Source organism: Stenotrophomonas sp. GW821-FHT02D01 (genome assembly GCF_059421765.1).
On record NZ_JBWKVP010000001.1, the window covers coordinates 414,520 to 469,595 of the forward strand.

The window sequence follows — 55,076 nt, forward strand, 5'->3', positions numbered from 1 at the left end:
ATGCCGATGGCCTGCACCTGATGGGCCTTCAACATCGCGTGGTAGTTGAAATAGCTCGGGTCGTCGACCAGCACGCAGTCACCGGGCTTCAGCAGGAAGCGGCAGATCAGGTCGACCGCGTGCGTCCCCGATTCGGCCAGCAGCAACTGCTCCATCGACGCGTCGATGCCCAGCGTGGCCGCGCGTCGCTGCAGCGTCTGCCGCAATGCCGGCAGGCCCAGCGGTCCTGCATAGTCCACCAGCTGCGCGGAGTCGGCGCGGGCCATGCGGCGCAGGCCGCGGCGCAGGCCATCGTGGTACAGCCAGTCGCTGGGCATCCAGCCGCAGCCAGGCTTGAGGTGTCCCGGCGGGGTTTCCAGCGATTGCCGTGATACCCACAGCGGGTCCACCGCGCGATCCAGCCGCGGTTCCATTTCGGCCAGCGCCAGTGGTGCCGCCGGGCCAGCCACGTAGAAGCCGGAGCCGGCGCGCGCGGCGATCACGCCTTCAGCGGCCAAACGTTCGTAGGCCTCGACCACGGTGGACACGGAAACGCCCATCGCCGTGGCCTGCGCGCGCACCGAGGGCAGGCGGCTGCCCGGGCCATCCAGGCGCGAACTGATGCGGGAGCGGACGGCGTGGATGACGCTGTCGATGCGGCTGGGCGGTCGGGACATGCGCGTGACTGTAAGGGGATTGTGGGCAGTACAGTTACTTGTGACTGTACTGGATTGTAGCTGTGTATCGCCCGTGCCCGGTGGCCCAATGACGGGCACGGCCGGCCATTGCCCGGCATTTCTGGAGCAGGGTGTGGAACGGTCGGCAAGCGGGTGGATCAATGGCTTCATCGGTGTGGTGATCTTTGCCGGCTCGTTGCCGGCCACCCGTCTGGCAGTGATGGAGCTGGACGCCAGCTTCGTCACCGCCGCGCGCGCCAGCATCGCCGCGTTGCTGGGGCTGGTGCTGCTGCTGGCATTGCGCCAGCCGCGCCCGGTCAGAAGCGATCTGCCCGGTCTGGTGCTGGTCAGCCTGGGCGTGGTGGTGGGCTTCCCGTTGCTGACCGCGCTTGCCCTGCGCCACGCCTCCTCGGCACACACCATCGTGTTCCTGGGGCTGTTGCCGCTGAGCACGGCGGTATTCGGCGTCCTGCGCGGCGGCGACCGGCCGCGCCCGGCGTTCTGGGTGTTCTCGCTGCTGGGCAGCGCCTGTGTGGTCGGCTACGCCGCGCGCAACGGCATCGAAGCCTCACTGCAGGCCGACCTGCTGATGCTGGCAGCGATCGTGGTGTGCGGACTCGGCTATGCCGAGGGCGGCCGCTTGGCCCGGCATCTGGGTGGCTGGCAGGTGATCAGTTGGGCACTGCTGCTGGCATTGCCGGTGATGCTGCCGCTGATGGTGGCGATGCGCCCGTCCTCGTTCACGGCGGTTGCCGCGTCGGCCTGGTGGGCGCTGGGGTACGTGGCGGTGTTCAGCATGCTGGTCGGTTTCCTGTTCTGGTATCGCGGCCTGGCCCAGGGCGGTATCGCGGCGGTCGGCCAGCTGCAGCTGCTGCAGCCGTTCTTCGGCCTGGCGCTGGCGGCGCTGCTGCTGCACGAGACCGTCAGCGCCGGCATGCTGCTGGTGACCGTGGCGGCGGTGATCTGCGTGGCCGGTGCCCGCCGCTTCAGCCGATGACGCGCGATAGCGTGGGCGTATCGTGGCGTGCCGCCAACAGTATTGGCCGGGGCCGGCGCGCTTGGTTGAAGCTGTGCCGATGAAACCCAATTCCAGTATCTCGTTCGAAGGCCAGGTGGGCCTGGTAACCGGTGCCGCCGGTGGCCTCGGCCTGGCCTACAGCCGCCTGCTGGCCCAGCGTGGCGCGCACGTGGTGATGCATGACGTGGGCGCCGCAACGGACGGCACGGGAACCGATCCGCAGCGCATCGCCCAGGCGGTGGCAGCACTGCATGCCCAGGGCCTGCCGGTCGAAGCCGCCAGCGGCCCCATCAACCAGCGCAGCGGTTGCCACGCGCTCGTGCAGGACATCCTGCGGCGGCATGGTCGCCTGGACTTCATCATCCACAACGCCGGCTGGGTGGCCTACGCCGGTATCGAAGTGGTGGAAGACGATGCGCTGGAGCACATGCTGTGCCTGGCGGCGAAGACACCGCTGTGGCTGGCACAGGCGGCATGGCCTGCGATGCGTGCTGCCGGCGGCGGCCGCATCGTGCTGACCACCTCCGATCGCGCGCTGTACCCGCAGTATGCGCAGCGCGGCCTGTGCGGCTATGCAATGGCCAAGCTGGCTGCGCAGGGGCTGGTCAATGTGCTGGCCCTGGAAGGCGCCGAGCACGGCATCGTCGTCAACGCGGTGTCGCCGGTGGCCAAGACCCGCATGTGGGGCATCGACGGGGAACCGGATGAACTGCATCCAGAGGCAGTGGCACCCGGGGTCGCCTTCCTTGCCTCCACGCGCTGCCGGCAGGGTGGCTGGACCCTGCGGGCCAGCAACGGCCAGTTCCATGCATTGCGATTGCAGGAAGCCGAACACGTGGCCTATCCGCGCGACCTGCGTGCGGTCGCAGCGGACAGCATCGAATCGGTGGCCCTGCAGTGGCCGGTCATTGCACGGCCGAGTGTCGACGCGCGCGGTTGAACGCGTACCCTAGGCAGGTCTCCACCTGCCTGCGATGAAATGATCGATCTGCGCCTGCTCCGCCAGTTCGTGGCGGTGGCCGAAGAACTGCACTTCCATCGCGCTGCTGCACGCCTGCACATGTCGCAGCCGCCATTGACGGCGGCGATGCGGCGCCTGGAAGACGAGGTGGGTACCGGGCTGATCGTACGCGGTAACCGCACGCTGGGCCTGACCGCGGCGGGGCAGACGCTGCTGGTGGAGGCGCGTGCAACCCTGCAGCATGCCGAACAGGCGCTGCAGCGCACGCGGGAAGCGGCGGCAGGGCAGACCGGCAGCCTGCGCGTAGGCTATGTCGGCAGCGCACTCTATGGGCGCCTGCCGGCGCTGATCCGCCAGTTCCGTCATGCGTTTGCGCAGGTGCAGCTGCATCTGCACGAAGCCACCTCGCGGCAGCAGCAACAGTGGCTGCGCGAAGGGCGCATCGACCTGGGCATCCTGATTCCGCCGATCATTTCCGCAGAGCTGCATCTGCAGGCGTTCGACCATGATCGACTGGCCATTGCCCTGCCGCGCGCGCATCGGCTGGCCGCACGGCAACGGCTGGATGTCCCAGCCCTGGTGGACGAGCCGTTCGTTTCATGGCCATCGGCCGAAGGCATCGGCTTCCACGCGCAGGTGCTGGGCCTGTGTACTGCTGCCGGCTTCACGCCGCGGGTCGTGCAGGAAGCACAGGGCATGCACGCAGTGCTGTCGCTGGTGGCCGTGGAAGCGGGCGTGGCGATCGTGCCGGCAAGCATGGCCGGGTTCCGTCCCGAGGAAATCGTCTATCGGCCCTTGGACGGCGGCAATGCTGCGTTCGAACTGCAGTTCTGCATGCGCCCGGAATCACCCACGCCGGTGCTGCAGAATTTCCTGGCGATGGCAGCACAACCGGTAGTGTCGTGATTGCCGGCAGAGCATCCGTACTGCATGCGTGGGTGCGGCGGTGATCCGCGTCGTGCATGCCTCCGGAATGTGATTCGGCCTGCAGTTCTGTCTTCGGGAATCATGCCTGCGGCAAGCCTGATGCACCGGTGCGGGCAATCCCTACATACCGCCTCGGCTACGACGACCAGCATGTCCCCGTCGGCCATCATCGGCCGGCTGGGATTGGCGTCCCACAATCAACTCTGGCGCGTGATCGGCAGGCGCACGGATGGCGCCTGCGGATCTCGTGCCCCGCTGTCCGTGGTGGGCGATGTGTGGGGATCACAATGATCCGCCGGTCAGTCCCAGAGTTGTCCGGTACGCCAACCCGCATCGCCCGCCGCCAGTTCGTGGTCAGCCACGAATGCGCTGATTGCGCTTGCCTCGGGGGTGGCAATGCGCGTCGTGCGCGGGAGCGGCGGCGGGCGGTGCATCTGCGCACCTGCGTAACGTGTGGCCAGCACGCCAGCAATGGGGTGCTGGCTGTGCTGCTGCGGCGGTCGCCGGCCGTTGCCGTGCTCAGAACCGATAGCTGATGGTGCCGGTGACCACGCGCGGGTAGCCGGCGAAACAATCGCCGAAGGTGCGGCACGGCGCGTAGTAACGCTTGTCGGTGAGGTTGGTGATGTTCAAGGCCCAGGTCCAGTTGGTCACCTGCACTTCCACCAGCGCATCGGCCAGGGTGTAGCTGGGGGTGATGACGCGGCCGCCATTGCCCAGCGACACCGTGTTGCCGACATGGCGAACACCCAGGCCGAGTTTCATCCGTGCGTCGTCGTCCAGCTGGAAGCCCTTGGACACCCAGGCCGAGGCCAGGTCCTGCGGGGTGTCGTTCAGGCGTTCGCCCACTTCCAGTGCGAAGTTGCTGCGGCTGACCTCGGCTTCGTTGCGCGCGTAAGCCGCAGTGACCGTAAGGTCATTGGCGAACTGGAACTGGCCCTCCAGCTCCACGCCCTTGGAACGGATCTGGCCGGTCTGGACCACGTTCAGCACGTTGTCCGGATCGTTGGTCTGCCGGTTGGTCTCGGTGATGCGGTAGGCGGCCAGGGTCAACAGCATGTTGCGGGCCGGCTGCCACTTGATGCCACCTTCGGCCTGGCGTCCGCGCATCGGCTTGAATGCATTGCCGAACAGATCCTGGCCGGACACCGGCAGGAACGATTCGCTGTAGCTCAGGTACGGCGATACGCCGCCGCCGACGTCGCCGATCAGGCCGGCGCGGTAGGTGGTGGCATTGTCGGTCTGGCTGGGCTGGCCTTCGGTCTTCGAACGAGCATGGTCGCGACGCGCACCCAGCACCAGCGACACGCGATCAGCCCAGCGGATCTGGTCCTGCACATACACGCCCAGCTGGGAAGACTCCTGGTCCGGCTGGCGCTCCCAGCCACGAACGGTCGGGGCGATCGATACCGGCGCGTAGACATCGATGGGGGTGCCGGTGGCATCCAGCCGCTGCAGCTGCTCCTTGTACTGGCTGTAGTCCACGCCGGCCAGCAGCAGGTGCTGGAAGGCGCCCGTGGCGAAGTCGAACTGCACAGCGTTGTCGGCGCTGATCACCTGGATGTCGGGCTGCGTGCCGTAGGCGGTGCGGTTGACCACGCGCCGGTCGGCATCGATGAAGGGGTTTTCCGGGTTGCTGTAGCTGTCCACATACAACTGCTGCAGGGTGGTCTTGCCGTCGATGTAGCGCACCGCCGAGCGCAGGCTGACCGCATCGTTGAAGCGATGATCGTACAGGGCGGTCAGGCTGTACACGCGCGAATCGATGCGGTCGAAACCGGCATCGCCGATGAAGGTGGTCGGATCCAGACGGCGACCTGGCGCTGCGTGCAGGGTCGCGGCCAGCGGCAGGAACTGTTGGCTGGAGCCAGTCCTGTCGTGCTGGTAGCTGGCCAGCAGGGTCAACGTACTGCGTTCGCCGCGCCAGCTGATCGAGGGTGCCAGATACACGCGGTCGTCCTTGAGGACATCGGTCTGCATGTTCGATTCGCGGACCAGACCGACGAAACGCCCGGCAACCGTGCCGTCGTCATTCAGCGCACCACCGATGTCGCCCTGCAGCTGCCGACGATCGAAGCTGCCCAACTGCAGGCCGACTTCACCGCTGGCGGCGCCGAAGCTCGGGCGCTTGCTCATGGCGTTGATGATGCCGCCGGTGGCGCCCGCTCCGTACAGCACCGATGACGGGCCGCGCAGCACTTCCACCCGTTCCAGGCCGTATACCTCCGGGCGTGCCAACGGGCTGAAGCCGTAGCTGCGGCGCAGGCCATCCTGGTACTGCACCGGGTCCAGGCCACGTACCGAACTGGCGTCATTGCGGGTGTCCAGGCCCCAGGCGTCGGCGGTGACACCGGCGCTGTAGCGCAGCACTTCCTGCAGGTTGTGTGCGCCGCGATCGGTGAACAGCTGCTGGGTGACCACGCTGATCGCCTGCGGCGTCTCGGTCAGGGCGGTGTCGGTCTTGGTCGCGGTGCTGGCGCGCTCGGCCACCACGGTCACCTTGTCCAGGGTCCGGGCCGCAGTGCCGTCCTGGGCCTGGGCGATGGCCGACGCCAGCAGGGTGGGCAGGAACAGCGTGTACAGCAGCGGGCGGCGCGACGGCAGGGCGGGCATCGTGGGGAATCCGGGAAGGGCGGTGACGGCGGATTATCCGGATGCCCGCCCCCAAATACAAATGATTCCCAAATGCACTTACCGGTGATGAGCTCGCTTCAGGGCAGGCCGTCTGCGGCGCCCCGGATGCTCATCCAAGCGCCGCCGCCGGGCGCGCTGCCGGCGCGGACACGGAAGCCGTGCAGCCCGGCAATGGCGGCCACGATCGACAGCCCCAGGCCAAAGCCGGGCCCTTGCCCGGCACTGCTGCTGCCGCGGAAGAAGCGCTGGTAGATCAAGGTGCGGTCCTGCGGCGGGATGCCCGGCCCGTTGTCGATCACATCGATCCGGGGCGCGCCCTGGTCGTCCACCGCGCGCAGCAGGATGCGCCCGTGCGCAGGCGTGAACTGCAGGGCGTTGGACAGCAGGTTGGCCACCGCTTCGAACAGCAGTTCGCGGTCGCCGCGCAGCATGCCGATCTGCGGCGCCACCTGCAGTTGCAGATCCTGTTGTTTCTCTTCGGCCAATGGCAGGTAGAACTGGTGCAGCTCCTGCAGCAGGTCGGCGATGTCGACCTCGTCGAAGGCCGAACGGCGCTGGTGGCTTTCCAGCTCGGACACGCGCAGCAGGGCGGCGAAGCGCGCCATCAGCATGTCGGTCTCCGCCAGCGCCTTGTCCAGCGGGTCCGCATGCGGGTCGTGCTCGTCCAGGCCCACGCGCATGCGGTAGAGGTGTGCACGCAGGCGCGTGAGCGGTGTGCGCAGGTCATGCGCGATGCTGTCGCACACGCCTTTGACCTCGGTCATCAGCTGTTCGATGCGTTCCAGCATGGCATTGACGATGCTCGACAGCCGATCGATCTCATCGCGTCGGTTGGATACAGGCAGGCGTTGTCCGAGGTCGCCGGCAATGATGCGGTTGGTGGCCGCTTCGATCTGCTGGATCCGCTTCAATGGGCGCCGGCGCAGCAGATGCCAGCCCACCAGCCCGGGGATGACGGTCAGTGACACGCCCCACAGCAATGCATCGAGGATGATGCTGTTGACCGCCATCAGCTTGCCGTTCTGGCGCACGAACACCAGTGTCCGGCCATCCCGGGTCACCACGCCGAGCGCGCTGCCACCGCTCTCGTGGCGGCCATCGACCAGCGTCCAACCCGCTACCTGATGCGAGTTGCCATCCAGCGGCAGTCCTTCGGGGATGGCCGTCAGCGGGCCCGCCATCGCCACGCCGGCCTTGTCGAACAGCCCGTACGTATACACCTGGTGCAGGTCGAAGCGCTGGCTGTCGCGCAGCGCGTCATCCAGCGCCGGGCCGTCGAAACTCATGAACAGATGGGCGCGCTGCTGCAGGCCCGATTCGGTCAGGTCGTTCAGGTAGTCCGAGATGCGCCAGTACATCACGCCCAGCAGCAGGCTGGACCAGGCCACGAACAGGATGCAGTACAGGCCCAGCAGGCGGCTGCTGGATGAGCGCCAATGGTCAGGATTGCGCGTCGAAGACATAACCGGTTCCACGTACGGTCAGGATCGGCTGCGGCCGGCCGGGTTGTTCGATGCGTTTGCGCACCCGGCCGATATGCACGTCGATCAGGTTGGTGCCCGGATCGAAGTGGTAGCCCCAGACTTCCTGGAACAACATGGTGCGGGTGACCACCTGGCCGGCATTGCGGACCAGGAATTCCAGCAGCTTGAACTCGGTCGGCAGCAGGTTGATCTCCTGGCCGCCACGGCGCACCGAGCGGCTCATCAGGTCCAGTTCCAGGTCGCCGGCGCGCAGCACCTTGTCGCTGGCAGCGGCCTGGCCCTGGCGCCGGATCAGCACTTCCACGCGCGCGGCCATTTCATCGGAGGCGAACGGCTTGGTCAGGTAGTCGTCGCCACCTGCACGCAGGCCACGCACGCGTTCATCCACGTCCGACAGCGCACTGATCATCAACACCGGCGTGGCGATGCCTTCATGGCGCAGCGTGGTGACCAGGGCCAGCCCGTCAATGCCGGGCAGCATGCGGTCCAGGGTGATCACTGCGTAGTCGCCTGAACGTGCCAGCGCCAGGCCACTGCTGCCGTCGCTGGCCAGATCCACCTCGAAGCCGTGGCTGCGCAGCTCGGTGGCGATTTCCTCCGCGGTGACAAGGTCGTCCTCGATGGTGAGTACGCGCGGCATGGGCCACTTTGCAGATTGGGACCTGCGCATCCTCGCAACCGTAGGCGTGCACTGCAAATGAAAAATGTTTCATGCGTTTTTCGCTGGATCGCAGCGCGCTGTCTTCTATATTCGGCGCCGAACGCTCCCCCCGCGCGTGGAACCTGCTGCCGATGACCCTTCCGTACTTCTCCCTGCCTGCCGCGGGCTGGCGCCGGCCGCTGCTGGTGCTTGCCCTGGCTACCCTGCTGGCCGGCTGCGGCAAGGACGCACCCAGACCAGGCAAGGCGACGCCGGAAGTGACCGTGCTGACGCTGCAGAACCAGACGCTGGCGCTGGAGCAGGAACTGCCGGGACGCACCATTGCCTCGCAGGAATCGGATGTACGCCCGCAGGTGGACGGGGTGCTGGTGAAGCGCCTGTTCGAGCAGGGGCAGCTGGTGAAGGCCGGGCAGCCTCTGTTCCAGATCGAGCCGGCGCTGTACCAGGCCGCCCTGAACGAGGCGCAGGCCAACCTGAAGACCGCCGAAGCGGCCGCCGTGACCGCTCGCCTGCGGGCGCAGCGGATGCAGGCGCTGGGCAAGGACCAGCTGGCCGCGCGCCAGGACGTGGACGATGCCATCGCCAGTGGCCAGCAGGCGGCTGCGGCGGTGCAGGCTGCGCAGGCAGCGCGCGATACCGCCAGTACGCGGCTGGGCTTTGCCACGGTCACCGCACCGATTGCCGGTCGCATCGGTCGCGCGCTGTTCACCCCGGGTGCCCTGGTGACATCCGCCCAGGCCGATCCGCTGGCGCGGATCCAGCAGGTCGACCCGATGAACGTGGACATCACCCAGTCCAGCAACGAGTACCTGGCGCTGCGTCGCGCCATTGCCGAGGGGGGCGTGCAGGCCAACAGCGCGCCGGTGCGGCTGCGCCTGTCCGATGGCACCGACTACCCGCTGCCGGGCACGCTGGAATTTGCCGACATCGATGTGCAGCAGGAGACCGGCAGCATCACCCTGCGCGCGCAGTTCCCCAACCCCGAGGGACAGCTGTTGCCGGGCATGTACGTGCGCGCGCAGGTGGGCCAGGGCACGCAGCAGCAGGCGCTGCTGATACCGCAGTCGGCGGTGGACCGCAGTGCCAAGGGCGAGGCGCAGGCGTGGCTGGTCGACAAGGAGGGCAAGGCGCGACTGCGCACCTTCCGCACTGCCCGCGCGGTGGGCAACCAGTGGCTGGTGCTTGATGGCATCAGCGCTGGCGAGCGGGTGGTGGTGGCGGGGGCGCAGGGCCTTGCCGACGGCATGCCGGTGCGGATGAAGCCCGCGTCCGTGGCTGCGCCGGCCGGAAAGGACTGAGCGCATGCTGCCGCGCTTCTTCATCCACCGCCCCGTATTCGCCTGGGTACTGGCGATCTGCATCATGGCGTTCGGCACGATTGCGGTGACTCAGCTGCCGGTCGAGCAGTATCCGGACATCGCACCACCTCAGGTCAACATCACCGCCAACTACACCGGCGCATCTGCACAGACGGTGGAAGACAGCGTCACCCAGGTGATCGAACAGCAGATCAAGGGCATCGACCACCTGCTGTATTTTTCGTCCACCAGTTCTTCTTCGGGACAGGCGCGCATCACGGTCACCTTCGACCAGAGCGCCAACCCCGATATCGCCCAGGTACAGGTGCAGAACAGCGTCAACCAGGCCATCAACCGCCTGCCGCAGGAAGTGCAGCAGCAGGGCGTGACCGTGGCCAAGTCGCAGGGCGACTCGCTGATGGTGGTTTCGCTGTACGACACCAGCCGGCGCATGGAGCGGGTGGACGTTTCCGATTTCCTGGTCAGCAACGTGCAGGATCCGATCAGCCGCATCGCCGGCGTCGGCGAGATCAATGTGTTCGGTTCGGCCTATGCGATGCGGGTGTGGCTGGATCCGCACAAGCTGCGTGCCTACGACCTGATGCCGTCGGATGTGCGCAGCGCGATCCAGGCACAGAACACCCAGGTCACTGCCGGCGAGCTGGGGGCGTTGCCGTCCAGTGCGACGCAGAGCCTCAATGCCACCGTCACCGCGCAGTCGCGCCTGCAGACTCCGGAACAGTTCCGCGCGATCATCCTGCGCACGCTGCCCAGCGGCGCGGTGGTGCACCTGGGCGACGTGGCGCGGGTCGAGATCGGCGCGGAGAATTACCAGACCAGCAGCTTCCTCAACGGCTATCCGGCCGCCGGTTTCTCGGTGACCCTGGCCTCCGGCGCCAACGCGCTGGCCACTGCCGATGCAGTACGCGCGGAGCTTGAGCGGCTGCGGCCTACGTTCCCGCCCGGGCTACAGGTGGCCTATCCACGCGACAGCACGCCGTTCGTACGGGTCTCCATCGAAGGGGTCATCCACACCCTGATCGAGGCGATCGTACTGGTCGTGGTGGTGATGTTCCTGTTCCTGCAGAACCTGCGCGCCACCCTGATTCCTGCGATCACGGTGCCGGTGGTGCTGCTGGGTACCTTCGGCGTCCTCGCGGTGGCCGGTTTCACCATCAACACCCTGACGCTGTTTGCGATGGTGCTGGCCATCGGCCTGCTGGTCGATGACGCGATCGTGGTGGTGGAGAACGTGGAACGCATCATCCACGAAGAGCATCTGCCGCCACGCGAGGCAACCGAGAAGTCGATGGGCGAGATCACCGGTGCGCTGATCGGCATCACCGTGGTGCTCGGTGCGGTGTTCCTGCCGATGGCGCTGTTCGGCGGTTCCACCGGCATCATCTACCGGCAGTTCTCGATCACGATTGCATCGGCCATGGCGTTGTCGGCGCTGGTTGCGCTGACCCTGACACCGGCGCTGTGCGCGACGCTGCTCAAGCCCTCGTCGGCGCAGAAGCCACCGGGGCGCTTCTTCGCCGCGTTCAACCGTGGCGTCGAACGCAGCCAGTCGGCCTACCAGGGCAAGCTCGGTGGCGTGGTGTCACGTCCGCGGCGCTGGATGGCGTTCTACCTGTTGCTGGTGATCGCCATGATCGCCTTGTACGCGCGCATGCCCACCGGCTTCCTGCCGGTGGAGGACCAGGGCCAGGTGACCTTCCAGTTCTCCACGCCGGAAGGCACGCCGATGGCGCGCACCGAAGCGCTGGGCGAGCAGATCAGTCGCTATTTCATGGAGCACGAGAAGCAGAACCTGGACGTGGTGTTCGTGGTAGTCGGTCGCAACAACGCCGGTACCGGTCAGAATGCGGGGCAAGGCTTCCTGGCACTCAAGCCCTGGGACGAGCGCAAGGGCGACAACACCGCAGCGGCGATCATCGCGCGCGCCAATGCCTATTTCCGCAAGCTGCCCGATGCCAAGGTCAACGTGCTCGCGCCCCCGGCAGTGCGTGGCCTGGGGCAGTCCAGCGGTTTCGAACTGTGGCTGCAGGACACCAGCGCGGCCGGACGCGTGGCGATGCAGGCCGCGCAGGAGCAGGTGGTGCGCGCAGCCGGCGAAGACGACGGGCTGACCTCTGTGCGCTTGAACGGGCTGGGCGACAAGGCCGAGCTGCGGCTGGACATCGACCACGCCCAGGCCAGCGCGCTGGGCCTGGCACAGGCCGACATCAATTCCACGCTGTCTGCCGCCTGGGGTGGAAGCTACATCAATGATTTCCTGGATCGCGGCCGGGTCAAGCGTGTCTACATGCAGGGCGACCAGCCTTACCGCAGCGTGCCCGACGACATCGGCCAGTGGTACGTGCGCGGTAGCAACGGCCAGATGGCCTCGTTCGCCAGCTTTGCCAGCAGCCACTGGGCGCGTGGGCCGCAGCTTCAGCAGCGTTTCAACGGCCTGCCGGCGATGCAGATCCAGGGCAGCGCGGCCGAAGGGCGCAGCTCGGGTGAAGCGATGCAGCGCATGCAGGCGCTGGTGGCCGATCAACCCGGGTTCGATCTGCAATGGAGCGGGCTGTCCTATCAGGAACAACTGGCCAGCAACCAGACGCTGTACCTGTACGCCGCTTCGATTGCCTTCATCTTCCTGTGCCTGGCCGCGCTCTACGAGAGCTGGACGGTGCCGGTGGCGGTGGTGCTGGTGATTCCGCTGGGCGTGATCGGTACGGTTCTGGCGACCACGGCTGCGGGCTTCGTCAATGACATCTACTTCCAAGTCGGATTGCTGACCACGATTGGATTGTCGGCAAAGAACGCGATCCTGATCGTGGAGTTCGCCGAAGCACGCTACCGCGCCGGCAGTTCAGCGGTGGAAGCGGCACTACAGGGCGCGCGCCTGCGCCTGCGGCCGATCGTGATGACCTCGCTGGCCTTCGTGGCAGGCGTCATCCCGCTGGCGTTGGCCACCGGCGCCGGCGCGGTCAGCCGGCGTGAAATCGGCATGAGCGTGATCGGCGGCATGCTCTCCGGAACGGTGCTGGCGGTGGTGCTGGTGCCGCTGTTCTTCGTGCTGGTACGGCGGGTGGGCAGGGCGCGGCCGGTGCACTGAGGAGGCCAGGGCCGTCGGTTGTCATCGGCCTGCCGCAACGCCATCACCCGGTCTTGGCCCGGGCATCGGTAGGGTTGATCGTCCCCGTCCCCCACGGAGACCTACCATGTGGTTGCTTGACCGACTCTGGCCCTCACGCCCTGCGCTGCCCGCCGTGACGCTGCCGCCTGCAGCGGACCTGCCCGCGCGTCGAACGCCGTTGAAGCGTCCGTTGCGCGTCGGCCGGGCCAGCATGGCACCGTGGCAGAAGATCGCGCCGCCGCCCCGGCGCAGCCGCCACTAACCGGTGCGATCAGAGGGGTGGTTCACCCCGTCGCTGACCGGAACGGTTCCCAGCGCGAACGGATCGATGCCTTCCAGGCAGGCCACGTTGTAGCCGTACTGGTCCGGGTTGGAGCGGCGGCGGTGGTGCGTGTAGATGCCACAGACGTCGCAGAAGTAGTGCTCGGCCACGTGCGTGTTGAACTGGTACAGGCGCAGATGGGCCTGCCCACGCACGATATGCAGCCCGTCTTCGGCCACGCTGGCGGCGATGGCGCCGCGGCGCCGGCACATCGAACAGTCGCAGCGGCGCGGGTCGACGATGCCCTCGGGCAGGTCCAGCAGCAGCTCGACGGTGCCGCAATGACAGCTGGCCCGGTGCTGCGCCTGCACGGCGACGCCGGCCACGGTGGTAATGCCCATCCTCGCTCCCTGTACACCTTGGTGGACGCCAGTATGCGCCCGCCGGCGCCAGCCTGAACCGTCGTAGATGTCGCCGTGAGGCGGCTTGTGGCTAACTATGCCGCCCCGGGACCCCGACAGGATGCCAGTGAAAGCCGCAGGACGATGGATGACAGGATGTGTGATGGTGCTGCTGGCGCTGTGGGTGGCCGGTCTGCTGACCTACCAGATGCCCGGGCCAGGCTGGCTGGGCCTGACCGCGGCGATGCTGTGGCTGCTGGCCGCCGCCTGGGCGGCCTGGCAGGTGGCGCGCGGCCGTGGCACGCGCCGGCTGTGGGCGGCCTTTGCCGGCGCTCTGGCGCTGGCGGGGCTGTGGTGGCTGCTGCTGACCCCACGCCAGGACCGCGACTGGGCCGATGACGTGGCGCAGCGCCTGCACGTGGAATCCTTCGACGGCCGCCACGTGGTGCTGGACAACGTGCGCGATTTCACCTGGCGCACCGAGACCGACTACGACGCGCGCTGGGTGCGCCGCAGCTACGACCTGGACCAGTTGCGTTCGGCCGACCTGGTGCTGTCGTACTGGATGGGCCCGGCGATCGCCCACACCCTGGTCTCGTTCGGATTCGAGGACGGGCGCCATCTGGTGTTCTCGCTGGAAATCCGCAAGGAGCGTGGTGAATCGTTCTCGGCACTGGGCGGCTTCTTCCGCAAGTTCGAGATGACGCTGGTCGCGTCCGAAGAAACCGACATCATCCGCACGCGCACCAACGCGCGCGGCGAGGATGTCTACCTGTACCGCCTGCACGGCATGGACCGCAACCAGCTCAAGACCCTGTTTGCTGCCTACATCGACCAGGCACGCCAGCTTGATGCCACGCCCGGCTTCTACAACACGCTGACCAGCAACTGCACCACGATTGTCTTCGACCTGGCGCGGCATATCGCCCCGCGCCTGCCGATGGACTACCGGTTGCTGGCCTCGGGCTACCTGGCCGAGTACGCGCAGGAGGTGGGCGCGCTCACGCCTGGCGTGCCGTACGCCGAGCTGCATGCCAAGGGCCGCATCACCGAGCGCGCGCTGAAGATGGCACCCGACGATGATTTCTCCACCGTGATCCGCCAGGGCATCCCTGGCACCGAGCAGGACCTGCAGCAATGACCCCGATGATCCTGTTCCGCTGGCAGCGTGCGCTGCCGGCGTTGTTGGCTGCTTTCCTGCTGCTGGGCGGCAGCGGCTGCGCGATGGTCACCGTCAAGCAGGTGGCGTCCAGCGATTACCTGGTCAACAAGCGCGCCGATGTGCTCAACACCGGCAAGCTCAGCCCCGCCTCGCGCGAGACGCTGAGTGCGGCCGGGCTGGACGAATCGCAGTGCGAGAAGGACTTCCTGGTCTGCCGCAGCACGCTGTTGATGACCGATGACCTCAACGTCGAGCAGCGATTGTCGACGCTGTCCGAGCTGTGGGTGAAGGCCGCTCTGGCATTGACGCCGAAGAAGCAGGCGGCCAACGAACCGCCGATGAGCGATGCGGCGCTGGATGCGTGGCTGGAGGCGGCGCGCTATGGCTATGCCTATCTTTTCTACAGCGGGCGCTCGCCCTCCGATCGCGCGTTCGAGGATCGGCAGACGCAGGTGCGCGATTACTACAACTATGCTGCCGAGAAGGCCGCCGTGGTGTTGTTCGCGCGTGCCCGTGCCGCAGCATTGGCCGGCGAGGACTACACCAAGCCGGTGTCGGCGGGCAGCTGGACGCTGGCTTCCGATTTCCAGCGCCTTTCATTGAAGAGCATCCCCAAGCAGCTGGTGCCGGCCGGTACCGTCAGCTTCGTCGGCATGCGCAGCACCTATCGCCGCGATGGTTTCGGCGCCGAGCTGGTGATGGTGATGGACCCGCCGAAGCTGGTGGTGCCTGCCGTCGCCGCGGAAGGGGCCAAGGCCGAAACGGCACAGGCGGAGGCCACCAAGGACGAGCAGGAGGAGGGCGTCCGCCGCGGACGCCGCCACCAGCACGATGATTCGGTGCCCGAGTACAGCGAGATGTCCTCGATCAACGTCACGGCATTGCTGCGTTTTGAAGGCAACACGCTGGAAGACGTGATGCGCACCCGCCAGGTGCTGCTGGATGGCTACTCGCCCGAGGCCACCGAGCGCATCACCCTGCATGGCGAAGAGGTGCCGCTGGCGGGCAACTTCACCGCAGCCTACGGCCTGTGGCTGGCGCAGAGCGGGTTCGCCACGCAGTCGCTGCGTACCCTGTTCGGCATGAGCGAGGGCATCGGCGAGCCGCACATCTACCTGATGCAGCCGTGGGACCCGAACCGCCGCATCATCTTCATGCTGCATGGCCTGGGCAGCAGCCCGGAAGCGTGGGTGAACCTGGCCAACGAGATCATGGGTGACCCCGAACTGCGCCAGCAGTTCCAGGTGTGGCAGGTGTACTACCCGACCAATGCGCCGATCGCGCTCAACCGCTACGAGATCGCCAACGCGTTCAACGACACGTTGCAGCATTTCGACCCCAACGGCAGCACGCGCGCCTCAAAGGACATGGTCTACATCGGCCACAGCATGGGCGGCGTGCTGGCGCGGCTGCTGGTCAGCGACTCGGGGGACGTGCTGTGGAACGATCTGCTGGCCAACTACGACCTGAAGGGCGAACGCCTGAAGAGGGTACAGTCCAAGCTGGGTCCGCTGCTGCACTTCAAGGCTGAGCCGAACGTGGAGCGTGCGATCTTCATCGCGGCTCCGCACCAGGGCACGGACATCGCCGGCAACAAGGTCGGTCGCCTGATCGGCCGCCTGGTCCGCCTGCCGCTGACCATCCTCGGCAAGTTCGAGGATGTGTTCCTGGCACTGGCGCAGGCCGAGCAGCAGGCGGACGGCACGGCCAAGCCGAAGATTCCCAACAGCATCGACAACCTCAAGGCCAGCGACCCGTTCGTGAAAGCCGCTGCGCAGCTGCCGATCACGCCGGGCCTGAAGTACCACTCGATCATCGCCCAGCGCAAACCGGAACTGCCTGTGGAAAAGTCCGACGATGGGCTGGTGCCGTACTGGAGTTCGCACCTGCCGGGCGCGCTGTCGGAGAAGGTGATCATCTCTGGCCACAGCGTGCAGGAGACGCCGCAGGCGGTTCTGGAAGTGCGCCGCATCCTGCACCAGGACATCGATGAAGTGGGTACGGTGGCGAGGCCATAACGGGACACCGCGGTAGTGCCGGCCGTTGGCCGGCAACGTCCGTTATCCGGGGCGTCTACACGCGCCGTGCGATCACCGTGGCGAACACCGCCAGGCCCAAGGTGATGGCCAGGCACAGTACGTAACCGGTATGCGGGGCGCTTTCCACGAACAGTGCGAACAGCGCGCCGGATACCGCCAGTGCGGTGGTCACCGACAATGCTTCGCTCAACTGCAGGGCCGAGGTGTTCGCGCCCTGCTCGTGCGGCGGCGACAACGACAACGTCAGTACCGACAGGCTGGCGTAGATCATGCCCATGCCGAAGCCGGTCAGCGTCCAGCCGACCAGTGCGACCGGCAGTGGCACCGCAGTGAACAGCACCGCCAGCGTCGCGGCGATGCCCACGGTCATCAGCGGCGTGCCCACGCGCAGCAGCTGCTGCCGCGACCAGCCACGCTGCTGGTGACCCTGCAACCACGAGCCGGTGAACCAGCCCAGTGCACCCAGGCTCAACACTGCACCGGCCCAACTGGGTGACAGCCCACGCTCGCGCTGCAGCAGCAGGGGCAGGTAGGCCTCGCAGGCGAAGAACGCGGCAGCGGCCACACCACGCAATGCGATCACGCTGGGCAGGCCGCGGCGCAGGCGCAGGGTGCCGGTGGGCAACAGGCGATGCACGCAGAACAGCAGCGCCACCATCGCCACGCCGATGCACAGCAGTGCCGGTACGCCCTGTTGTTGCCCGCCCAGATACAGCAGCAGGGCAGCCAGGGAGGCGCCGCTGGCCCAGCGCACGATGTTGCCGCGGCCATCATAGGCAACATCCGTGGCTGCAGCCTGCATGCGCGCCAGTGCCGGTCGCAGCAGCAGGCCGGCCGGTATCGCCAGCAGCGGCACCGCCAGGAACACCCAGCGCCAGCCAAGATGCTGCACGATCACACCGCTCAGCGCCGGGCCGATCATCGACGGCACCACCCAGCCGGCAGAGAACGCGGCGAAGACCTTCGGCCGCAGATGCTCGGGATAGGTCCGGCCGACCATCACATACAGCGACACCGAAATGGCGCCTGCGCCCAGGCCCTGCAGCAGGCGTCCGGCCACCAGCATGCCCATGCGCAGGGCGAAGCCCGCCAGCAGCAGGCCCAGCACGAAGCAGGCCAGGCCCCACCATAGCGGGCGTGCGGGGCCGTGGCGGTCGGCCCAGCGGCCGGCCAGGGTCATGCCGATCACGCTGGTGGCCAAGGTGCCGCCGAAGGCCAACGCATACAAGCGCAGGCCGTCCAGGGCCTCGGCCACGGTCGGCATTGCTGCGGCCACCGCCAGTGCCTCGAAGGCATGCAGGGAGACCAGGGCGACCATGCCCAGGGTGGTGGCGCGGTAGCGCGCGGACAGGATGGAGGAATCGACCGGATCGGCCGTGGCAGCGGGGGAGGGCATCGGGTTCCTGCGGGGGCGGACGGGCCGCGCTTGTCATCTGGCGGCGATGGTAGCAGCATGCCACCTCAACCAAAGTTGAGGTCAATCGATGCTGGCACAGGACATGAGCGTCGGCGATGTCGCCCGTCGCAGCGGCGTGGCCGTCTCTGCGCTGCATTTCTACGAGCGCAAGGGATTGATCAGCAGCCTGCGCACGTCCGGCAACCAGCGCCGCTACGCCCGCGACGTACTGCGCCGGCTGGCGGTGATCCGCGTGGCGCAACGCGTGGGCATGCCGCTGGAAGCGGTGGCACGTGCGTTCGAGAGCCTGCCGCAGGGGCGGGCGCCGACCAAGGCCGACTGGGCCAAGCTGTCGGCACGCTGGCAGGTGGAGCTGGAGGAACGCATCCACATGCTGCAGCTGCTGCGCGACGAGCTGACCGGCTGCATCGGCTGCGGTTGCCTGTCACTGAAGCGCTGCCGCCTGGCCAACCCGGATGACGTGCTCGGCGAGCGCGGCGACGGCCCGATGCGCTGGGGCTGACCGTGCTGGTGGGTGCCGACCCTGGTCGGCACGCTCGTTACCAGACGGTGATGGTTTCGCCGCTCTGGATGCCTTCCACCGCGCGCTGGAAGGCCAGCGCCGCGCGTTGTGCGGTTACCGCTTCAAAGCCGGGGAAGTAGGGGCCGTAGGCTTCCATCGATTCCACCAGCACGTTCGGGCTGACCACGTTGATGCGCAGCCCGCGCGGCAGCAGTTCCAGCGCCGCCGCCCGCACGAAACCTTCCAGTGCATGGTTGACGGCGGTGGCGTTGGCACCATCGCGGATCGGCTGCGCGCTGACGATGCCACTTGTCAGGGTGATCGAACCGCCAGCGTTGAGATGGTGTTGCGCGGCCAGTGCAAGACGCACCTGGCCGAGCAGTTTGTCCTGCAGGCCGACGTTGAACTGTTCGGGTGTCATCTGCTGCAACGGGCCGAAATGCAGCTTGCCGGTGGTGGAGATCACCGCATCGACCGGGCCGGTCTGCGCGAACAGCTCGCGCACGCTGGCGTCGTCGGTGAGGTCCACGCGCAGGCTGCCGCTGCGGCGGCCGGCAGCGAGGATGTCGTGCTGTTGGCCCAGGTGGCGGGCGACCGCCTGGCCGAGGGTGCCGCTGGCGCCGACGAGAAGGATCTTCATGACAGTTCCTTGCGAGAGGGGATGGACGAAGTCTGCGCCGTTGTTGGCTGGTTTGGTAAGGGGCGTATTATTCGCACATTCCTAACCATGGGTTTGCAATGGATACCTTGCGCTGCATGCAGGCCTTCGTCGCCGTGGCCGAGCACGGTAGTTTTTCCGCAGCCGCCAGCCACCTGCAGGTCTCGGCGGTGATGGTCGGCAAGTACATCCAGCAGCTGGAAGCGCACCTGGGCACCGCGCTGCTGCAGCGGAACACCCGTCGCCAACGCCTGACCGAAGCCGGCACTGCCTATCTGGCCGGTTGCCGGCAGGTGCTGGAACAGGTGCAGCAGGCCGAGGCGGACGTGGCCGGGCTGCAGGTGCAGCCACGTGGGCTGTTGCGGGTCAGTGCGCCGACCACCTGGGGCAGCTGCGTGCTGGCTCCCGTGTTGAGCGAGCTGCTGCGGGCACAGCCACTGCTGAACATCGAGCTGGACCTGAGCAATCGCCGCATCGACCTGATCGAGGATGGCTTCGATGCAGCGATACGCGTTGGTCCGCTGCCATCGCAGGAACTGGTGGCGCGGCCGCTGCCGCCGTATGCGATGAGTCTGTGTGCATCACCGTCGTACCTGCGCCGCCGCGGTACGCCGCGCACGCCTGCCGATCTTGAAGGACATGATTGCCTGAGCCACCTGGCCTGGCGCGGCGGTCACGGTTGGCAGCTGGCCAATGGCGAACAGGTCGATTGGGAAGCGCGGTTGACCAGCAATGACGGTTACGCGCTCCGCGAAGCAGCCGTGGCGGGCGCGGGCCTGGTGCTGCAGCCGACCGCGCTGCTTGCCGGCGAAATCGCAGCGGGACGATTGAAGCCACTGCTGCGCGACCATCTGCCCGAGCCACGGCCGATGCACCTGATCTACCTGCCCGACCGTCGCCCCCGACCGCGGCTGCAGTGTTTCGTTGATTTCGTCATGGCCAGGCTGGGCACGTAGATCCACGCCATGCGTGGATGACGGTGGGTGCCGACCGTTGGTCGGCACACCTGTTTCAATCATTGGCCGCAGACAGTTCCTGCCCACGCACCTGCGCGGCACGCAGTGCCTTTTCCACCAACGCTTCAAACCCGCCGGCCTGGAAGCTCTCGATCGCCGCCTGGGTGGTGCCGTTGGGGGAGGTCACCCGGCGCCGCAGTTCGGCTGGGCTTTCACCGGCTTCGTCCAGCATGCGCGAGGCACCCAGCAGTGTCTGCACCACCAGCGTGCGCGCCGCTTCTGCAGGCAGGCCTTGTGCGATGCCGGCCGCTTCCATTGCTTCGGCCAGCAGGAACACATAGGCCGGGCCACTGCCGGATACGGCGGTGACCGAATCCATCTGCACTTCGTCATCGATCCACACCGTGCGTCCCGCGCTGGCCAGCACGCGTTCGGCCTGCGCATGCTGCTGCGCATCCACCGCTGGCGTGGCATACAGGCCGGTGACCCCGGCACCGAGCAGGGCCGGGGTGTTGGGCATCGCGCGCACCACCGGCAGCGTGCCACCCAACCAGCGCTGCAGCCGCGGGCTGGTGATGCCGGCGGCGATCGAGATCACCAACGGCTCCTGTGCCTGCGCCAACACCTGCAGTGACTGGCAGACCTCGCGCAGCACCTGCGGTTTCACCGCCAGCAGCCACGTGTTGCCCTGCGCCGCCGCAGCGGCCGCGTTGTCGTGGGTCTGCACGCCGAAATCGGCAGCCAGTTTTTCGCGCAGTTCGGCCACTGGCTCGGCCACGTGGATGTGGGTGGCCGGCACGCCCTGCCGGATCAGGCCGGCAATCAGGCTGCGTGCCATGTTGCCGCCGCCGATGAAGGTTATGGAATCAGCTGCCATGGGAATCTCCTTGGAATCAGGCCGGGCGCGGACGCGCGCCGAACAGGGCGGTACCGATGCGCACCAGGGTGGCACCTTCGGCGATCGCTTCAGCGTAGTCGCTGCTCATGCCCATCGACAGGGTGTCCACCTGGGCATGAGCGGCAGCCAGCGCCTCGAAAAGTGTGCGCATGCGCACGAACGCGTCGCGCCGGCGCTCGGTGTCGGGCCACGGCGCAGGAATCGCCATCAGGCCGCGCAGGCACAGGTTCGGCTCGGCGGCGATGGTTGCCGCCAGCGCGTCCACGTCGTCCGGCGCGCAGCCGTGCTTGCTCGACTCGTCATCGATGTTGACCTGGATGAGTACGTTCAGCGGGCCGCGTTCAGCGGGGCGGTAGCGGGCCAGCACGGCGACCAGCTTGGGCCGGTCCACGCTCTGCACCCAGTCGAAGTGCGTGGCCACCGGTTCGGCCTTGTTCGACTGCAGGTGGCCGATCAGGTGCCATTCCAGGCCCAGCGGCTGCAGTTCCTGCATCTTGGCCAGCGCTTCCTGCACGTAGTTTTCGCCGAACGCGGTCTGGCCCTGCGCGGCAAGCGCAGCCACGGCCTCGGCCGGCTGGGTCTTGGACACCGCCAGCAGGCGCGGCGGTGGCCGCCCGGCGGCAGCGGCGGCGTTGTGCAGGTTGCTCAGGATCTGGGGCAGGGGAGTGGCCACGTAACGCGTTCCGTTCAATCAGGAGGCTATACTGCCGCCCGGGGAAAGATCCTTCCAGTCGAAGCCGTTATTGGGGAGTAGCCGCTCATGGATATCGCCGAGCTGTTGGCGTTTTCCGTAAAGAACAAAGCGTCCGACCTGCATCTGTCCGCAGGCCTGCCGCCGATGATCCGCGTGGACGGTGATGTTCGCCGGATCAACATTCCAGCCCTGGACCACAAGCAGGTCCACGCGCTGGTGTACGACATCATGTCCGACAAGCAGCGCCGCGATTACGAGGAATTCCTCGAAGTCGATTTCTCCTTCGAGATCCCGTCGCTGGCGCGCTTCCGTGTCAACGCGTTCAACCAGAACCGTGGCGCCGGTGCGGTGTTCCGTACCATTCCGTCCGAAGTGCTGACCCTGGAAGACCTGGCCTGCCCGCCGCTGTTCCGCGAGGTGATCCAGCAGCCGCAGGGCCTGATCCTGGTGACCGGCCCGACCGGTTCGGGCAAGTCGACCACGCTGGCGGCGATGATCGACTACATCAACAAGAACGAATACGGCCATATCCTCACCGTCGAGGATCCGATCGAATTCGTGCACACCTCGCAGAAGTGCCTGATCAACCAGCGCGAAGTGCACCGCGATACGCACGGCTTCAATGAAGCGCTGCGTTCGGCACTGCGTGAGGACCCGGACATCATCCTGGTCGGCGAACTGCGTGACCTGGAAACCATCCGCCTGGCGCTGACCGCCGCGGAAACCGGCCACCTGGTGTTCGGCACCCTGCACACCAGTTCGGCGGCCAAGACCATCGACCGCATCATCGACGTGTTCCCGGCCGGCGAGAAGCCGATGGTGCGCTCGATGCTGTCCGAATCGCTGCGCGCGGTCATTTCGCAGGCGCTGCTGAAGAAGGTCGGCGGCGGTCGTACCGCTGCGTGGGAAATCATGGTGGGCACCCCGGCCATCCGCAACCTGATCCGCGAGGACAAGGTGGCGCAGATGTATTCGGCCATCCAGACCGGCCAGCAGTACGGCATGATGACCCTGGACCAGCACCTGCAGGACCTGGTCAAGCGCAGCCTGATCACCCGCAACCAGGCCCGCGAATACGCCAAGGACAAGCGTCTGTTCGAGTAAGGCGAGGCAATGGCGGGGCAGGGCGCGCGAAGACGTCGCCGGCCCCGCGCTGTTTCCTCCACCGACCGATTCCTGGTACATGCCCCATTGGGAGCCCGCCGTGAACACCACCGCGACCACCATCGATTTCACCTCGTTCCTCAAGCTGATGGCGCACCAGCGCGCCTCGGACCTGTTCATCACTGCCGGCATGCCGCCGGCGATCAAGGTCAACGGCAAGATCTCGCCGATCACCCAGACGCCACTGACGCCGCAGCAGAGCCGCGACCTGGTGCTGAACGTGATGACGCCGGCGCAGCGCGAGGAATTCGAAAAGACCCACGAATGCAACTTCGCCATCGGCCTGTCCGGCGTCGGCCGCTTCCGCGTGAGCTGCTTCTACCAGCGCAACCAGGTCGGTATGGTGCTGCGTCGCATCGAGACGCGCATCCCGACCGTGGAAGAGTTGAGCCTGCCGCCGATCATCAAGACGCTGGCGATGACCAAGCGCGGCATCATCCTGTTCGTCGGCGCGACCGGTACCGGTAAATCAACCTCGCTGGCAGCGATGATCGGTTACCGCAACCAGAATTCGACCGGGCACATCATCACCATCGAAGATCCGATCGAATTCGTGCACAAGCACGAGGGCTGCATCATCACCCAGCGCGAAGTCGGCATCGATACCGACAGCTGGGAAGCCGCGCTGAAGAACACCCTGCGCCAGGCGCCGGATGTGATCATGATCGGCGAAGTGCGTACCCGCGAGGGCATGGACCACGCCATCGCCTTCGCTGAAACCGGTCACCTGGTGCTGTGCACGCTGCACGCCAACAACGCCAACCAGGCGATGGACCGCATCGTTAACTTCTTCCCGGAAGATCGCCGCAACCAGCTGTTGATGGATCTGTCGTTGAACCTCAAGGGCGTGGTCGCGCAGCAGTTGATTCCTTCGCCGGATGGCCGCTCGCGCAAGGTCGCGATGGAGATCCTGCTGGGCACGCCGCTGGTGCAGGACTACATCCGCGACGGCGAGATCCACAAGCTGAAGGAGCTGATGAAGGAATCGGTCCAGCTGGGCATGAAGACCTTCGACCAGAGCCTGTTCGAGCTGTACCAGGCCGGTGAGATCAGCTACGAGGACGCACTGCGCTACGCCGACTCGCAGAACGAAGTGCGCCTGCGCATCAAGCTCAGCCAGGGCGGCGATGCCCGCACCCTGTCGCAGGGGCTGGATGGCGTGGAGATTTCAGAGGTCCGGTAACGAAGGTGCCGCTGCCGGCGGCAGTGCGATGGATGGCAGGACGGCATTCATGAGATCCAGTCATGACCGACTGCCATCCAGGTCGTTCAATCCGCTGCCCCTGCAGGCGTATCGTCATCGCTCCCCTACTGGAGCACGACGATGCAGACACGTGAACTCGGCCGCAGCGGCCTGAAAGTCTCCGCCCTGGGCCTGGGCTGCATGGGCCTGAGCCACGGCTATGGTCCCGCCGTCGAGCAGAGCCAGGGCATCGCCCTGCTGCACGCTGCGGTCGAGCGCGGCGTGACCTTCTTCGACACCGCCGAAGTCTACGGACCGTATACCAACGAAGACCTGCTCGGCAGGGCGCTGGCACCGCACCGCGACAAGCTGGTGATCGCCACCAAGTTCGGCTTCAAGGACGCACAGGTCGACACCGGCCTGGACAGTCGTCCGGAGAACATCCGTGCGGTGGCCGAAGCCAGCCTCAAGCGCCTGCGCACCGACTACATCGACCTGTTCTACCAGCATCGCGTGGATCCGAACGTGCCGATCGAGGATGTGGCCGGCACCGTGCGTGACCTGATCGCCGAGGGCAAGGTGCGCCACTTCGGTTTGTCCGAAGCCAGCGCCGCCACGGTGCGTCGCGCGCATGCCGTGCAACCGGTGGCCGCAGTGCAGAGCGAATACTCGCTGTGGTGGCGCGAACCGGAACGCGAACTGCTGCCGGCGCTGCAGGAACTCGGCATCGGCTTCGTGCCGTTCAGCCCGCTGGGTCGCGGCTTCCTGACTGGCGCGATCAACGCCGACACCACCTTCGCCGACAACGATTTCCGCAACACCGTGCCACGCTTCGAAGTGGAAGCGCGTCGCGCCAATCAAGCGCTGGTTGACCGCATCACCACGATCGCGGCGGCGCGGGGTGCCACCCCGGCACAGGTCGCGCTGGCCTGGCTGCTGGCGCAGGCACCGTGGATCGTGCCGATTCCGGGGACGACCAGGATCCATCGCCTGGAAGAGAACCTTGCCGCTGCCGACCTGCAGCTGTCTCCCGCCGAGCTGGAGCGCATCGCGCAGACGCTGCAGGAGATCGCCATCGTCGGCGAGCGCTACAACGCGCAGCGCGCAGCGCAGGCCAAGGGCTGATCGCAGTGGGTGCGGACTTTCGTCCTGTGCTGGGTGCGGTCTTTCGATCTGTGGTGGGCGCGGACTCTCGTCCTGTGGTGGGTGCGGACCGTTGGTCCGCACGCCTCACCCCACCATCGGCCCGCGCAGCGCATCAAGCACCGTACGCATCGCCACGGTGACGTGCCGGCGTGACGGGTAATACGCGTAGTAGCCATCGAAATGCGGGCACCAGTCATCCAGTGTTGATTGCAGGCGGCCTTCCAGCAGGGCCGCCTGCACCTGGTCTTCGGGCAGCCAGGCCAGTCCGCTGCCGGCCAGCGCCGCAGCCCGCGTCATGCCCATGGTGTTGAAGGTCCATTGACCAGAGACGCGGATGCTCAGCTCGTTACCGTCCTGGCCGAAATCCCAAGGCATCAGGCCGCCATGGGTCGGCAGGCGCAGGGTGATGCAGTTGTGCCCGGCCAGATCGTGCGGATGCACCGGCGCCACGTGCTGGCGGAAGTACGACGGTGCGCCCACCACGCGCATGCGCAGCGGCGGACTGATCGGCAGCGCCACCATGTCGCGTGCCAGGCGCTCACCGAGACGGATGCCGATGTCGTAGCGCTCGGCGACGATGTCGGCCAGGCCGTAATCGGTGGTCAGTTCAACCTTCAGGTCCGGGTACTGCTGCAGCAGCGGTGCCAGCCTTGGCCACGCCAGGTACTCGGCGGCGTGGCCGGTGGCATTGATGCGGATGGTGCCTGCGGGGCGCTCGCGGTACTCGGCCAGCGCGGCCAGTTCGTCTTCGATCTCTGCCAGGCGCGGGGCCAGGGTTTCCAGCAGGCGGGCACCGGCCTCGGTGGTGGCGACGCTGCGGGTGGTGCGGGTCAGCAGGCGCACGCCCAGTCGTTCTTCCAGCCCGCGCATGGCGTGGCTGAGGGCGGACTGGGAGACGCCAAGCTGGGCAGCGGCCCTGGTGAAGCTGCCTTCGCGGGCGACGTGGACGAAGGCTTGCAGGTCGTTGAGGTTTTCACGCGGCATGAGGGGATGATACGGCCGGGCTGCGCCCGGCGCCCGAGGTAGTGCCGGCCGCTGGTCGGCAACCTCAACAGCAACAGCCGAAGCAAGAGCAAAAGCTGGGTTCCTGTGGGATGGCGGGGTGGGTCCGGTTGCAGGGGACGCTGCAAGTACGTCCCTGTAAGCTCGGTCGCGCCATCCATGGCGCTCACGCCCCTGCAACCGGACCCACCCCGCCTTCGACAGTTTCCCGGTGCTGTTGGTAGATGCTGTTGGTAGGTGTCGACCTTGGTCGACACGTAGATCCACGCCATGCGTGGATGCGTACCCGGTGGCACCGGCGCTGGTCGGTAAATGCCGATGTCGATTTGTGGTTCCGTGGTTCGTCGAATGGGTACTTTCCAAACAACAGGGAGCAGCACATGAGCAGCGACAGCAAACCCAAGGGCCCGGCGTCCTATTTTCCTTCCATCGAAAAGACCTACGGGCAGCCGGTGACGCATTGGCTGGGGCTGCTGGCCAAACGGCCGGGGCTGAAGCACATGGAGCTGGTCAGCTTCCTGAAATCCGAGCACGGGCTGGGCCATGGCCACGCAAACGCCCTGGTCGCCCACCACCTGGCCACTCGGCGCTGAGACAACCGCTCCACCGAGCGCAGCGACCCGCTTCTGCTCTTCTTTTCTCTTTACGTGGCTGGACGCGCACGGAACCCGCCCGGCCCACTGCCAGATTCGGAGGCAGCATGCCGCCCAGCCACGAGGGGCTGCGCCGTTCGCCGCAACTCCCAACTGAACGATTTCATCTGCAACTGTCATGCAGATTGTGTCTAATACCGCTCCCCACCCGTAGTGCCCCCACCTGTATGTCCCTCCAATCCCATGGCCCGGCGCCGTGCGACGACGCTGACGGCCACCTGGTCACCGCTGGCCCGCTGACCCCGCCGCCCGATGTTGCCGGCACCCCCGCCGATGAAAAGGCGCTGCGCCACTCGGTCGCCGAGGACGTGCAGGGCATGGTGCTGGCCATGCTCGTGGCTTCACTGGGCCTGGCGATCTTCGCCAAGGGCGGGCTGATGATCGGCGGCATGGCCGGCATGGCCTTCCTGCTGCACTATTCGATGGGCTGGAACTTCGGCCTGGTGTTCGTGCTGGTCAACCTGCCGTTCTACTGGGTGGCCGTGCGCCGCATGGGCTGGGAATTCACCCTGAAGACGTTCGCAGCGGTCACTGCCTGCGGCCTGCTCACCGACATCCTGCCGCGCTGGGCGGACTTTTCGCATATCGCGCCGCTGTACTCGGCGCTGGTCGGTGGCGCGCTGTCCGGGCTGGGCATCCTGTTCTTCATCCGCCACCGCGCCAGCCTCGGCGGCATCGGCATCCTGGCGGTGTACCTGCAGCGCACCCGCGGCTGGAGCGCCGGCAAGGTGCAGATGTCCTTCGATGCGTGCCTGATGGTGGCCGCGTTCTTCGTGCTGTCGCCGTCGAAGGTGATGTACTCGGCCATCGGTGCGGTGGTGCTCAGCCTGGTGCTGATGTTCAACCACCGCCCGGGCCGCTACATGGGCGTCTGATTCCGCATTCGGCCGATCGCCCGCCCAGGCGCCACCCGCCCCGGTAGCGCCGGGCCATGCCCGGCGGATGCGCATCAGCCGCGCGCTGCCTGTACCCACGGCGGTGCCAGCTTCAGCAGCGTTGCATGCACCGGGCAGTCCTCGGCGTGCGCGCCCGGCAGGTAGCCCAGGCTCATCAGGAACTCGCCGGTGATCTCGCCACCGGTGAAGCGGAACGTCTTCTTGAACAGCTTCACCCACTCGTCCTTGCTGCGCGGATGGTGTGCGTCCAGCCAGGCGGCGAAGCTGCCGTGGCTCTGGCGCAGCTGCTGGATCACCTGCGCGTTGTGGATCGCCGCCAGCACCTTCAAGCGGTTGCGGATGATGCCCGGGTCCGCCAGCAGGCGCTCGATGTCCTGCTCGGCGTAGGCCGCCACGCGATCAACGTCGAAAGCGTCATAGGCCGCGCGGAAGCCCTCGCGCTTCTTCAGGATGGTTTCCCAGCTCAGACCAGCCTGATTGATCTCCAGCAGCAGGCGCTCGAACAGCTCGCGCTCATCGCGCTGCGGGAAACCATATTCATTGGCGTGGTAGTACTCGTGCACCGGATGGCCCGGGGCGATGCGGCAGTATCCGCTCATGGTGTGGCCGCCTCCGCGCGGTCTTTGCTGCGGTCAATCTCCAGCTGGCCCGCCGCGCCGTCAAGCAGCAGCGTGGGCCAGCGCGGTGGCTGTACGGTCAGACGGCCGTCGCGCAGGGCCTGCGGGGCCCCGTCCGACGTGCGCTGGTCAACGTCCTGGAAGGAAACATCACCCTCCTTTCTCCAGCCAGCCGGTTCACGCACGTGCAGCTGGCAGCGCGGACCGCTGTACAGACTGGTCATGCACAGCAGCACGTCGTCTTCTCCATCGCCGTCCAGATCGCGACGCAGGGTGACGCAGCGGTTGTCGCCGGTCTTGTCGTCGTCCAGGCAATCGCCCGCGTTCAAGCGGCGGTCCAGTATCGCCTGCCACCAGTCATCGGCTGGCGAGGCGGTGCCCTTGGCCAGCACGATCCGTGCCTTCAGGCCGGCCAGGTCGCGCACGCCACCGTCGATGTCGTTATCCCAGCGTGACTCGCGTTTCTGCCGGGCCAGTGCCTGCGTGATGATGCTGGAGGCGCGCGTGTCGGCCGCCAATGACGGTGCTTTCTGCAGCGTGCGCAGCGCCTGCACACCTCGACGGCCCAGCTCGAAACGCAGCTGATTTGCGGCGTCCGCGGTCATCAACGCCGGATCGGCGCGCAGGCGCTTCATCTGGCTGGCCAGGGTGATGCGCACCGGGTCGATCACCGGTGAGATGGCCAGGAGTGCTGTTGCCAGCACGGCCCAGCACATCCAGCGGTTGACCGGCTCAAGCCGATGCAGCCAACGCCCGTGCCGGCGCAGTGCGGCGAAGGCGTAGCCGATGGCATAGCCGGCAATCAGCACCGCGATCGCCGCGCCCCAGAAGCGCGAGAGGGTCCAGCCGTACTGGCTGACCCGCAGGGACATCGCATACAGCGCCAGGCCGGCGTAGATCGGCAGTGCCAGCAGGCTGGCCTCGACCAGCCGGCGCAGCCATGCCGGGTAGGGCGGGGTGCCGTCGTCGTGCTGGTAGACCGCGTTGGCCAGGCTGATCAGCAGCACCGCCAGCACCAGCAGCAGGCTGGCGGCCGAACGCGTGGCCCACAGCGGCGCCAGCCCGGTGAACGGCAGCGACAGCACGAACAGCACCGCGATGAACGACAGCAATGGCAGCAGGCCGCGGCAGATCGCGAAGAGCACCTGGCGGGTGATCTGCATCGCGCGATGCTGGGTGCGCCCGATCAGCACGCCGAAGCCTGCCAGCATGCCGGTGGCCAAGGCGATGAAGGCATCGCTGCCGAACAGGACGTGGAAAAAGTCGACCTTGACCATCCGGAACAGCGCCGCCCACAGCCATAGCAGCAGCCAGGTCAAGCCGGTGAACACCGCCGCCAGCACCAGGGTCAGCCCGTTCTGCCAGGCGCGTTCGAACAACGCGCCATAGTCGGCCCGCCAATGTCCGGCATGCAGGCGGAACTGCCACCACGGCAGGGCAATGAACGTGGCAACGGCCAGGCAGATCGAGAGCGGAACCTGCAGCACGGCCGCATACAGCGCGGTTTCTCCGCTCAGGTTCCAGGCGGTCCAGGCGGCCAGCGCGAGGACCAGCAACGAGGCCAACCCGGCGTGCAGCCACAGGCGCCAGGCCTTCAGATCGACCAGCGTCAAGGCCACTGCGGTGGGCACGGTCAATACCCAGGCATACCAGCAGTAGCGCCAGCCGATGTCCCGGAACGGCCATTGATCCGCCAGTTCCTGGGCCGCGAAAAGCATCAGCCCCTGCAGCAGCGCGATCAACACGATCATGCTGCGGGTGGGCCATGACAGCGTTGCATCCTGCTGCATCGGGTCGTCCTCCTTGCAAGAGCGCCATCCTAGCCCATCCCTTCGCGCCCGCATCCGGTCGCAGCGGTTAGAATGGCGCCCATGCCAGTAACGCCGACTTCCCTCGCCAATCACCTGCTCGTGGCGCTGCCGTCGCTGATCGACGCCACCTTCGCCCGCACCGTCGCGCTGATCTGCCAGCACGACGAGAACGGGGCAATGGGGGTGCTGGTCAACCAACCGTCCGAGTACACCCTGGGCGAAGTGCTTGCGCAGATGGATATCGCTACCGGCGATGGCGTCCTGCAGGCGCGTCCGGTGCTCAATGGCGGACCGGTGCATCCCGAGCGTGGCTTCGTCATCCATGACGACGCGCGCGCGTGGGATTCCAGCCTCGTCGTCGGTGACGGCCTGTACCTGACCACCTCGCGTGACATCCTCGAGGCGATGGCGCGTGGCGAAGGCCCCGCCAATGCCGTGGTCACCCTGGGCTGCGCGGGCTGGAGTGCCGGCCAGCTGGAAAGCGAACTGTCCGAAAACAGCTGGCTGACCGTGCCGGCCGATGCCGAACTGGTGTTCCAGCTGCCGCTGGAACAGCGCTGGCAGGGCGCGGCGTCGCGCATTGGCGTCGATCTGTTCCGGCTGACCGATTACAGCGGCCATGTCTGAGCCGGCCCTCATCCGTCGCGATGGCACCGTACTCGGTTTCGATGTCGGCTCGCGCCGGATCGGCGTGGCGATCGGCAGTGCCTTCGCCGCGCATGCACGCGCGGTGGCCGTGGTCGATGTGCACGGCAATGGCCCCGACTGGGCGGCGATCGAACGCCTGCTCAAGGAATGGAAGCCCGATGGCCTGGTGGTCGGCGATCCGCTGACCCTGGACGGCCAGGACCAGCCCAACCGCAAGCGCGCGCAGGGCTTTGCCCGCCAGCTGCGGGAACGTTTCAAGCTGCCGGTGGTGATGATCGACGAGCGTTCCAGCTCGGTCGAGGCCGCCCGCCGCTTCGCCGTCGAGCGCGCCGAAGGGCGCAAGCGTCGCCGCGACGCGGCTGCGCTCGATGCCGTGGCTGCGGCGGTGATCATCGACCGCTGGTTGTCGTCGCCGGACGACGCCATTCCCATTTCCTGACGATACGAACCCCGCCATGACCGCCCAGCAACTCGATGACTCCGGCCGCCTGCGCCACCTGTTGACGCTTGAAGGTCTTCCCCGCGACACCCTGGTGCAACTGCTCGACCGCGCTGGCCAGATCCGCGATGCCGCAGTCGGCCGTGTCGGCAACAAGCGCCACGTGCTGGGCGGATCGGCGGTGTGCACGTTGTTCTTCGAACCTTCCACCCGTACCCGCAGCTCGTTCCATCTGGCGGCGCAGCGGCTGGGTGCGGACGTGCTGAACTTCGACGCCTCCACCTCGTCCACGCGCAAGGGCGAAACCGCCTGCGACACGCTGAAGAACCTGGAAGCGATGGGCGTGCGCGGTTTCGTGGTGCGCCACCCCGATGACGGCGCCGTGGCGGCGCTGGCTGCCGTGGCGGGCGAGGGCACCGCGCTGGTCAATGCCGGCGACGGCCGCAGCTCGCACCCGACCCAGGGCCTGCTGGACATGCTGACCCTGCGCCAGGCCAAGGGCCCGGACTTCTCGAAGATGAAGGTGGTGATCGTCGGTGACGTCAAGCACTCACGCGTTGCCCGCACCGACCTGCATGCCCTGCGCACGCTGGGCGTGGGCGAGATCCGCGTATGCGGCCCGCAGTCGCTGCTGCCCGACGACGACACCCTCAAGGGCTGCGTGGTCGGTGATGATTTCGACGCGATGCTGGAAGGCGTCGACGCGCTGATGATGTTGCGCCTGCAGCGCGAGCGCATGGAAGAAGGCCTGGTGCCGTCGCTGGAGCAGTACCACGCACAGTACGGCCTGAACACCACACGCCTGGCCCGCGCCGGCAAGGACGCAGCCGTGCTGCACCCGGGCCCGATCAACCGCGGCGTGGAAGTGACCGACGAAGTGGCCGACGGCCCGCAGTCGTGGGTGCTGCGCCAGGTCGCCAACGGCGTTGCCGTACGCATGGCCGTGCTGGAAACCCTGCTGGGTTGATACCCCCGACCCGGTTGGGTGGGGAATCACCTTGAACTGCCTTGGTGGGTGCCGACCGTTGGTCGGCACATAGGGGAATCACCTCGAACTGCCTCGGTAGGTGCCGACCGTTGGTCGGCACAGAGCAATCAGTCCCGTGAAGCGCTGGGCGCAACCATTGATTGGCTACAGGCCTACCTGCATCGGAGTAGTTGCCCGATAGAAGGGCACTGCCGGTAGGCACACGCTTGTGCCCATGAACCGTGCACGTCTATGCCTTGGCCGCCATTCCCGGATCGGGCAATCCTACATCCTGACCACCGTCACTCAGGGGCGTCGACGCTACTTCGACGATGCCACTGCCGCGCAGGTGGTGATGGACGTGGTCCGCCGCATTGATACTGAAGGCCTGACACACTCACTTGCCTATGTGGTCATGCCGGACCACATCCATTGGCTTGTGGAGCTCCGCGCGTTCTCGCTGGATTACATCATGCAACGCTTCAAATCGAGCAGTGCATTGCGGATCAACCGCATGTTCGGCCGATCAGGGCGATTCTGGCAATCGAGCTATCACGATCACGCGATCCGCTCCGATGAATCACTGTACCGGCATGCGATGTACGTGTTGGGGAATCCGATCAGGGCAGGGCTGACCGCACAGCTTGGTGAATATCCCCATGCGTGGTGTCGATGGGAGATCGAAGGGAGGTTCCAGGCAATTGAACACATTGGATTGGAGAGATAGTGCCGACCAACGGTCGGCACCCACCGACATACGTTTTCCAGCAGGGGCCGTGGCTCAGCGCTTCTGGGCGAACAGCCACGCCCACATCGCTGCGTCGGCGTAGGTGGCATCCCAGGCATTGTGGTTGCCTTCCGCGTACTCTGTATAGCGCACGTCACGCGCGCCTGCGGTCTGGAATGCGGCATGCAGCCGGCGGTCGTCATCCGGCGGCACCACATCATCCAGCGCGCCATGGAAGATCCAGATCGGGGTGTGCTGCAACCGTTGCGCGATCACCGCATAGGGATCCACTTCGTTTGCCACCTGCTCAACGAACAGGGTGGGGCGTACCGCACGTGGTGCCAGCACCGCACCGCAGACCGGCACGATCGCGGCAAAGCGCTTCGGATCGTCCAGCGCGATGTTCCAGCTGCCATAGCCGCCCATCGACATTCCGGTCAGGTACTGCCTTGCCGGGTCAGCGCCGAATTCGGCGATCGTGGCGTCCAGTGCCGCAATCGCCACCCGGTTGTTGCGGCCGCTCCATTCCTCGTCGCCGGGAACCTGCGGAAACACCGCCAGCGCGGGGAAGTCGGCCGCGTGCCGACGCAGGTACGGGCCCAGGCCTGCGTGGGTCTGCTTCACGCCATCGCCGCCGCGCTCGCCGGAGCCGTGCAGGAACAGCACCACCGGCAGCGGACCAGCCGCGCGCGCGGCAGCGGCCGGTATGAACACCTGGTAGTAGGCGGTGTCGCCGTCCACCTTCACCGCACGTGCCTCGAAGTGGCCGCGGGCACCGGGCGGCGTACTGGCACACCCGGTCAACATCAGCAGGGCCAGCAGCGGCAGCCAGCGCAGAAGCGATCGAAGCATGGCGGTTCCCATGAGGGCGATGTCGCCTCGATGGTAGTGCGCTGCGGCCGGCCCGGCATCGTGCGCCGCATCACTGCGGGCGCGGGAAGCTGGCGATGATCTCCAGCTGCTCCTGTGCTTCGGCATTGCCGCCTGCGGCCGCGGCCTGCACCTGCGCCATGTCCGGGTGCAGCACCACCAGCAACGGGTTCTCGCACACCGGGCACACATACTCGGTGGCGTCCTCGTCCAGTTCCATCACCATTGCCCGCGAACTGCCTTTCCACTCGCAGGCGGCACAGGTGTGAAGCTGGTCGCGCCAACCCGGCGCAAAGTAGTTTTCGATCGTCGTTGCCATGGCAGTTCCAGTCAGTGCAGCAGGACCATGGTGGCCAGGCCGAGGAAAGTAAAGAAGCCCATCGAGTCGGTCACCGCTGTCAGGAAGATGCCGCTGGCCAGCGCCGGATCGAAGCCGAAGCGCTTCAGGCCCAGGGGCACCAGCACGCCGGCAAGCGCCGCGAACAACAGGTTGCAGGTCAGCGCGATGGCGATCACGGCCGAGAGTCCGGGCGAGTGGAACCAGGCGAGCACGATCAGGCCCAGCACCGAACCGAGCACCACGCCATTGAGCAGGGCCACCCGCACTTCCTTCCACAGCAGCGTGCGTGCGTTGGAACTGCCGACCTGGCCCAGTGCCAGGCCGCGCACCATCAGCGCCAGTACCTGGGTGCCGGCATTGCCGCCGAGGCCAGCGACGATCGGCATCAACACCGCCAGGGCGACCAGCTTGTCGATGGTGCCCTCGAAGTGGCCGACCACGCTGGAGGCCAGGAAGGCCGTGCACAGATTCACCGACAGCCACATCAAGCGGCGGCGCATCGCGCGCCAGACCGGGCTGAACAGATCCTCGTCCTCGTCCAGGCCGGCGGCGCCCAGCGCCTGGTGCTCGGCCTGGCCACGGATGATGTCGACCACGTCATCGATGGTGATGCGGCCGATCAGGATGTTGTTGTCATCCACCACCGGCGCGGAGATCCAGTCATGGTCGGAGAACTGCCGCGCCACTTCCTGGTCGCTTTCGCCGACATCGATGGCAGGCTGCTCATCGTCGATCAGGCGGTTGATCGGGGTGGTGTCTTCGTGGGTCACCAGCGAGGCCAGCGACACGCGGCCCAGATACTGGTGACGGCGGCTGACCACGAACAGGTGATCGGTGTGGTCGGGCAGTTCGCCGCGCAGCCGCAGGTAGCGCAGCACCACATCGACGTTGACGTCGGCGCGTACCGTCACCACGTCCGGGTTCATCAGGCGGCCGGCGCTGTCCTCGGGGTAGGACAGCACCTGCTCCAGGCGCTCGCGGTTCTCGCGGTCCATCGACTTGAGGACTTCGTCGATGACCGTGTCCGGAAGGTCTTCGACCAGGTCGGCCAGATCGTCGATGTCGAGGTCTTCGACCGCGGCGATGATCTCGTCCGGGTCCATGTCCGCGAGCAGGCTTTCGCGCACGTCGTCGCCGACGTGGACCAGCACCTCGCCGTCATCTTCCGGATCGACCAGGCCCCAGACGATCTCGCGCTTGCCCGGCGGCAGCGATTCGAGCAGGTTGCCGATCTCGGCCGGCGCCAGGGTATTGACCAGACGGCGTACCGGGCCCAGCCGACCGCTGTCCAGTGCATCGGACAGCATCCGCAACTGGCGCGCAGTCTTGTCGTGGCGTACAGCCTCAGCCATCGCAGCTCCCGCGGGGATAAGAAAAGCCGCGATCCTGGCAAGGATGCGGCAACAGGGGTGTTCAGCGCGTCATTATCGCAAGGGGATGTTTCAGCGCATAGCCGCCGGGCATGGCGGCTATGCCGGGCGTTGGTAGTGCCGGCCGCTGGCCGGCAACTGCAACATGCCTACCGAAGGTCCATGAGGTTGCCGCCCAGCGGCCGGCACTACCGTCGGGAATCAGGACGCGTCCGCCACCAGCGCCAGCCAGCGCTCGATGCCGCGGCGGTCACGCATGCCCAGCAGCTTCGGTGCGCGGGCGCGCAAGGCTCCCAGATCGGCATCACGGACAGCACGGCGTACTTCCAGCAGGGTGCCCGGGTGCAGGCTGAACTCGGTCAGGCCCAGTGCCAGCAGCAGCGGGGTCATCCGTGCGTCGCCGGCGATTTCGCCGCATACCGCTACCGGAACGCGATGGCGTGCGCCGGTCTCGATCACCATCTGCAGCAGGCGCAGCACGGCCGGATGCAGCGGCGAATACAGTTCGCCCAGTGCTTCGTTGTTGCGGTCAGCGGCCAGCAGGTACTGCACCAGATCGTTGGTGCCGATCGACAGGAAGTCGACCAGATCGATGAAGCTCTCCAGCGCCAGCGCGGCGGCGGGTACTTCGATCATCGCGCCCAGTGGCACGTGCTCGGCCACCATGTGGCCCTCGGCGCGCAGTTGCTCGCCCAGTTTCAGCATGCGCCGGCGCACCGCCAGCAGTTCGTCGCGGGTGCTGACCATGGGCACCAGCACGCGCAGCTTGCCGTAGGCCGAGGCGCGCAGGATCGCGCGCATCTGGGTGTCGGCCACCTTGGGCCGCGCCAGCGATAGGCGCACGCCGCGCAGGCCCAGCGCCGGGTTTTCTTCGTTGCTCAGGGTCAGGCCGGTGCGGTCAGCCTTGTCTGCACCCAGGTCCAACGTGCGGATGGTCACCGGCCGGCCGCTCATGCCCAGCGCCGCATCGCGGTAGGTCTGGAACTGTTCTTCTTCGTCCGGCAACTCGTTGCGCTGCAGGAACAGGAATTCGGTGCGGTACAGGCCCAGGCCGTGGGCGCCCAGCGCATGCGCCTGGGTCACATCTTCCAGCGATTCGGCGTTGGCCAGCAGTGCGATGTCGACCTGGTCGCGGGTACGGCTGGGCTTGCTGCGCAGGCGGCCGAGCTCGCGCTGCTCGCGTGCGTGCTCCTTCAGGCGCGCCCGGTAATCACGCAGGTTATCGGCCTGCGGGTTCACTGTGATGCTGCCGTCGGCGCCATCGATGATCAGCACGTCGCCGTCGAGCACCTTGTTCAGCAGCTGCGGCACGCTGACGATCAACGGCAGGTGCAGGCTGCGGGCAAGGATCGCACTGTGCGAAAGCGCGCTGCCAGCGCTGGTGACGATGCCGACCACACCGTGCGATTGCAGCTGGGCCAGCTCGGAAGGGGCGATGTTGTCGCAGACCAGGATTTCGCCGGCCAGGCCCTTCACCGCTGCGGGCCGTTCCGGCTGCAGGAACGCGTGGATGCGCCCGATCACATGGTCGAGGTCGTCCATGCGGCTCTTCAGGTAGGCATCGTCCATGCCGTCGAAGACTTTGGCCAGGCGGTCGCGCTGCAGGCGCAGCGCGTAGCCGGCACTGTAGGGACCACTGCGGATCAGTTCGTCCAGGCCGAACAGCAGTTCGGGATCGTCCAGCAGCAGTGCGTGCAGGTCGAGGAACTCGCCCACTTCCTGGTTCAGCGCGCCATGCAGGCGCTGGCGCAGCTCGTGCATTTCCGTGCGCGCCGCGTCTACCGCGCGGTGCAGGCGTGCCAGCTCGGATTCAACCTGGGAGGGGGCGACGCGCTGTTCGGCTACTTCCAGTGCATGCGGCAGGCGCACGCGGGCGCGGCCCATCGCAGTACCTCGGGCGGCGCCGTGTCCAGCCAGCAGCTGTACCGGCCGTTGGCCGGTGGGGGCTTGGCCGGCGCGCGCGCGCGGCACGCTCAGTTGTCCTCGTCGAAGCGACGCTCGAACAGGTCGACCACCGCATCCATCGCGGCGACTTCGTCTTCGCCGTTGATGCGGATGGTGACCGGCGTGCCTTGCCCGGCCGCCAGCAGCATCACGCCCATGATGCTCTTGGCGTTGATCTCACGGCCCTTGGCGGCCATGGTCACGTTGCAGCGGAACGGCGCCAGGGTCTGCACCAGCTTGGCGGTGGCCCGGGCATGCAGGCCCAGGCGGTTGCTCACAGTGAGTTCTCGTTCAAGCATCGTCGACTATCGCTCCATTACGGGTGCCCGCCGCCGCAGTGGCGGGCAGTTGATCCAGTCCCTGTTCCGGATAATTCATCACCCGCAGCAACATCGGCAGACTCAGCGCCGACACCCGGCGAACCGGGGTCCCCAACCGGGCCAGCTGCCCGGCAAGGTTGGCAGGGCTGGCGCCGTACAGGTCGGTCAGGATCAGCACGCCATCACCCCCATCGACCCGCCGCAGAGCGGCCGAGGCGAGCGGGAGCAGAGCATCCAGGTCTGCGTCGAACGGTACTTCGAAAGCTTCGGTCTTCAGCGGCAACTGCCGCAGAAGCCGGGTCGCCACGTCGAGCAGGGCGATCCCGACCCCAGGATGTGTTACGAGGAGAATGCCACAGGTCATTACTGCACGTTAACAGGTCAAGGTGAATTGGCGATAGCAGCAGGAGAGGGGCACTGTGTCCCGTATTCAGCGTTGTTCGGGTCAGAGCCCTTTTTCGTTGAAAAAGCGATCCGACCCCATCCGTTTTTTCGATGCCTGACAGAGATTCATCCACGCATGGCGTGGATCTACTGTGTCGACCAAGGTCGACACCCACCAACAGCCAAACGACGATGCGCCGCCATCTGTCGAAGGCGGGGTGGGTCCGGTTGCGGGGGTGTCCGCGGCATGGATGCCGCGGCCAAGCCCCCATGGATGGGTTTACGGCGTCCCCCGCAACCGGACCCACCCCGCCATCCCACGTAATCCGGCTCTCGCCGTGGACGTTGCCGTGGTTTCTGCGGGTGCCGGGCGCAGCCCGGCCGACCCCCCTCAATCCTGCTCGCGGTGGTACGTCGCCACGTCTTCCCAGCCCATCTCACGCGCATGGCGAGCCAGGCGTTCGGCCAGGAACACCGAGCGGTGCTTGCCGCCGGTGCAGCCGAAGGCCACCGTCACATAGCTGCGGGTGCCGTCACCCAGCTTGGGCAGCCAGGTATCCAGGAAATCCATCAACTGCGACAGGTAGCGCTGCACATCCGGCTGTGCTTCCAGGTAGTCGCGCACGCCGGGTTCGCGGCCGCTCAACGCACGCAGTTCCGGATCCCAATGCGGGTTGGGCAGCACGCGCGCGTCGAACACGAAATCGGCCTCGGCCGGCACGCCACGCTTGTAGGCGAACGATTCGAACAGCAGCGACAGGCGGCTGGCATGGCCCATCGCGAATTCGGTGATGATGCGGCGCCGCAGCTGATGCACGTTCAACGCACTGGTATCGATCACGGCATCGGCTTCGCGGCGCAGCGGCGCGATCAGCTCGCGCTCACGGGCGATCGCTTCCGGCAGCGACAGGCCCAGCTGGCTCAGCGGGTGCCGGCGGCGGGTGTCGGCGTAGCGCTTGAGCACCGTTTCATCGCTGGCCTCGAAAAACAGCACCTTGGCGTCGACGCCGGCATCGGTGGCCAGCTGCCGCCAGCTGGACAACTGGGTCAGGTCGCTCTGCCCGCGCACATCGATGCCCACCGCCAACCGGCGCGATGCCGCGCCGTCATGGTGACTCAGCACATTGCGCACGAAATCCGGCAGCAGCTGGATCGGCAGGTTGTCCGAACAGTAGTAGTCCTGGTCCTCGAAGGTCTTCAGGGCGACGGATTTACCCGAGCCGGACAGGCCACTGACGATGATCAGGGTCGGGGCGGTGGGAATGACGGTGCTCATGGACGGGCTCTTCGAAGGACAGGGGGGTCAGGGCGTTCGCCGTTCCAGCAGGTTGCTGTGGCGGGCGATGAACATCGCCGCCGGGTCGATACCCTTGGTACGCAGAATGTGCAGGCGGGTGGCCGCCTCGGTCAGGACGGCCAGGTTGCGGCCGGGCATCACCGGCAGGGTGATCAGCGGCACGTCCAGGTCCAGCACGTGGCGCGTGCCCGAGTCGCCGGTCAGGCGCTCGTAACCATGGGGGGTGGGCTCGGTCATCGGCTTGGTCAGGTGGACGATCAGCCGAAGGTACTTGTTCTTCTTTACAGCGGTGTCGCCAAACATCTCGCGCACGTTCAGCACGCCCAGGCCGCGCACTTCCAGCAGGTCCTGCAGCAGTTCCGGGCAGGTGCCATCGAGCACGTCGGGGGCGATCTGGGTGAACTCGGGGGCGTCGTCGGCCACCAGGCGGTGACCGCGGCTGAGCAGCTCCAGGGCCAGCTCGCTCTTGCCTGATCCCGCTTCACCGGTGATCAGCACGCCGATGGAGTAGATCTCCATGAACACGCCATGCAGAATCACCCGCGGCGCCAGCGTCCGGGCCAGGTGGTAGGACAGATGGTTGAGCAGTTCGTGGCCGCGCTTGGGTGACAACCACAGCGGCGTGCCGGATTCATCGGCGGCCGCGCGCAGGTCTTCCGGGCACGGCTGGTTGCGGGTCAGCACCAGCGCCAGCGGATGCGACTGCATGATCTTTTCGATGGTTTCCCAGCGCTGGCGTGGTTCCAGCGCGTCCAGCCAGGACAGTTCCTCGGTACCGAGGATCTGCACCTTGTTGGGATAGATCGCATTGAGATAGCCGGCCAGCGAAGGGCGTCGCGAGACCGTATTGCCGGCCTCCAGCTCGCGCTTCTCACCGGATTTGCCCGCTGCCCAACGCAGGCCGAGCCGCTCACGCTGCTGTTCGAACAGTTCGCGGGCAGTGATGCTGGTATTCATGCGGCGCTCGCCGGTGGGGTCAGGTCCAGGGCCTGGCGCAGCTCCCGTGCATCGCCGGCCTCGCGCAGCGCCTGGCGGATGCAGGGCGCGGAAAACAGCTCGGCCAGCTCGGACAGCAGCATCAGGTGTTGATGGGTGTAGTGGGCGGGAACGGCCATGGCGAACACCAGGTCCACCGGCTCGTCACCACCGAAATCGACCGGCGTCTGCAGACGCAGCAGCGCGCCACGGGGGCGATCCAGGGTCGGCGCACGACCATGCGGGATGGCGATGCCGTAGCCGATCGCGGTACTGCCCAACGCCTCGCGCTGGCACAGGTTGAGATAGATCTGTTCGGCGTTGGCTTGGCGGCAGGCCAGCAATCCGGCCGCGGCCTGCAGGACGCTGTCGCGGTCGGTGGCCGTGCAGAGCTGGGTCTGCACGGCCGCCAGGAGGTCAGTCAGGGGCATGTCTGCGGGGAGCGGTGGCGATCAGCCACCATTGTCGCCCACCGGCAGCGGTGCGTGCTGCTGTTTTTTCTCCTTGTGCTTGATCACCAGGCGGTCAAGCTTGTCCGCCAGCAGGTCGATCGCCGCATACATGGTCTGCGCATTGGCTTCAGCGTGCAGGGTCTGACCCGGAATATTGAGGCTGGCATCGACGTGGTGTTCAGTCTTCTGCAGCTTGAGGGTCACCCGCGCTTCGCAGTGCTGGTCGAAGTGTTTGCCGATCCGGGCCAGCTTCTCCTCTACATAGGACTGCAGGGCCGGGGTGACTTCGACATCTTTGCCAAACGTTTCGATGCGCATCGGGTTTCTCCTTTGATCGGATGTGCCAATGAACCTCTCCGCCGGGCGCGGCGGCGCGTCAAACGATTCTGACTCTTTCGTGCGAGGCGGAGATGTTCATGGCCTCACGATACTTCGCCACGGTGCGCCGCGCTACTGGGATTCCCGATGTTTTGAGCAGGTCAGCCAGCTTGGCGTCAGAAAGCGGCTTGCGTGGGTTCTCGTCATCGATCAGGCGCCGGATCATGGCCTGGATGGCGGTGCTGGACGCTTCGCCACCGCCGTCGGTGTCGATGCCCGAGGCGAAGAAGGCGCGCAGCGGCAGGGTGCCGCGTGGCGTACGCACATGTTTGCGGGCGATCGCGCGCGATACGGTGGATTCGTGCAGGCCCAGTTCGCCGGCGATCTCGCGCAGGGTCAGCGGGCGCAGTGCCTGTTCGCCGAATTCAAGGAAGCCCGCCTGCTGCTGGATCAGGCTGCGCACCACCCGCAGCAGCGTCTCGCCACGCGCCTGCAGGCCCTTCAGCAGCCAGCGCGCTTCCTGCAGCTGGCCGCGCAGATAACCGGCATCGGCGTCACCGCAGTGACGGATCATCTGCTCGTAACCGCGGTGGATCACCAGCTTGGGGCCGGCATGGGCGGCCAGCGCGGCGCGCCAGATGCCGTTCTGCCGCCATACGACCACGTCGGGTACCACGTAGGTATCCTGGGCGAGCGGGGCGATCTGGGTGCCGGGGCGAGGGTCCAGCGAGCGCAGCAGGGCCACGGCGGTCTCGACCTCGGCCAGCGGCTGCTTCAACTGCTGGGCCAGGCCCGTCACGCCCGAGCGCGGCAGTTGTTCCAGTGGGCCGGCGGCAACCTGCCGGGCCAGGGCCAGGCACGGGGTATCAGCAGGAAGCACGTCCAGCTGCAGTTGCAGGCATTCGCCAAGGCTGCGCGCGGCCACGCCTACGGGGTCGAAGCGCTGGATCTGGTGCAGCACGGTCAGGATTTCGTCTTCACCGGCGTGGATCGCCGGCAACAGCGCTTCGGCGATGGCCGAGAGCGGTTCGCGCAGATAGCCATCGTCTTCCAGCGAATCGATCAGCGCGGCGCCGATGCTGCGGTCGCGGTTGGACAGGTGGGTCAGATGCAGCTGCCACAGCAGGTGGTCGGCAAGGGTTTCGGTTTCGGCAACGCGTTCGGCGGCACTGCCGTTGTCGTCGTCATCATCGAAACTACCGCCGCTGCCGCCGCTGCTCCAGTCCAGCTCGGCGGGCGCCCAGTCGTCGCTGCTGCTTTCAGCGTTGTCAGGCGGGGCGTCATTGTCGCCGGCCCCGTCCTCGCTGCTGCCGTCCTTGTCGACACCGGCGCCTTCGTCGCTGCTGTCGGACCAGTCCAGCAGCGGATTGCTCTCCACCGCCTGTGCGATTTCCAGCTCCAGCTCGGTCGTGGACATCTGCAGCAGCTTGATCGCCTGCTGCAGCTGGGGCGTAAGCACCAGCTGCTGTCCCAACGATGTCTGCAGCCGAGTCTTCATGCCTGTGCCGAACGGAAGGGAGAGGGCCCGGCGGCCGCGGTTACAGCTTGAAGGAGTCCCCAAGGTAGACGCGACGCACGTCGGCATTGTCCAGGATCGCCTCGGGCGAGCCCTGGGCCAGTACGGTGCCCTCTGCGAGGATATACGCGCGGTCGCAGATTCCCAAGGTCTCGCGCACGTTGTGGTCGGTGATCAGCACACCGATGCCGCGTTGCTTGAGATGGGTGACGATGCGCTGGATTTCGCCGACCGAGATCGGGTCGACACCGGCGAAGGGTTCGTCGAGCAGGATCAGCCGCGGTTTGGCGGCCAGTGCACGGGCGATCTCGCAGCGACGGCGCTCACCACCGGACAGGCTGGCGCCGAGCTGTTCGGAAACATGCCCAAGCTGCAGTTCGTCGAGCAGGCTGTTCAGTTCGCGCTCGCGGCCCGCCGAATCCAGGTCCTCGCGCAGTTCCAGCACCAGGCGCAGGTTGTCGGCCACGGTCAGCTTGCGGAACACCGACGGTTCCTGCGGCAGGTAGCCCACGCCCTGCTTGGCGCGGGTGTACATCGGGTCGCCGGTGATGTCCTTGCCGTCCAGCACGATGCTGCCGGCATCGGCACCGACCAGGCCGACGATCATGTAGAAGCAGGTGGTCTTGCCGGCACCGTTGGGACCGAGCAGGCCAACCACTTCACCGGCGTCCAGGGTCAGCCCGAAGTCCTTGACGACTTCGCGCTGCTTGTAGCGTTTGCGCAGGCCAGTTGCGACGAGCATTACTTCTTGCCTCCCGCCGGGGCCGGAGCCGGGCCGGCCGCTGGCGTCTTGTTCTTCGGCGGGATCACGGTGCGCACGCGGCTGCCGTCGCCGCCGGAGTTCATTTCACCGCTGCGGGTGTTGTAGACCATGCGCTGGCCCGCGTTGGTGCCGCGCGCGCTGGTGACCTTGTAGTTGCCGGTCAGGGTGATGATCTCGGTGGTGATGTCGTAGTCGATCCGGTCGGCCACCGCATCCATCCAGGTGCCATCGTCGAGCTGCTGCTTCATCTTGGCCTGCTTGCCGGTGAACACCGCACGCACGGCTTCGCCGCCCTTGAGGTAGATCTCCGCTTCGGATGAGCGCAGGTCCAGGGTGCCCTGGGTGATGATCACGCCACCGGACAGCACGGTCTTGCCATCACCGGTGAGGGTGCCGGACTGCGCACCGGAATCAATGTTCATCGCTTCATTGCGGTCCGTCGACTTGGCAAAGGCGACAGCGGGGACAAGAAGACTGAGTGCGAGCACGGCTGCAAAGGAAATCTTCATCGGGGTCCGTTCTACCGGTGGTGGCCCTCCGGCGGGACCGGGGGCGGCGGGTGGGGGCTGCCGGCTTCGCGCCTGTCGGGAAGACGTCGCGGGCGGGCGGCGGAATCAGCGCTTGGGCGTGTAACGACCCTTGGACTGGCTGAGGAAATGATACGTGTTGTTCTTCGAATCCACCTCGAACCCGACGCCGGACTGCTCCATGCCGGGCCGGGTCATGGTCACCAGGGCATCGGTGCGGGCGCGGTTGTCCTTCGGGAACACATCCAGGTGGTCGGTGCGGAAGGTGGTCGGGACCACGCCCGGGCCGGTCGGGCTGTCGCCGGCGACGTTGCCACGCAGCTTCATCTCGTCGCCCTTGGCACTGAGCCAGCCGGTCTGGGCGCGCAGCGTCCAGTGCTTGCCGTCCTTGTCGGGCATTTCGAACAGCGGGGTGGTGATGTTGAGCGTCTGGTCGCCACGCTGACGTTCCAACAGGGGGGCACGCAGAGTGGTCGATTCCTTGCCATGTTCGTCCAGGGCGACGATCTGGAAGTCGTGCAGGATGTAGTCCACACCGGCGTCCTGGCCTTCGGCGGCAGGTGCCTTTTCACGGTTGCGCAGCGCTGCCCAACTGCTCAGCAGGGCTGCCAGGAGCAGGCCGACGCCGAGGACCATCCGCCAGTTCAGAGTGGGGGCATTCATGCGCCGAACCTCGCCAGCACGGCGTCCACGCGGCCCTGCGCGCCCAGCAGCACGTCGCACAGCTCGCGCGCGGCACCACGGCCACCGTCAGCACGGGTGATCCAGTGCACGCGCTCGGCGATCCACGGATGGGCATTGGCCGGAGCCACCGCCAGGCCGACCGCGCCCAGCGGCGCCAGGTCCGGCAGATCGTCACCCATGAAGGCCACCTGCTCCAGGCCGATGCCGTGCTGGGCGCACAGCGCCTGCACGCTGGCCAGCTTGTCGCCGACGGCAATCTGGGTGTCGATGCCCAGGTCGGCGCCGCGCTTGAGCGCGGACTGGCTGTTGCGCGCGGTGATCAGCACGGGGTGGATACCGTGCTGCTGCAGCAGTTTCAGGCCCAGGCCATCCTGCACGAAGTACGCCTTGCTCTCGTTGCCATCCTTGTCGTAGTACAGCCGACCATCGGTGAGGGTGCCGTCCACGTCGAAGCAGGCCAGGCGGATACCGGCCGCAACGGCATGCAGGTGGGCGGGGAAGGCGGGCAGGGGGGACCAGGGCATCAGGGCATCGGACTCGGTGGTTGCGGGCTCGTTGGTACAGACTGAATGGGGTCTACGGACTGTCGGTTAAACCACCCGGGCCCGCAACAGGTCATGAATGTTCAGGGCGCCGACCGCGCGGCCCTGGCTGTCGACCACGATCAGGCCGGTGATCTTGTGGGTTTCCATCAGCCGCGCAGCCTCCACCGCCAGCTTGTCGGCGCTGATGGTGCGCGGTTGCCGGGTCATCACATCGGCGATCCTGGCGGTGCGCACGTCCAGGTCGGTGTCCAGGGCGCGGCGCAGGTCGCCATCGGTGAACAGGCCGATCAGCACGCCCTGGTCGTCGACAACGGCGGTCATGCCCAGGCGCTTGCGGCTCATCTCCATCAGCGCTTCGCTGAGGCTGGCGCCGACATCGACCTTGGGCAGGTCCTCGCCGGTGTGCATGACGTCGGTGATGTGCAGCAGCAGGCGGCGACCGAGGCTGCCGGCCGGGTGCGAGCGGGCGAAATCGTCCGCGGTGAAACCGCGTGCGTCCAGCAGGGCCACCGCCAGGGCGTCGCCCATCGCCAGCGAGGCGGTGGTGCTGGAGGTGGGCGCCAGCGCCAGCGGGCAGGCCTCGGCCGGCACGCTCACATCCAGGTGGAAATCGGCGGCGCTGGCCAGGCTCGACTGCGGGCGGCCGGTCATGGCGATCAGCACATTGCCCTGGCGCTTGAGCACCGGCAGCAGCATCAGCAGCTCATCCGATTCACCCGAATAGGACAGGGCCAGCACGACGTCATCCTCGGTGATCATGCCGAGGTCGCCGTGGCCGGCCTCGCCCGGATGCACGTAGAACGCCGGGGTGCCGGTGGAAGCCAGGGTCGCGGCGATCTTGCGCGCGACATGGCCGGACTTGCCCATGCCGGTGGCGACCACCCGGCCACGGCTGCCCAGGATCGCCCGGCAGGCCTGCTGGAAGGCATCGCCGAGGCGGTCGGCCACGGCGTCCAGCGCCTGCCGTTCGATCTCGAACACGCGCCGGCCACTGGCGACCAGGGCGGCAGGGTCGGCGGAACGGGGGGGCAACAGGGATTCGGCCATGCGGACGCCACGCAGCGGAAGTAGAATGGACGCACATTTTATTAGGAAAGCCCGTTGGACGCCGACACCATCCGCAATCTGATCGAAACCGGCCTGCCCGGCGCCCGCGCCGACGTGCAGGGTGACGATGGCGTGCATTTCGAAGCGACCGTGGTCAGCGAGGCCTTTGCCGGCAAGCTGCCGCTGGCCCGCCACCGGATGGTGTATGCCACTCTGGGTGACCTGATGGGCGGCGCGATCCACGCGCTCGCACTGAAAACCGTGACCCCGGCCGAAGCCGGCTGAACCGCAGAAGATCCCCAATACATGGCCAAGATCGTTGTGACCGGCGGCGCTGCGCTGCACGGTGAAGTAAGCATCTCCGGCGCCAAGAACGCCGTCCTTCCCATCCTGTGCGCGACCCTGCTGGCCGATGCGCCGGTGGAGATCACCAACGTGCCGCATCTGCACGATGTGGTCACCACGGTGAAGCTGCTGGGCGAACTGGGCGCGAACGTGACCATCGACCAGGGCACGCTGTCGCGTGGCAGCGCGATCGTGGTCGACCCGCGTCCGGTCAACCAGCATGTGGCTCCGTATGAGCTGGTCAGGACCATGCGCGCCTCGATCCTGGTGCTGGGCCCGCTGCTGGCCCGCTTCGGCGCGGCCGAAGTGTCGCTGCCCGGCGGCTGCGCGATCGGTTCGCGACCGGTCGACCAGCATATCAAGGGCCTGCAGGCGCTCGGTGCCGACATCGTGGTCGAGAACGGCTTCATCAAGGCCACCGCCAAGCGCCTGAAGGGTGGCCACTTCACCTTCGACATGGTCAGCGTGACCGGTACCGAGAACGTGCTGATGGCCGCAGTGCTGGCCGAAGGCACCACCATCCTCGACAACGCGGCGATGGAACCGGAAGTCACCGACCTGGCGCATTGCCTGATCGCTCTCGGCGCGAAGATCGAAGGCCTGGGCACCGCCCGCCTGGTCATCGAAGGCGTCGAACGCCTGTCCGGTGGCCGCCATGAAGTGCTGCCCGACCGCATCGAAACCGGCACCTTTCTGGTGGCCGCAGCGATGACCGGCGGCAAGGTCACCGTCAATCGCGCGCGCCCGAACACCATGGACGCGGTGCTGGCCAAGCTGGTGGAAGCCGGCGCGACCATCGAGACCACCGAAGACAGCATCACCCTGGACATGCACGGCAAGCGGCCGAAGGCGGTCAACCTGACCACCGCACCGTATCCGGCGTTCCCGACCGACATGCAGGCGCAGTTCATGGCGCTCAACTGCGTGGCCGACGGCGTGGGCGTGATCAACGAAACGATCTTCGAGAACCGTTTCATGCACGTCAACGAACTGCTCCGCCTCGGCGCGGACATCCAGGTGGAAGGCCACACGGCCATCGTGCGCGGTCACGAACGCCTGAGTGGGGCACCGGTGATGGCGACCGACCTGCGGGCGTCGGCGTCGCTGATCCTGGCCGGCTTGATGGCCGATGGCGATACCACCATCGATCGCATCTACCACCTTGATCGCGGCTACGAGAACATCGAAGAGAAGCTGTCTTCGCTCGGCGCCACCATCCGGCGCGTGGCCGCATGATCCTGCGCGGCAAGTTCAGCCGCCGCCGCAAGGCGCTGCTGGTGCTGGTGCTGATCGTGCTGGCGTGGCTGGGCTACGCCTGGTACGCCAACATCGCCATCACCAAGGGCATCGAGCAGAAGGACATGGACTGGAATGGCGACGGCACGGTGACCCGCGACGAGATCATCCAGTCGTTCTACGCGGTGGCGGTCAACGACAGCCAGGACGGCAACCGCCATTGCCGTACCTTCGTGCGTCGATCCACGGGCGAGCAGATCCGGGTGGACTGCCGCACCGAGTTCAAGCCGGCGGAAGAAACGAAAAAGTGAAAAAAACGCCCGCGAAAGCGGGCGTTTTTTCTGGGACATCCATCCACGCATGGCGTGGATCTACTTTGCGTCCCAGTAGATCCACGCCATGCGTGGATGGCGCGCATCGTCGGTCAGTTCATCGCTTTGATGGTCAGGTCCAGCGCATCGCGGCCGCTCTCACGCTGCAGCATGCGCGCCGGCACCGGGAACTCCGGCACGATCCAGGCAATCAGCTCCTTGTTGCCGTCGACGCGCGAGACCTTGGTGGCCTCGTAGCTCTTGCCGCCGACGGTGACCGATTCCTTGCCCACCACGCGGTAGGTCATGTTCTTGATGCGGCCTTCGTCGACCATGCGATAGGTCAGCGGCTTGCCGGCGGCCAGGTCGCGGGCGATGGCCAGGTTGATCAGCAGCGCGTCCATGTCGCCGGCCTTCAGGGCGATCGGTCCGGCGCGGTCCGGCTTGATGTCGCCGGTCCAGGTGGCCTGGTTGCTGGTCCAGTTGTAGTTGGCCTGCACATTGCGCTTCTTCACCAGCAGCGCAGAGCGGTCCTGGCTGCTGAGCGGGCGCAACTGCCCGCGCACTTCCTCGAACACCGTGGTCTGGCTCAGGTCCGCCAGCTGGTTCTTGACCTGCAGGCTGTAACGCCACTTGTTGGTGCCTTCGCTGGCCAGGGTCATGCTGCCATTGGCCTGCATGCCCATGTAGCTGGCGAGGTAGTCGGCCTTGAACGGCTGCAGGGCCATGGCCGGCAGGCTGGCCACCGACAGTGCGGCAGCGGCGATCCAGGTCAGGGGGCGGGTCAGGGTGTTCATGCTCAGACTCCTTGGTATTCGATCAGGCGCAGATCGACGCGATCTTCGCCGTCTTCACGTTGCAGGATGCGCACCGGGGTGGGGACACCGTTGGCGATCCAGAGAATGGTTTCATTGTTGCCGCCGTTGGTGCGATACACCCGCAGCGCGTTGTAGGACAGGTCGCCGACCTCGACGTTCTCGGTCTGCGGCGCAGCCTGGTAATCGTGCTGGCGCACCTTGCCCATGTCGACGTAGCGATAGTGCATGGCCGCGCCGGGACGGGCGTCGCGCATGATCGCCAGGTTGATCAGCAACGCGCTCTGGTCGCCGGCCTGCAGTGGGATCGGCTGGGCGCGCTTCTTTTCCACGTCGCCGCTCCATTGCGCGGTACCGGCCTGCCAGTTGTAGGTGCCGACCGCCTTCTTGCCCAGGAACAGGCCCTTGCGCACCGTGCTCTGGCTGAGCGGCGCATACACACCGCTGCGCTCCTCGAACACCGTGCTCTGCTCGATGTTCAGGCCCAGCACGCTGGCAAAGCCGCGGCGGCCGACCACCTGCATGTCCACCCGCCACTGGCTGCCGCCGGTGTGGGTGACCTGCATGGTCGCATCGCCTGCTTCCTTGCCTTTGAAGAACGCCTGGTAGGTCGCGCTGAACGGCTGCAGCGGCGGCGGCTCCCAGGCCAGTGCAGGCAACACCGGCGGCGCCACCTCCGCAGGTGCCGGCGCAGCGGGCGCTGTTGCCTGGCCCCAGCCCGCACAGGCGAGGACGGCAAGCGGCAGCAGCAGAGTTGTACGCAGCAGGGACGTGGTCTTCATGGCCGACAGGAACCGCAGGAGGGGAGCAGGATGCCAGCCCCGCAGTCAGCGGGGCGTGTGCACGGGCGTTACCGGTTCAGATTTCCGGCGGAATCTAGAGCCAAGGGGTTAAACAGAGGGTGACCGTCGAACATCGGCTGGCCTTCCCGTTCAGCCAGGCGGCCTGCACAGAGCAGTTCCAGGGTGGCGATCAGCAGCGGATGCTCCACCGCAAGCACGCGTTCGGCCAGGGTCTGCGCATCGTCGCCGGCAAGCACCGGAACCCGGGCCTGCGCCAGCACCGCGCCGGCATCCAGTTCCGGCACCACCAGGTGCACGCTGGCGCCGTGCTCGCTATCGCCGGCCTCAAGCGCCCGTGCATGGGTGTGCAGGCCCTTGTGCAGCGGCAGCAGCGAGGGGTGGATGTTGACCAGGCGGCCATTGAACCGCTGCACGAAATCGGCGCCGAGGATGCGCATGTAGCCGGCGCAGACGATCCAGTCCGGCGTGGATGCTGCCAGCGCATCACCCAGCGCCTGCTCGTAGGCGGCGCGGTTGCTGAATTCCTTCGGCGCATGCCCCCAGCGTCGATCCGTTGCCACCCGCTCCAGGGCGGTCGCATCGGGACGATCGGAGAACACGCCGACAATCTCGGCCTGCAGTCGCCCTGCCGCGATGGCGTCGACAATGGCCTGCAGGTTGCTGCCGCGCCCGGATGCCAGCACGGCGATTCGGCGGATGCTCATCGCACCACGCTCCGGCGTACCAGCGGCCACAGCAACAGGCTGCCCAGGGTCGCCAGCAGCATGTCCGCATGCGCGTCCCACATGTCGCCCTGCTGGCCGTTGTAGGCCTCAGCCGCTTCCGGCGACAGGGCAAGGGCGATGCCCCATTCCAGCCACTCATACACCAGGCTGGAACACATCACCGCCATCACCGCCAGGGTGAATGCCTGGCCGATGCGCAGCGCAGGCCAGGAATGTCGCGCCAGCTGCAGCAATGCGGGGGTGAAGCAGACGCCATAGAGGAAGTGGATCAGGCGATCGAAGTGGTTGCGCTGCCAGCCAAAGGCTGCGTCCGGCGACCACCCGAGCAGCGACTGCAGCCATGCGTCATACGGGACGTTGGAGTACAGCCAGCGCGCGGCCACGCAGTGGATGGCGATGAAGCCGCAGATGGCGATGAACGCGCCGTTGCCCAGCTGCCAGCGCCGGTCCACCCACCACAGGGCCAGCAGGCCGATCACCGTCAGCGAACTGTGCAGGGTCTGCTCGAGCGGCCACAGCGGATGGATCCAGGTGGCGGCGAAGATGCCCAGCACCGCGACCAGTGCGGCCTTCTTCGGTGCCGACAGGGAGTGGGTGGCGCGGTTGCGGGCGAGCGTGGAGGCAGCGGGCGTGGACATGTCGGGGCGATCAGCAGAAGAGACGGAACATGCGCTTGCCAGCTCAGACGCTGACGTGGTCGCCGCGGTCGAACAGTGCGGCGATCTCCGGCTTGCGCAGGAAATACACCGCGTAGGCGGTCAGGGCCATGCCCAGTGGGCCGGCCATCACCGCTGCCCAGGCCGCGCCGCGACACCAGGCCAGGTGGCTACGCTGGCCAAGCAGCCGCGCGGTGCGCATCTGCAGGAAGCCCAAGCCGATGGCCAGCAGCGACACCGCGGCGTACACCGTCGCCAGCACCGCGCCGTCGTCCATTCCGCGTTCGAAGGCGACGATGCCGACAAAGCCGAGGAAGACCAGCGCTGCCAGCCAATGGAAGCCGGCCAGCGCGTAGAACAGGATCTTCAGATTGTGCAGGTGGCTTGCGGTCTGCAGGTCCGCCAGGGTCTGCCGTGGCAGCGGCGGTGGATTCATTCCATCGTTCATGCCAGACCCGCCTGGCCAGCGAAGGCGGCCTTAACCTGCGGGCGCAGCAGCACGACCAGAGTGAACACGCCGAGGATGGTGCCGATGGGGGTGAACAGGCACGCCAGCCCCGCCACGATCATGCACAGCAGGTAGCGGCGCTGCCGTGACAGGCAGCGGCCGGCATAGGCCACGAAGCCTGCCAGGGTCAGCCCGCCGAGCACGATGCACACGCCCATCACGGTGAACAGCCAGCCGACGAACTGCTGCTCTTCCGGCGATGACGGTTCACCGCCGGACTTCATCGGCAGCGAGCCGGACAGCATGGCGATGCCCAGCACGATGTGCAGGATGAAGACCAGCGAGAACACCGCCATCAGGCCAGCGACCACATAGTGACCGATCGCCAGCTGGCGCAGCTGGGTGGCGTCCTGCGGGCCGAACACCGGCACGGCCGGGTTCGGCGGCAGCACCGGCGGAGCCGGCGGCGTCGACAAGGGAGGAGGTGCGTCCATGCGGGTTCCTTTGTCCAGTGGATCAGGCGATGTGGACGCGTTCGCCGCCCTGGGCGGTGACCACCTGGCCGATCGTCCAGTGCTCCAGGCCTTCCGCCTTGACCGCAGCGGATACGGCCTCGAGCTGGTCCGCAGCGACGATCAGCACGAAGCCGATGCCGCAGTTGAAGGTGCGCCACATCTCGCTGTCGGCCACCGCGCCTTCCTTCTGCAGCCACTGGAACACCGGCGGCAGGGTCCACGACGAGGCCTGGATGTCCAGGCCGAGGCCTTCGGGCACCACGCGGATGATGTTCTCGGTCAGGCCGCCACCGGTGATGTGGGCCATGCCGTGGATGGCATTGCCGTGCGACTTCAGCAGCGACAGGATCGGCTTGACGTACAGGCGGGTGGGGGCCATCAGCGCATCGACCAGCTTGACCCCGCCTTCCAGTTCCAGCTCGGCCGGGCGGCCGGCGCGGTCATAGATGCGACGGACCAGCGAATAGCCGTTGGAGTGCGGGCCGGACGAGGCGATGCCGATCAGCACGTCGCCGGCGGCGACATTGGCGCCGTCCTTCAGTTCGCTCTTTTCGACGGCCGCGACGGTGAAGCCGGCCAGGTCGTACTCGCCCGGCGCGTACATGTCGGGCATCTCGGCGGTTTCGCCGCCGATCAGGGCGCAGCCGGCCTCGGTGCAGCCATTGGCGATGCCGCCCACGACCGCGGCGGCGGTGTCGATGTCCAGCTTGCCGGTGGCGAAGTAGTCCAGGAAGAACAACGGCTCGGCGCCCTGCACCAGCACGTCGTTCACGCACATGGCGACCAGGTCGATGCCGATCGTATCGTGGCGGTTCAGCTGGTGGGCCAGCTTCAGCTTGGTGCCGACGCCATCGGTGCCCGACACCAGCACCGGCTCGCGGTACTTGTTGGACAGGTCGAACAGGGCGCCGAAGCCACCCAGGCCGCCCATCACCTCCGGACGGAAGCTGCGCTTGACCAGGGGCTTGATCCGCTCGACCAGTTCGTTGCCGGCGTCGATGTCGACACCCGCGTCACGGTAGGTGAGGGGAGAAGGGGCGGAAGACGGGCTGTTGGTCACGGGCGTCGGCGCTGGCAGGGGTTGAATCGCCGATTTTAACAGGCCGCATTGGCGCAAAGGCCGTATTCGGGCAACAATTCCCCCCGGATACGTCGAGCCAATGGATGTCCTGATGCGCCGCAGCCTGTTTTTGACCCTGCTCCTTGCGCTGTGCCTGCCGGTGGCCACGATGGCCCAGAGCGGCATGCGAACCGAGGGGGATGTTGCCACTGCCAGTGGTGCGTACGAGGCCGAAGTGCCCGTCAACAGTCAAGCCGAGGCTGACCGCAACGGTGCACTTGCCCGCGCGTTGAGCGTTGTACTGGGCAAATTGTCCGGCGATCGCAGCGTCATGTCGCGCCCCGGCGTGGCGCAGGCGTTGCGCAATGCCAAGGACTACGTGGCCAGCTACGACTACAAGCAGGACCAGAGCGTGGGCGCCAGCGGTGCGCCGAGCTTCCGTACCCTGCTGGTCGCGCGCTTCCGCGAGGATGACGTGGACGGGCTGGTGTCGGCCCTGGGCCTGCCGCTGTGGCCGCAGCCACGGCCGAAGCCGGTGCTGTGGCTGGCCGTCGACGACGGCAGTGGCCCGCGCCTGGTCAGCGTGCAGCAGGCCAATGCTGCGCGGCCGCTGCTGAGCCGGGCCATCGAGCGCGGCTACAAGCTCGGCCTGCCCAGTGGTGGCGCCGCCGAGCAGGCCCTGGCCGGTGCCATCTGGCGCCAGGACAGCGCCGCAGTCGCGCGGGCCTCGTCGCGCTATTCGCCGCCGATGCAGCTGATCGGCAAGCTTTACCGTGCCAATGGCGGTTGGCAGGCGGACTGGGTGTTCGTCGACAACGGCCGTGAACTGAACAAGTGGACCAGCAAGGACGCCAACGCCATGCGCGCGATGGCCGCCGGTGCCGATGGCGCTGCCGACGCGCTGGTCAAGCGTTATGCCAAGGCCGGTGCGGCCACCGGCCAGGCGGGCACCTACCGCGTGGTGGTGACCGGCATCAACAGCGCCGACGAATACCTGCGCCTGGCCGCCGGCCTGCGTGAAGTGGCGGTGGTGCGCAACGTGACACCGCTGCGCGCGACCGCCGACCACCTGGAACTGAATCTGGAAATGACCACCGGCCTGGCCGGCTTCAACCGCATGCTCGGCGACAACGGCGTGCTGGTGCCGTCGGCGACACTGCCGGCCCTGCCGACGCCGATCGACGATACGACCGGTGCACCGGCACCGGCGCCGGTCAGCAATGAGTACCGCCTGCGATGATCCTGTCCCCGGAAGCGGAAATCGCGCAGTTCCTGCGGCGGCTGAAGTTCATCCTGCTGGCCGGCCTGATCGGCTGGGTCGTGTGGCTGCTGGCGCCGATCCTGACGCCGTTCGTGCTGGCGCTGGCGCTGGCCTGGCTGGGCGATCCGCTGGTGGACCGCATCGAGGACACCGGCCGTTCGCGCATGACCGGCGTGGTGCTGGTGTTCGTGGCAATGGTGCTGGTGATCGTCGCGCTGCTGCTGGTGCTGGTGCCGATGATCGAGCGCCAGATCAGCACCCTGATCGCCGCGGCTCCGCAGGCGCAGGCCTGGCTGATGGAGAAGGGCATTCCCTGGTTCGAGCAGAAGACCGGGCTGGAAGTGATGCAGTGGATGGATCCGGACCGTCTGATCGAATGGGTGCGCAGCCATTGGCAGCAGGCCGGCGGGTTCGCCACGACCTTCATGGGCTACGTATCGCGCTCGGGCTTCACGGTGGTCACCTGGGTGGTCAACCTGTTGCTGCTGCCGATCCTGGCTTTCTACTTCCTGCGTGACTGGGACAAGCTGGTCGAACGCGT

The 55,076-nt window shown here is 66.9% G+C and carries 58 protein-coding genes (2 of these 58 only partly in view); 23 read left to right on the top strand and 35 right to left on the bottom strand.

Annotated elements, in window-relative coordinates:
- Positions 1-656 carry the beginning of an aminotransferase-like domain-containing protein gene (locus AC07UW_RS01930; protein ID WP_495211294.1) on the bottom strand. It extends 736 nt beyond the left edge of the window, so 656 of the gene's 1,392 nt are visible here — the first part of the coding sequence; the start codon lies at positions 654-656; its stop codon lies beyond the left edge, outside the window.
- 133 nt (positions 657-789) lie between these two features.
- On the opposite strand from AC07UW_RS01930, the gene AC07UW_RS01935 reads away from it, so the two are divergent.
- The 3 genes from AC07UW_RS01935 to AC07UW_RS01945 all read left to right on the top strand — a co-directional run bounded on the left by AC07UW_RS01935 (position 790) and on the right by AC07UW_RS01945 (position 3,541).
- Entirely contained in the window at positions 790-1,653 is an 864-nt protein-coding gene (locus AC07UW_RS01935; protein WP_025874055.1) for a DMT family transporter, read from the top strand.
- Between the two features lie 79 nt (positions 1,654-1,732).
- Positions 1,733-2,614: an SDR family NAD(P)-dependent oxidoreductase gene (locus tag AC07UW_RS01940; protein WP_495211295.1), complete on the top strand. Its 882-nt coding sequence runs from the start codon at positions 1,733-1,735 to the stop codon at positions 2,612-2,614.
- Positions 2,615-2,653: 39 nt separating this feature from the next.
- A complete protein-coding gene (locus AC07UW_RS01945) occupies positions 2,654-3,541 on the top strand; it encodes a LysR family transcriptional regulator (protein WP_223494397.1) in 888 nt (295 codons plus the stop codon).
- Positions 3,542-4,081: 540 nt separating this feature from the next.
- On the opposite strand, the gene AC07UW_RS01950 is transcribed toward AC07UW_RS01945, so the two are convergent.
- The 3 genes from AC07UW_RS01950 to AC07UW_RS01960 form a co-directional block, all read right to left on the bottom strand.
- Complete coding sequence (locus tag AC07UW_RS01950; protein ID WP_495211296.1) at positions 4,082-6,175, bottom strand: TonB-dependent siderophore receptor; 2,094 nt, start codon at positions 6,173-6,175, stop codon at positions 4,082-4,084.
- Positions 6,176-6,273: 98 nt separating this feature from the next.
- On the bottom strand, positions 6,274-7,659 hold the full coding sequence (locus AC07UW_RS01955) for a sensor histidine kinase (RefSeq protein WP_495211297.1): 1,386 nt from the start codon (positions 7,657-7,659) through the stop codon (positions 6,274-6,276).
- Positions 7,637-8,320 carry a response regulator transcription factor gene (locus tag AC07UW_RS01960; RefSeq protein WP_025874050.1) on the bottom strand — a complete coding sequence of 228 codons (684 nt, stop codon included), beginning with the start codon at positions 8,318-8,320 and terminating at the stop codon, positions 7,637-7,639. The genes AC07UW_RS01955 and AC07UW_RS01960 overlap by 23 nt, the downstream gene beginning before the upstream one ends.
- A 152-nt stretch (positions 8,321-8,472) precedes the next feature.
- On the opposite strand from AC07UW_RS01960, the gene AC07UW_RS01965 reads away from it, so the two are divergent.
- Both AC07UW_RS01965 and AC07UW_RS01970 read left to right on the top strand, forming a co-directional pair.
- The gene (locus AC07UW_RS01965) at positions 8,473-9,639 is read left to right on the top strand and encodes an efflux RND transporter periplasmic adaptor subunit (RefSeq protein ID WP_495211522.1); all 1,167 of its coding nucleotides are present in this window, start codon (positions 8,473-8,475) and stop codon (positions 9,637-9,639) included.
- Between the two features lie 4 nt (positions 9,640-9,643).
- The gene (locus AC07UW_RS01970) at positions 9,644-12,745 is read left to right on the top strand and encodes an efflux RND transporter permease subunit (protein ID WP_495211298.1); all 3,102 of its coding nucleotides are present in this window, start codon (positions 9,644-9,646) and stop codon (positions 12,743-12,745) included.
- Positions 12,746-13,024: 279 nt separating this feature from the next.
- Here the strand turns inward: AC07UW_RS01970 and AC07UW_RS01975 are convergent, their stop codons facing one another.
- Positions 13,025-13,429: a GFA family protein gene (locus tag AC07UW_RS01975; protein ID WP_025874047.1), complete on the bottom strand. Its 405-nt coding sequence runs from the start codon at positions 13,427-13,429 to the stop codon at positions 13,025-13,027.
- 163 nt (positions 13,430-13,592) lie between these two features.
- Here AC07UW_RS01975 and AC07UW_RS01980 point away from each other — a divergent pair, with 163 nt between their 5' ends.
- Entirely contained in the window at positions 13,593-14,570 is a 978-nt protein-coding gene (locus AC07UW_RS01980) for an Lnb N-terminal periplasmic domain-containing protein (RefSeq protein ID WP_495211523.1), read from the top strand.
- Positions 14,567-16,609, top strand: a complete 2,043-nt coding sequence (locus AC07UW_RS01985) for an esterase/lipase family protein (protein WP_495211299.1) — start codon at positions 14,567-14,569, stop codon at positions 16,607-16,609. Before AC07UW_RS01980 ends, AC07UW_RS01985 begins: the two co-directional genes overlap by 4 nt.
- 55 nt (positions 16,610-16,664) lie before the next feature.
- Here the strand turns inward: AC07UW_RS01985 and AC07UW_RS01990 are convergent, their stop codons facing one another.
- Positions 16,665-18,026, bottom strand: coding sequence for an MFS transporter (locus AC07UW_RS01990; RefSeq protein WP_495211300.1), 1,362 nt, complete (start codon positions 18,024-18,026; stop codon positions 16,665-16,667).
- An 88-nt stretch (positions 18,027-18,114) separates the two neighbouring features.
- Here AC07UW_RS01990 and soxR point away from each other — a divergent pair, with 88 nt between their 5' ends.
- Complete coding sequence (soxR, locus tag AC07UW_RS01995) at positions 18,115-18,549, top strand: redox-sensitive transcriptional activator SoxR (protein ID WP_032951587.1); 435 nt, start codon at positions 18,115-18,117, stop codon at positions 18,547-18,549.
- A 37-nt stretch (positions 18,550-18,586) separates the two neighbouring features.
- Here the strand turns inward: soxR and AC07UW_RS02000 are convergent, their stop codons facing one another.
- The gene (locus tag AC07UW_RS02000; RefSeq protein WP_165376438.1) at positions 18,587-19,189 is read right to left on the bottom strand and encodes a short chain dehydrogenase; all 603 of its coding nucleotides are present in this window, start codon (positions 19,187-19,189) and stop codon (positions 18,587-18,589) included.
- A 98-nt stretch (positions 19,190-19,287) separates the two neighbouring features.
- Between AC07UW_RS02000 and AC07UW_RS02005 the strand changes: the two genes are divergently transcribed.
- Positions 19,288-20,163 (top strand): LysR family transcriptional regulator, encoded by an 876-nt coding sequence (locus tag AC07UW_RS02005; protein ID WP_313250240.1) that lies wholly within the window; start codon positions 19,288-19,290, stop codon positions 20,161-20,163.
- Between the two features lie 55 nt (positions 20,164-20,218).
- Here the strand turns inward: AC07UW_RS02005 and proC are convergent, their stop codons facing one another.
- Together proC and AC07UW_RS02015 are read right to left on the bottom strand one after the other, a co-directional pair.
- Positions 20,219-21,040, bottom strand: a complete 822-nt coding sequence (proC, locus tag AC07UW_RS02010) for a pyrroline-5-carboxylate reductase (RefSeq protein ID WP_495211301.1) — start codon at positions 21,038-21,040, stop codon at positions 20,219-20,221.
- 16 nt (positions 21,041-21,056) lie between these two features.
- On the bottom strand, positions 21,057-21,734 hold the full coding sequence (locus AC07UW_RS02015; protein WP_495211302.1) for a YggS family pyridoxal phosphate-dependent enzyme: 678 nt from the start codon (positions 21,732-21,734) through the stop codon (positions 21,057-21,059).
- Between the two features lie 87 nt (positions 21,735-21,821).
- On the opposite strand from AC07UW_RS02015, the gene AC07UW_RS02020 reads away from it, so the two are divergent.
- From AC07UW_RS02020 to AC07UW_RS02030, 3 genes are all read left to right on the top strand, one after another.
- The gene (locus AC07UW_RS02020) at positions 21,822-22,859 is read left to right on the top strand and encodes a type IV pilus twitching motility protein PilT (RefSeq protein ID WP_004147099.1); all 1,038 of its coding nucleotides are present in this window, start codon (positions 21,822-21,824) and stop codon (positions 22,857-22,859) included.
- A gap of 79 nt (positions 22,860-22,938) precedes the next feature.
- On the top strand, positions 22,939-24,102 hold the full coding sequence (locus AC07UW_RS02025) for a PilT/PilU family type 4a pilus ATPase (protein WP_049467229.1): 1,164 nt from the start codon (positions 22,939-22,941) through the stop codon (positions 24,100-24,102).
- A gap of 141 nt (positions 24,103-24,243) precedes the next feature.
- On the top strand, positions 24,244-25,227 hold the full coding sequence (locus AC07UW_RS02030) for an aldo/keto reductase (protein ID WP_100435908.1): 984 nt from the start codon (positions 24,244-24,246) through the stop codon (positions 25,225-25,227).
- Between the two features lie 105 nt (positions 25,228-25,332).
- On the opposite strand, the gene AC07UW_RS02035 is transcribed toward AC07UW_RS02030, so the two are convergent.
- On the bottom strand, positions 25,333-26,232 hold the full coding sequence (locus tag AC07UW_RS02035; protein ID WP_312110457.1) for a LysR family transcriptional regulator: 900 nt from the start codon (positions 26,230-26,232) through the stop codon (positions 25,333-25,335).
- Positions 26,233-26,630: 398 nt separating this feature from the next.
- On the opposite strand from AC07UW_RS02035, the gene AC07UW_RS02040 reads away from it, so the two are divergent.
- Together AC07UW_RS02040 and AC07UW_RS02045 are read left to right on the top strand one after the other, a co-directional pair.
- The gene (locus AC07UW_RS02040) at positions 26,631-26,843 is read left to right on the top strand and encodes a DUF4287 domain-containing protein (protein ID WP_223494409.1); all 213 of its coding nucleotides are present in this window, start codon (positions 26,631-26,633) and stop codon (positions 26,841-26,843) included.
- A 227-nt stretch (positions 26,844-27,070) separates the two neighbouring features.
- Positions 27,071-27,778: a YitT family protein gene (locus tag AC07UW_RS02045; protein ID WP_025874035.1), complete on the top strand. Its 708-nt coding sequence runs from the start codon at positions 27,071-27,073 to the stop codon at positions 27,776-27,778.
- Between the two features lie 74 nt (positions 27,779-27,852).
- Here AC07UW_RS02045 and AC07UW_RS02050 read toward each other — a convergent pair whose 3' ends face one another.
- Both AC07UW_RS02050 and AC07UW_RS02055 read right to left on the bottom strand, forming a co-directional pair.
- Positions 27,853-28,398: a DNA-3-methyladenine glycosylase I gene (locus AC07UW_RS02050; RefSeq protein WP_223494410.1), complete on the bottom strand. Its 546-nt coding sequence runs from the start codon at positions 28,396-28,398 to the stop codon at positions 27,853-27,855.
- Entirely contained in the window at positions 28,395-30,206 is a 1,812-nt protein-coding gene (locus tag AC07UW_RS02055; RefSeq protein WP_223494411.1) for a DUF4153 domain-containing protein, read from the bottom strand. Before AC07UW_RS02055 ends, AC07UW_RS02050 begins: the two co-directional genes overlap by 4 nt.
- Before the next feature lie 81 nt (positions 30,207-30,287).
- Between AC07UW_RS02055 and AC07UW_RS02060 the strand changes: the two genes are divergently transcribed.
- From AC07UW_RS02060 to AC07UW_RS02075, 4 genes are all read left to right on the top strand, one after another.
- On the top strand, positions 30,288-30,854 hold the full coding sequence (locus AC07UW_RS02060; RefSeq protein WP_025874032.1) for a YqgE/AlgH family protein: 567 nt from the start codon (positions 30,288-30,290) through the stop codon (positions 30,852-30,854).
- Entirely contained in the window at positions 30,847-31,314 is a 468-nt protein-coding gene (gene ruvX / locus AC07UW_RS02065; RefSeq protein WP_099819256.1) for a Holliday junction resolvase RuvX, read from the top strand. Before AC07UW_RS02060 ends, ruvX begins: the two co-directional genes overlap by 8 nt.
- 16 nt (positions 31,315-31,330) lie before the next feature.
- A complete protein-coding gene (locus AC07UW_RS02070) occupies positions 31,331-32,281 on the top strand; it encodes an aspartate carbamoyltransferase catalytic subunit (RefSeq protein WP_080149501.1) in 951 nt (316 codons plus the stop codon).
- A gap of 235 nt (positions 32,282-32,516) precedes the next feature.
- Positions 32,517-33,008 carry an REP-associated tyrosine transposase gene (locus tag AC07UW_RS02075; RefSeq protein WP_495211303.1) on the top strand — a complete coding sequence of 164 codons (492 nt, stop codon included), beginning with the start codon at positions 32,517-32,519 and terminating at the stop codon, positions 33,006-33,008.
- A 54-nt stretch (positions 33,009-33,062) separates the two neighbouring features.
- Here AC07UW_RS02075 and AC07UW_RS02080 read toward each other — a convergent pair whose 3' ends face one another.
- The 16 genes from AC07UW_RS02080 to AC07UW_RS02155 form a co-directional block, all read right to left on the bottom strand.
- Complete coding sequence (locus tag AC07UW_RS02080) at positions 33,063-33,860, bottom strand: carboxylesterase family protein (RefSeq protein ID WP_495211304.1); 798 nt, start codon at positions 33,858-33,860, stop codon at positions 33,063-33,065.
- A gap of 70 nt (positions 33,861-33,930) precedes the next feature.
- Positions 33,931-34,197 carry a hypothetical protein gene (locus AC07UW_RS02085; RefSeq protein ID WP_025874027.1) on the bottom strand — a complete coding sequence of 89 codons (267 nt, stop codon included), beginning with the start codon at positions 34,195-34,197 and terminating at the stop codon, positions 33,931-33,933.
- An 11-nt stretch (positions 34,198-34,208) separates the two neighbouring features.
- Complete coding sequence (gene mgtE, locus AC07UW_RS02090; protein WP_025874026.1) at positions 34,209-35,570, bottom strand: magnesium transporter; 1,362 nt, start codon at positions 35,568-35,570, stop codon at positions 34,209-34,211.
- 219 nt (positions 35,571-35,789) lie between these two features.
- Positions 35,790-37,559 (bottom strand): phosphoenolpyruvate--protein phosphotransferase, encoded by a 1,770-nt coding sequence (ptsP, locus tag AC07UW_RS02095; RefSeq protein WP_495211305.1) that lies wholly within the window; start codon positions 37,557-37,559, stop codon positions 35,790-35,792.
- A gap of 2 nt (positions 37,560-37,561) precedes the next feature.
- Entirely contained in the window at positions 37,562-37,831 is a 270-nt protein-coding gene (locus AC07UW_RS02100) for an HPr family phosphocarrier protein (RefSeq protein WP_025874024.1), read from the bottom strand.
- A complete protein-coding gene (locus AC07UW_RS02105) occupies positions 37,824-38,216 on the bottom strand; it encodes a PTS sugar transporter subunit IIA (RefSeq protein WP_025874023.1) in 393 nt (130 codons plus the stop codon). The genes AC07UW_RS02100 and AC07UW_RS02105 overlap by 8 nt, the downstream gene beginning before the upstream one ends.
- A gap of 411 nt (positions 38,217-38,627) precedes the next feature.
- Entirely contained in the window at positions 38,628-39,512 is an 885-nt protein-coding gene (rapZ, locus tag AC07UW_RS02110; RefSeq protein ID WP_223494414.1) for an RNase adapter RapZ, read from the bottom strand.
- Positions 39,513-39,539: 27 nt separating this feature from the next.
- Positions 39,540-40,490, bottom strand: a complete 951-nt coding sequence (gene hprK, locus AC07UW_RS02115; RefSeq protein WP_004147299.1) for an HPr(Ser) kinase/phosphatase — start codon at positions 40,488-40,490, stop codon at positions 39,540-39,542.
- On the bottom strand, positions 40,487-40,939 hold the full coding sequence (locus AC07UW_RS02120; RefSeq protein WP_032977285.1) for a PTS sugar transporter subunit IIA: 453 nt from the start codon (positions 40,937-40,939) through the stop codon (positions 40,487-40,489). Before AC07UW_RS02120 ends, hprK begins: the two co-directional genes overlap by 4 nt.
- 21 nt (positions 40,940-40,960) lie before the next feature.
- Positions 40,961-41,278 (bottom strand): ribosome hibernation-promoting factor, HPF/YfiA family, encoded by a 318-nt coding sequence (gene hpf / locus AC07UW_RS02125; protein ID WP_004147311.1) that lies wholly within the window; start codon positions 41,276-41,278, stop codon positions 40,961-40,963.
- Between the two features lie 58 nt (positions 41,279-41,336).
- Entirely contained in the window at positions 41,337-42,776 is a 1,440-nt protein-coding gene (locus AC07UW_RS02130) for an RNA polymerase factor sigma-54 (protein ID WP_223494415.1), read from the bottom strand.
- Between the two features lie 40 nt (positions 42,777-42,816).
- Positions 42,817-43,536: an LPS export ABC transporter ATP-binding protein gene (gene lptB / locus AC07UW_RS02135; RefSeq protein WP_025874019.1), complete on the bottom strand. Its 720-nt coding sequence runs from the start codon at positions 43,534-43,536 to the stop codon at positions 42,817-42,819.
- Positions 43,536-44,066 carry a lipopolysaccharide transport periplasmic protein LptA gene (lptA, locus tag AC07UW_RS02140; RefSeq protein WP_495211306.1) on the bottom strand — a complete coding sequence of 177 codons (531 nt, stop codon included), beginning with the start codon at positions 44,064-44,066 and terminating at the stop codon, positions 43,536-43,538. The genes lptB and lptA overlap by 1 nt, the downstream gene beginning before the upstream one ends.
- Positions 44,067-44,171: 105 nt before the next feature.
- Entirely contained in the window at positions 44,172-44,747 is a 576-nt protein-coding gene (gene lptC / locus AC07UW_RS02145) for an LPS export ABC transporter periplasmic protein LptC (protein ID WP_223494416.1), read from the bottom strand.
- Complete coding sequence (locus AC07UW_RS02150; RefSeq protein ID WP_223494417.1) at positions 44,744-45,292, bottom strand: KdsC family phosphatase; 549 nt, start codon at positions 45,290-45,292, stop codon at positions 44,744-44,746. The genes lptC and AC07UW_RS02150 overlap by 4 nt, the downstream gene beginning before the upstream one ends.
- A gap of 66 nt (positions 45,293-45,358) precedes the next feature.
- Positions 45,359-46,360 carry a KpsF/GutQ family sugar-phosphate isomerase gene (locus AC07UW_RS02155; protein WP_025874015.1) on the bottom strand — a complete coding sequence of 334 codons (1,002 nt, stop codon included), beginning with the start codon at positions 46,358-46,360 and terminating at the stop codon, positions 45,359-45,361.
- 54 nt (positions 46,361-46,414) lie between these two features.
- On the opposite strand from AC07UW_RS02155, the gene AC07UW_RS02160 reads away from it, so the two are divergent.
- Genes AC07UW_RS02160 through AC07UW_RS02170 form a run of 3 tightly spaced genes read left to right on the top strand, consistent with a single transcriptional unit; the run spans position 46,415 to position 48,252 of the window.
- Positions 46,415-46,645 carry a BolA family protein gene (locus tag AC07UW_RS02160; RefSeq protein WP_025874014.1) on the top strand — a complete coding sequence of 77 codons (231 nt, stop codon included), beginning with the start codon at positions 46,415-46,417 and terminating at the stop codon, positions 46,643-46,645.
- A 21-nt stretch (positions 46,646-46,666) separates the two neighbouring features.
- The gene (gene murA / locus AC07UW_RS02165; RefSeq protein ID WP_495211307.1) at positions 46,667-47,941 is read left to right on the top strand and encodes a UDP-N-acetylglucosamine 1-carboxyvinyltransferase; all 1,275 of its coding nucleotides are present in this window, start codon (positions 46,667-46,669) and stop codon (positions 47,939-47,941) included.
- A complete protein-coding gene (locus AC07UW_RS02170; RefSeq protein ID WP_315829629.1) occupies positions 47,938-48,252 on the top strand; it encodes an EF-hand domain-containing protein in 315 nt (104 codons plus the stop codon). The genes murA and AC07UW_RS02170 overlap by 4 nt, the downstream gene beginning before the upstream one ends.
- Before the next feature lie 113 nt (positions 48,253-48,365).
- Here the strand turns inward: AC07UW_RS02170 and AC07UW_RS02175 are convergent, their stop codons facing one another.
- The 7 genes from AC07UW_RS02175 to purM form a co-directional block, all read right to left on the bottom strand.
- Positions 48,366-49,049 (bottom strand): DUF3108 domain-containing protein, encoded by a 684-nt coding sequence (locus AC07UW_RS02175; RefSeq protein ID WP_025874011.1) that lies wholly within the window; start codon positions 49,047-49,049, stop codon positions 48,366-48,368.
- A gap of 2 nt (positions 49,050-49,051) precedes the next feature.
- A complete protein-coding gene (locus tag AC07UW_RS02180; RefSeq protein WP_025874010.1) occupies positions 49,052-49,849 on the bottom strand; it encodes a DUF3108 domain-containing protein in 798 nt (265 codons plus the stop codon).
- A 68-nt stretch (positions 49,850-49,917) separates the two neighbouring features.
- Positions 49,918-50,574: a phosphoribosylglycinamide formyltransferase gene (purN, locus tag AC07UW_RS02185; protein ID WP_495211308.1), complete on the bottom strand. Its 657-nt coding sequence runs from the start codon at positions 50,572-50,574 to the stop codon at positions 49,918-49,920.
- Positions 50,571-51,182, bottom strand: coding sequence for a DUF2238 domain-containing protein (locus AC07UW_RS02190; protein ID WP_170919604.1), 612 nt, complete (start codon positions 51,180-51,182; stop codon positions 50,571-50,573). Before AC07UW_RS02190 ends, purN begins: the two co-directional genes overlap by 4 nt.
- A 94-nt stretch (positions 51,183-51,276) precedes the next feature.
- Entirely contained in the window at positions 51,277-51,699 is a 423-nt protein-coding gene (locus tag AC07UW_RS02195) for a hypothetical protein (protein ID WP_495211309.1), read from the bottom strand.
- Entirely contained in the window at positions 51,696-52,193 is a 498-nt protein-coding gene (locus AC07UW_RS02200) for a hypothetical protein (protein ID WP_495211310.1), read from the bottom strand. Before AC07UW_RS02200 ends, AC07UW_RS02195 begins: the two co-directional genes overlap by 4 nt.
- 22 nt (positions 52,194-52,215) lie before the next feature.
- Positions 52,216-53,274: a phosphoribosylformylglycinamidine cyclo-ligase gene (gene purM / locus AC07UW_RS02205; RefSeq protein WP_495211311.1), complete on the bottom strand. Its 1,059-nt coding sequence runs from the start codon at positions 53,272-53,274 to the stop codon at positions 52,216-52,218.
- A gap of 112 nt (positions 53,275-53,386) precedes the next feature.
- Between purM and AC07UW_RS02210 the strand changes: the two genes are divergently transcribed.
- Together AC07UW_RS02210 and AC07UW_RS02215 are read left to right on the top strand one after the other, a co-directional pair.
- On the top strand, positions 53,387-54,514 hold the full coding sequence (locus AC07UW_RS02210) for a DUF2066 domain-containing protein (RefSeq protein ID WP_223482051.1): 1,128 nt from the start codon (positions 53,387-53,389) through the stop codon (positions 54,512-54,514).
- A protein-coding gene (locus tag AC07UW_RS02215; protein ID WP_140224786.1) for an AI-2E family transporter crosses the window boundary here: on the top strand, positions 54,511-55,076 show its 5' end (the start). It continues 607 nt past the right edge of the window; the window shows 566 of its 1,173 coding nt (coding positions 1-566); it begins with the start codon at positions 54,511-54,513; its stop codon lies beyond the right edge, outside the window. Before AC07UW_RS02210 ends, AC07UW_RS02215 begins: the two co-directional genes overlap by 4 nt.

Coding starts and splice junctions, on each gene's coding strand:
- AC07UW_RS02080 (WP_495211304.1), bottom strand. CDS start 33,860: ATGCTTCGATCGCTTCTGCGCTGGCTGCCGCTGCTGGCCCTGCTGATG.
- AC07UW_RS02000 (WP_165376438.1), bottom strand. CDS start 19,189: ATGAAGATCCTTCTCGTCGGCGCCAGCGGCACCCTCGGCCAGGCGGTC.
- AC07UW_RS02050 (WP_223494410.1), bottom strand. CDS start 28,398: ATGAGCGGATACTGCCGCATCGCCCCGGGCCATCCGGTGCACGAGTAC.
- AC07UW_RS02195 (WP_495211309.1), bottom strand. CDS start 51,699: ATGAACGATGGAATGAATCCACCGCCGCTGCCACGGCAGACCCTGGCG.
- AC07UW_RS01965 (WP_495211522.1), top strand. CDS start 8,473: ATGACCCTTCCGTACTTCTCCCTGCCTGCCGCGGGCTGGCGCCGGCCG.
- AC07UW_RS01955 (WP_495211297.1), bottom strand. CDS start 7,659: ATGTCTTCGACGCGCAATCCTGACCATTGGCGCTCATCCAGCAGCCGC.
- AC07UW_RS02075 (WP_495211303.1), top strand. CDS start 32,517: ATGAACCGTGCACGTCTATGCCTTGGCCGCCATTCCCGGATCGGGCAA.
- AC07UW_RS02060 (WP_025874032.1), top strand. CDS start 30,288: ATGCCAGTAACGCCGACTTCCCTCGCCAATCACCTGCTCGTGGCGCTG.
- AC07UW_RS02040 (WP_223494409.1), top strand. CDS start 26,631: ATGAGCAGCGACAGCAAACCCAAGGGCCCGGCGTCCTATTTTCCTTCC.
- rapZ (WP_223494414.1), bottom strand. CDS start 39,512: ATGAGCACCGTCATTCCCACCGCCCCGACCCTGATCATCGTCAGTGGC.
- hprK (WP_004147299.1), bottom strand. CDS start 40,490: ATGAATACCAGCATCACTGCCCGCGAACTGTTCGAACAGCAGCGTGAG.
- AC07UW_RS02055 (WP_223494411.1), bottom strand. CDS start 30,206: ATGCAGCAGGATGCAACGCTGTCATGGCCCACCCGCAGCATGATCGTG.
- soxR (WP_032951587.1), top strand. CDS start 18,115: ATGCTGGCACAGGACATGAGCGTCGGCGATGTCGCCCGTCGCAGCGGC.
- AC07UW_RS01945 (WP_223494397.1), top strand. CDS start 2,654: ATGATCGATCTGCGCCTGCTCCGCCAGTTCGTGGCGGTGGCCGAAGAA.
- AC07UW_RS01990 (WP_495211300.1), bottom strand. CDS start 18,026: ATGCCCTCCCCCGCTGCCACGGCCGATCCGGTCGATTCCTCCATCCTG.
- AC07UW_RS02180 (WP_025874010.1), bottom strand. CDS start 49,849: ATGAAGACCACGTCCCTGCTGCGTACAACTCTGCTGCTGCCGCTTGCC.
- AC07UW_RS02070 (WP_080149501.1), top strand. CDS start 31,331: ATGACCGCCCAGCAACTCGATGACTCCGGCCGCCTGCGCCACCTGTTG.
- AC07UW_RS01970 (WP_495211298.1), top strand. CDS start 9,644: ATGCTGCCGCGCTTCTTCATCCACCGCCCCGTATTCGCCTGGGTACTG.
- AC07UW_RS01985 (WP_495211299.1), top strand. CDS start 14,567: ATGACCCCGATGATCCTGTTCCGCTGGCAGCGTGCGCTGCCGGCGTTG.
- AC07UW_RS01960 (WP_025874050.1), bottom strand. CDS start 8,320: ATGCCGCGCGTACTCACCATCGAGGACGACCTTGTCACCGCGGAGGAA.
- AC07UW_RS01950 (WP_495211296.1), bottom strand. CDS start 6,175: ATGCCCGCCCTGCCGTCGCGCCGCCCGCTGCTGTACACGCTGTTCCTG.
- purN (WP_495211308.1), bottom strand. CDS start 50,574: ATGAGCATCCGCCGAATCGCCGTGCTGGCATCCGGGCGCGGCAGCAAC.
- AC07UW_RS02105 (WP_025874023.1), bottom strand. CDS start 38,216: ATGACCTGTGGCATTCTCCTCGTAACACATCCTGGGGTCGGGATCGCC.
- AC07UW_RS02150 (WP_223494417.1), bottom strand. CDS start 45,292: ATGCCCTGGTCCCCCCTGCCCGCCTTCCCCGCCCACCTGCATGCCGTT.
- AC07UW_RS02100 (WP_025874024.1), bottom strand. CDS start 37,831: ATGCTTGAACGAGAACTCACTGTGAGCAACCGCCTGGGCCTGCATGCC.
- AC07UW_RS02005 (WP_313250240.1), top strand. CDS start 19,288: ATGGATACCTTGCGCTGCATGCAGGCCTTCGTCGCCGTGGCCGAGCAC.
- AC07UW_RS02170 (WP_315829629.1), top strand. CDS start 47,938: ATGATCCTGCGCGGCAAGTTCAGCCGCCGCCGCAAGGCGCTGCTGGTG.
- AC07UW_RS02200 (WP_495211310.1), bottom strand. CDS start 52,193: ATGGACGCACCTCCTCCCTTGTCGACGCCGCCGGCTCCGCCGGTGCTG.
- AC07UW_RS01975 (WP_025874047.1), bottom strand. CDS start 13,429: ATGGGCATTACCACCGTGGCCGGCGTCGCCGTGCAGGCGCAGCACCGG.
- AC07UW_RS02085 (WP_025874027.1), bottom strand. CDS start 34,197: ATGGCAACGACGATCGAAAACTACTTTGCGCCGGGTTGGCGCGACCAG.
- AC07UW_RS02025 (WP_049467229.1), top strand. CDS start 22,939: ATGCCCCATTGGGAGCCCGCCGTGAACACCACCGCGACCACCATCGAT.
- AC07UW_RS02120 (WP_032977285.1), bottom strand. CDS start 40,939: ATGCCCCTGACTGACCTCCTGGCGGCCGTGCAGACCCAGCTCTGCACG.
- murA (WP_495211307.1), top strand. CDS start 46,667: ATGGCCAAGATCGTTGTGACCGGCGGCGCTGCGCTGCACGGTGAAGTA.
- AC07UW_RS02020 (WP_004147099.1), top strand. CDS start 21,822: ATGGATATCGCCGAGCTGTTGGCGTTTTCCGTAAAGAACAAAGCGTCC.
- mgtE (WP_025874026.1), bottom strand. CDS start 35,570: ATGGCTGAGGCTGTACGCCACGACAAGACTGCGCGCCAGTTGCGGATG.
- ruvX (WP_099819256.1), top strand. CDS start 30,847: ATGTCTGAGCCGGCCCTCATCCGTCGCGATGGCACCGTACTCGGTTTC.
- hpf (WP_004147311.1), bottom strand. CDS start 41,278: ATGCGCATCGAAACGTTTGGCAAAGATGTCGAAGTCACCCCGGCCCTG.
- AC07UW_RS01940 (WP_495211295.1), top strand. CDS start 1,733: ATGAAACCCAATTCCAGTATCTCGTTCGAAGGCCAGGTGGGCCTGGTA.
- AC07UW_RS02030 (WP_100435908.1), top strand. CDS start 24,244: ATGCAGACACGTGAACTCGGCCGCAGCGGCCTGAAAGTCTCCGCCCTG.
- AC07UW_RS02155 (WP_025874015.1), bottom strand. CDS start 46,360: ATGGCCGAATCCCTGTTGCCCCCCCGTTCCGCCGACCCTGCCGCCCTG.
- AC07UW_RS01980 (WP_495211523.1), top strand. CDS start 13,593: ATGGTGCTGCTGGCGCTGTGGGTGGCCGGTCTGCTGACCTACCAGATG.
- AC07UW_RS02210 (WP_223482051.1), top strand. CDS start 53,387: ATGCGCCGCAGCCTGTTTTTGACCCTGCTCCTTGCGCTGTGCCTGCCG.
- lptC (WP_223494416.1), bottom strand. CDS start 44,747: ATGAATGCCCCCACTCTGAACTGGCGGATGGTCCTCGGCGTCGGCCTG.
- lptA (WP_495211306.1), bottom strand. CDS start 44,066: ATGAAGATTTCCTTTGCAGCCGTGCTCGCACTCAGTCTTCTTGTCCCC.
- AC07UW_RS02045 (WP_025874035.1), top strand. CDS start 27,071: ATGTCCCTCCAATCCCATGGCCCGGCGCCGTGCGACGACGCTGACGGC.
- lptB (WP_025874019.1), bottom strand. CDS start 43,536: ATGCTCGTCGCAACTGGCCTGCGCAAACGCTACAAGCAGCGCGAAGTC.
- AC07UW_RS02130 (WP_223494415.1), bottom strand. CDS start 42,776: ATGAAGACTCGGCTGCAGACATCGTTGGGACAGCAGCTGGTGCTTACG.
- AC07UW_RS02175 (WP_025874011.1), bottom strand. CDS start 49,049: ATGAACACCCTGACCCGCCCCCTGACCTGGATCGCCGCTGCCGCACTG.
- AC07UW_RS02035 (WP_312110457.1), bottom strand. CDS start 26,232: ATGCCGCGTGAAAACCTCAACGACCTGCAAGCCTTCGTCCACGTCGCC.
- proC (WP_495211301.1), bottom strand. CDS start 21,040: ATGGCAGCTGATTCCATAACCTTCATCGGCGGCGGCAACATGGCACGC.